The sequence below is a fragment of the Flindersiella endophytica genome (assembly GCF_054779015.1).
Window position 1 is genome coordinate 567,974 of sequence record NZ_BAAGYY010000013.1, and the last position, 57,671, is coordinate 625,644.

General features: G+C 67.8%; 49 protein-coding genes (2 of these 49 running past the window's edge). 13 read left to right on the plus strand and 36 right to left on the minus strand.

The genetic code is table 11. From position 1 onward, the window contains the following. Positions 1–819: the 5' portion of an alpha-ketoacid dehydrogenase subunit beta gene (locus tag ACYVF6_RS14935; RefSeq protein WP_460521417.1), read on the minus strand. Its footprint begins 165 nt before the window's first position; the window shows 819 of its 984 coding nt (coding positions 1–819); its start codon is at positions 817–819; the stop codon falls past the left edge of the window. Then, complete coding sequence (locus ACYVF6_RS14940) at positions 816–1,643, minus strand: thiamine pyrophosphate-dependent enzyme (RefSeq protein ID WP_460521419.1); 828 nt, start codon at positions 1,641–1,643, stop codon at positions 816–818. Before ACYVF6_RS14940 ends, ACYVF6_RS14935 begins: the two co-directional genes overlap by 4 nt. Before the next feature lie 101 nt (positions 1,644–1,744). Between ACYVF6_RS14940 and ACYVF6_RS14945 the strand changes: the two genes are divergently transcribed. After that, entirely contained in the window at positions 1,745–2,128 is a 384-nt protein-coding gene (locus ACYVF6_RS14945; protein ID WP_460521422.1) for a phage holin family protein, read from the plus strand. Here ACYVF6_RS14945 and ACYVF6_RS14950 read toward each other — a convergent pair. The 6 genes from ACYVF6_RS14950 to ACYVF6_RS14975 form a co-directional block, all read right to left on the minus strand. Then, positions 2,125–2,340 carry a hypothetical protein gene (locus tag ACYVF6_RS14950; RefSeq protein ID WP_460521424.1) on the minus strand — a complete coding sequence of 72 codons (216 nt, stop codon included), beginning with the start codon at positions 2,338–2,340 and terminating at the stop codon, positions 2,125–2,127. The genes ACYVF6_RS14945 and ACYVF6_RS14950 overlap by 4 nt on opposite strands. Before the next feature lie 741 nt (positions 2,341–3,081). Continuing rightward, positions 3,082–4,065: an ABC transporter ATP-binding protein gene (locus ACYVF6_RS14955; RefSeq protein ID WP_460521426.1), complete on the minus strand. Its 984-nt coding sequence runs from the start codon at positions 4,063–4,065 to the stop codon at positions 3,082–3,084. Continuing rightward, positions 4,058–5,077, minus strand: a complete 1,020-nt coding sequence (locus ACYVF6_RS14960; protein WP_460521429.1) for an ABC transporter ATP-binding protein — start codon at positions 5,075–5,077, stop codon at positions 4,058–4,060. Before ACYVF6_RS14960 ends, ACYVF6_RS14955 begins: the two co-directional genes overlap by 8 nt. Positions 5,078–5,081: 4 nt before the next feature. Then, positions 5,082–6,035, minus strand: coding sequence for an ABC transporter permease (locus ACYVF6_RS14965; protein WP_460521431.1), 954 nt, complete (start codon positions 6,033–6,035; stop codon positions 5,082–5,084). A gap of 3 nt (positions 6,036–6,038) precedes the next feature. Next, positions 6,039–7,022, minus strand: coding sequence for an ABC transporter permease (locus tag ACYVF6_RS14970; protein WP_460521433.1), 984 nt, complete (start codon positions 7,020–7,022; stop codon positions 6,039–6,041). Between the two features lie 36 nt (positions 7,023–7,058). Next, positions 7,059–8,597: an ABC transporter substrate-binding protein gene (locus ACYVF6_RS14975; protein WP_460521435.1), complete on the minus strand. Its 1,539-nt coding sequence runs from the start codon at positions 8,595–8,597 to the stop codon at positions 7,059–7,061. A gap of 304 nt (positions 8,598–8,901) precedes the next feature. Between ACYVF6_RS14975 and ACYVF6_RS14980 the strand changes: the two genes are divergently transcribed. Then, entirely contained in the window at positions 8,902–9,957 is a 1,056-nt protein-coding gene (locus ACYVF6_RS14980; RefSeq protein WP_460521437.1) for an ROK family protein, read from the plus strand. Positions 9,958–10,052: 95 nt separating this feature from the next. Then, complete coding sequence (locus tag ACYVF6_RS14985) at positions 10,053–10,241, plus strand: hypothetical protein (RefSeq protein WP_460521439.1); 189 nt, start codon at positions 10,053–10,055, stop codon at positions 10,239–10,241. A 143-nt stretch (positions 10,242–10,384) separates the two neighbouring features. On the opposite strand, the gene ACYVF6_RS14990 is transcribed toward ACYVF6_RS14985, so the two are convergent. The 12 genes from ACYVF6_RS14990 to ACYVF6_RS15045 form a co-directional block, all read right to left on the minus strand. Next, positions 10,385–10,768: a hypothetical protein gene (locus tag ACYVF6_RS14990; protein ID WP_460521441.1), complete on the minus strand. Its 384-nt coding sequence runs from the start codon at positions 10,766–10,768 to the stop codon at positions 10,385–10,387. Between the two features lie 115 nt (positions 10,769–10,883). Next, positions 10,884–12,338 (minus strand): polysaccharide deacetylase family protein, encoded by a 1,455-nt coding sequence (locus ACYVF6_RS14995; protein WP_460521443.1) that lies wholly within the window; start codon positions 12,336–12,338, stop codon positions 10,884–10,886. 9 nt (positions 12,339–12,347) lie between these two features. Beyond that, positions 12,348–13,529 (minus strand): carboxylate--amine ligase, encoded by a 1,182-nt coding sequence (locus ACYVF6_RS15000; RefSeq protein ID WP_460521444.1) that lies wholly within the window; start codon positions 13,527–13,529, stop codon positions 12,348–12,350. Between the two features lie 2 nt (positions 13,530–13,531). Then, positions 13,532–14,713, minus strand: coding sequence for an FAD-dependent oxidoreductase (locus ACYVF6_RS15005; protein WP_460521446.1), 1,182 nt, complete (start codon positions 14,711–14,713; stop codon positions 13,532–13,534). Between the two features lie 87 nt (positions 14,714–14,800). After that, positions 14,801–15,277 (minus strand): NUDIX hydrolase, encoded by a 477-nt coding sequence (locus tag ACYVF6_RS15010; RefSeq protein ID WP_460521449.1) that lies wholly within the window; start codon positions 15,275–15,277, stop codon positions 14,801–14,803. A 198-nt stretch (positions 15,278–15,475) separates the two neighbouring features. Continuing rightward, positions 15,476–17,005, minus strand: a complete 1,530-nt coding sequence (locus ACYVF6_RS15015; RefSeq protein ID WP_460521451.1) for a tyrosine-protein kinase domain-containing protein — start codon at positions 17,003–17,005, stop codon at positions 15,476–15,478. After that, a complete protein-coding gene (locus tag ACYVF6_RS15020; protein WP_460521648.1) occupies positions 17,002–18,150 on the minus strand; it encodes a glycosyltransferase family 4 protein in 1,149 nt (382 codons plus the stop codon). The genes ACYVF6_RS15015 and ACYVF6_RS15020 overlap by 4 nt, the downstream gene beginning before the upstream one ends. After that, entirely contained in the window at positions 18,110–21,274 is a 3,165-nt protein-coding gene (gene murJ / locus ACYVF6_RS15025) for a murein biosynthesis integral membrane protein MurJ (protein ID WP_460521453.1), read from the minus strand. The genes ACYVF6_RS15020 and murJ overlap by 41 nt, the downstream gene beginning before the upstream one ends. Beyond that, complete coding sequence (locus ACYVF6_RS15030; protein WP_460521455.1) at positions 21,271–21,882, minus strand: sugar transferase; 612 nt, start codon at positions 21,880–21,882, stop codon at positions 21,271–21,273. The genes murJ and ACYVF6_RS15030 overlap by 4 nt, the downstream gene beginning before the upstream one ends. After that, positions 21,866–22,507: an acyltransferase gene (locus ACYVF6_RS15035; RefSeq protein ID WP_460521457.1), complete on the minus strand. Its 642-nt coding sequence runs from the start codon at positions 22,505–22,507 to the stop codon at positions 21,866–21,868. Before ACYVF6_RS15035 ends, ACYVF6_RS15030 begins: the two co-directional genes overlap by 17 nt. Before the next feature lie 3 nt (positions 22,508–22,510). Beyond that, positions 22,511–23,644, minus strand: a complete 1,134-nt coding sequence (locus tag ACYVF6_RS15040) for a DegT/DnrJ/EryC1/StrS family aminotransferase (RefSeq protein WP_460521459.1) — start codon at positions 23,642–23,644, stop codon at positions 22,511–22,513. Further along, positions 23,641–24,693, minus strand: coding sequence for a Gfo/Idh/MocA family protein (locus ACYVF6_RS15045; protein WP_460521461.1), 1,053 nt, complete (start codon positions 24,691–24,693; stop codon positions 23,641–23,643). The genes ACYVF6_RS15040 and ACYVF6_RS15045 overlap by 4 nt, the downstream gene beginning before the upstream one ends. A 171-nt stretch (positions 24,694–24,864) precedes the next feature. On the opposite strand from ACYVF6_RS15045, the gene ACYVF6_RS15050 reads away from it, so the two are divergent. Then, positions 24,865–26,673, plus strand: a complete 1,809-nt coding sequence (locus ACYVF6_RS15050; RefSeq protein ID WP_460521463.1) for a polysaccharide deacetylase family protein — start codon at positions 24,865–24,867, stop codon at positions 26,671–26,673. A gap of 46 nt (positions 26,674–26,719) precedes the next feature. On the opposite strand, the gene ACYVF6_RS15055 is transcribed toward ACYVF6_RS15050, so the two are convergent. Beyond that, a complete protein-coding gene (locus ACYVF6_RS15055; RefSeq protein ID WP_460521465.1) occupies positions 26,720–27,328 on the minus strand; it encodes an LURP-one-related/scramblase family protein in 609 nt (202 codons plus the stop codon). A gap of 131 nt (positions 27,329–27,459) precedes the next feature. On the opposite strand from ACYVF6_RS15055, the gene ACYVF6_RS15060 reads away from it, so the two are divergent. Then, positions 27,460–28,899 (plus strand): GuaB1 family IMP dehydrogenase-related protein, encoded by a 1,440-nt coding sequence (locus tag ACYVF6_RS15060; protein ID WP_460521467.1) that lies wholly within the window; start codon positions 27,460–27,462, stop codon positions 28,897–28,899. Positions 28,900–28,937: 38 nt separating this feature from the next. Here the strand turns inward: ACYVF6_RS15060 and ACYVF6_RS15065 are convergent, their stop codons facing one another. Both ACYVF6_RS15065 and ACYVF6_RS15070 read right to left on the minus strand, forming a co-directional pair. Further along, complete coding sequence (locus ACYVF6_RS15065) at positions 28,938–30,068, minus strand: Gfo/Idh/MocA family protein (RefSeq protein ID WP_460521469.1); 1,131 nt, start codon at positions 30,066–30,068, stop codon at positions 28,938–28,940. Between the two features lie 145 nt (positions 30,069–30,213). After that, the gene (locus tag ACYVF6_RS15070) at positions 30,214–30,822 is read right to left on the minus strand and encodes a TetR/AcrR family transcriptional regulator (RefSeq protein ID WP_460521471.1); all 609 of its coding nucleotides are present in this window, start codon (positions 30,820–30,822) and stop codon (positions 30,214–30,216) included. Positions 30,823–30,874: 52 nt separating this feature from the next. Between ACYVF6_RS15070 and ACYVF6_RS15075 the strand changes: the two genes are divergently transcribed. From ACYVF6_RS15075 to nhaA, 3 genes are all read left to right on the plus strand, one after another. Continuing rightward, positions 30,875–31,606: a Rossmann-fold NAD(P)-binding domain-containing protein gene (locus ACYVF6_RS15075; RefSeq protein WP_460521473.1), complete on the plus strand. Its 732-nt coding sequence runs from the start codon at positions 30,875–30,877 to the stop codon at positions 31,604–31,606. 111 nt (positions 31,607–31,717) lie between these two features. Next, entirely contained in the window at positions 31,718–31,867 is a 150-nt protein-coding gene (locus ACYVF6_RS15080) for a hypothetical protein (RefSeq protein WP_460521475.1), read from the plus strand. A gap of 92 nt (positions 31,868–31,959) precedes the next feature. Further along, positions 31,960–33,183 carry a Na+/H+ antiporter NhaA gene (nhaA, locus tag ACYVF6_RS15085; protein WP_460521477.1) on the plus strand — a complete coding sequence of 408 codons (1,224 nt, stop codon included), beginning with the start codon at positions 31,960–31,962 and terminating at the stop codon, positions 33,181–33,183. A 12-nt stretch (positions 33,184–33,195) separates the two neighbouring features. On the opposite strand, the gene ACYVF6_RS15090 is transcribed toward nhaA, so the two are convergent. From ACYVF6_RS15090 to ACYVF6_RS15145, 12 genes are read right to left on the minus strand one after another with little or no spacing between them, the layout of a single operon-like run. Then, a complete protein-coding gene (locus ACYVF6_RS15090; RefSeq protein ID WP_460521479.1) occupies positions 33,196–34,401 on the minus strand; it encodes an SGNH/GDSL hydrolase family protein in 1,206 nt (401 codons plus the stop codon). 36 nt (positions 34,402–34,437) lie between these two features. Next, complete coding sequence (locus tag ACYVF6_RS15095; RefSeq protein ID WP_460521481.1) at positions 34,438–35,607, minus strand: enolase-like domain-containing protein; 1,170 nt, start codon at positions 35,605–35,607, stop codon at positions 34,438–34,440. A gap of 37 nt (positions 35,608–35,644) precedes the next feature. Further along, entirely contained in the window at positions 35,645–37,090 is a 1,446-nt protein-coding gene (locus ACYVF6_RS15100; protein ID WP_460521483.1) for an ABC transporter substrate-binding protein, read from the minus strand. Further along, positions 37,087–40,017 (minus strand): DUF5605 domain-containing protein, encoded by a 2,931-nt coding sequence (locus ACYVF6_RS15105; RefSeq protein WP_460521485.1) that lies wholly within the window; start codon positions 40,015–40,017, stop codon positions 37,087–37,089. Before ACYVF6_RS15105 ends, ACYVF6_RS15100 begins: the two co-directional genes overlap by 4 nt. A gap of 1 nt (position 40,018) precedes the next feature. After that, on the minus strand, positions 40,019–41,404 hold the full coding sequence (locus ACYVF6_RS15110; protein ID WP_460521487.1) for a DUF5060 domain-containing protein: 1,386 nt from the start codon (positions 41,402–41,404) through the stop codon (positions 40,019–40,021). Continuing rightward, positions 41,404–42,453: a sialidase family protein gene (locus ACYVF6_RS15115; protein ID WP_460521489.1), complete on the minus strand. Its 1,050-nt coding sequence runs from the start codon at positions 42,451–42,453 to the stop codon at positions 41,404–41,406. The genes ACYVF6_RS15110 and ACYVF6_RS15115 overlap by 1 nt, the downstream gene beginning before the upstream one ends. Continuing rightward, the gene (locus tag ACYVF6_RS15120; RefSeq protein ID WP_460521491.1) at positions 42,453–43,442 is read right to left on the minus strand and encodes an ABC transporter ATP-binding protein; all 990 of its coding nucleotides are present in this window, start codon (positions 43,440–43,442) and stop codon (positions 42,453–42,455) included. The genes ACYVF6_RS15115 and ACYVF6_RS15120 overlap by 1 nt, the downstream gene beginning before the upstream one ends. Further along, positions 43,439–44,455: an ABC transporter ATP-binding protein gene (locus ACYVF6_RS15125; protein WP_460521493.1), complete on the minus strand. Its 1,017-nt coding sequence runs from the start codon at positions 44,453–44,455 to the stop codon at positions 43,439–43,441. Before ACYVF6_RS15125 ends, ACYVF6_RS15120 begins: the two co-directional genes overlap by 4 nt. 24 nt (positions 44,456–44,479) lie before the next feature. After that, positions 44,480–45,634: an ABC transporter permease gene (locus ACYVF6_RS15130; RefSeq protein ID WP_460521495.1), complete on the minus strand. Its 1,155-nt coding sequence runs from the start codon at positions 45,632–45,634 to the stop codon at positions 44,480–44,482. Between the two features lie 3 nt (positions 45,635–45,637). Continuing rightward, complete coding sequence (locus ACYVF6_RS15135; protein WP_460521497.1) at positions 45,638–46,636, minus strand: ABC transporter permease; 999 nt, start codon at positions 46,634–46,636, stop codon at positions 45,638–45,640. Between the two features lie 39 nt (positions 46,637–46,675). Next, entirely contained in the window at positions 46,676–48,664 is a 1,989-nt protein-coding gene (locus ACYVF6_RS15140; protein WP_460521499.1) for an ABC transporter substrate-binding protein, read from the minus strand. Further along, positions 48,633–49,604 (minus strand): dihydrodipicolinate synthase family protein, encoded by a 972-nt coding sequence (locus ACYVF6_RS15145; RefSeq protein ID WP_460521501.1) that lies wholly within the window; start codon positions 49,602–49,604, stop codon positions 48,633–48,635. The genes ACYVF6_RS15140 and ACYVF6_RS15145 overlap by 32 nt, the downstream gene beginning before the upstream one ends. Positions 49,605–49,820: 216 nt before the next feature. Between ACYVF6_RS15145 and ACYVF6_RS15150 the strand changes: the two genes are divergently transcribed. From ACYVF6_RS15150 to ACYVF6_RS15170, 5 genes are all read left to right on the plus strand, one after another. Further along, positions 49,821–50,501, plus strand: a complete 681-nt coding sequence (locus tag ACYVF6_RS15150; protein WP_460521503.1) for a GntR family transcriptional regulator — start codon at positions 49,821–49,823, stop codon at positions 50,499–50,501. Positions 50,502–50,566: 65 nt separating this feature from the next. Next, positions 50,567–51,868: a pectinesterase family protein gene (locus ACYVF6_RS15155; protein ID WP_460521505.1), complete on the plus strand. Its 1,302-nt coding sequence runs from the start codon at positions 50,567–50,569 to the stop codon at positions 51,866–51,868. After that, the gene (locus ACYVF6_RS15160; protein ID WP_460521507.1) at positions 51,856–52,833 is read left to right on the plus strand and encodes an alpha/beta hydrolase; all 978 of its coding nucleotides are present in this window, start codon (positions 51,856–51,858) and stop codon (positions 52,831–52,833) included. Before ACYVF6_RS15155 ends, ACYVF6_RS15160 begins: the two co-directional genes overlap by 13 nt. Before the next feature lie 4 nt (positions 52,834–52,837). Then, entirely contained in the window at positions 52,838–54,787 is a 1,950-nt protein-coding gene (locus ACYVF6_RS15165; RefSeq protein ID WP_460521509.1) for a glycoside hydrolase family 127 protein, read from the plus strand. A 113-nt stretch (positions 54,788–54,900) separates the two neighbouring features. After that, positions 54,901–55,914, plus strand: coding sequence for a hypothetical protein (locus ACYVF6_RS15170; RefSeq protein ID WP_460521511.1), 1,014 nt, complete (start codon positions 54,901–54,903; stop codon positions 55,912–55,914). On the opposite strand, the gene ACYVF6_RS15175 is transcribed toward ACYVF6_RS15170, so the two are convergent. Beyond that, on the minus strand, positions 55,889–57,671 hold the 3' portion of the coding sequence (locus tag ACYVF6_RS15175; RefSeq protein ID WP_460521513.1) for an Ig-like domain-containing protein. It continues 512 nt past the right edge of the window; the window shows 1,783 of its 2,295 coding nt (coding positions 513–2,295); its start codon lies beyond the right edge, outside the window — the gene reads right to left on this strand; its stop codon occupies positions 55,889–55,891. The two genes, ACYVF6_RS15170 and ACYVF6_RS15175, sit on opposite strands and share 26 nt — an antisense overlap.

Genomic DNA, 57,671 nt, shown 5'->3' on the forward strand with positions numbered 1-57,671 from the left:
CCGCGCCGCCCAGCCTCCGGTGCCCGGCGCCTCCGTCACGACGACCAGCTTCGAGGTCTCGCGCAGGCTTTCCTCCAGCGTGCCCTCGTCGAACGGTGTCAGCGTGCGCGGGTCGATGACCGTGGCCTGGATCCCATCCCCTGCGAGGATCTCGGCGGCCTCCAGCGTGCGATGCAACATCAGCTGGGTGGCGACGATCGTCACATCGCCACCCAGCCGGACGATCTGCGCCTGCCCCCACCGTAGGGTCTGGTCGGACAGCGCGCCCGGCATCCGCAGTAACGCCTTGTGGGCGAACACCAGTGCCGGGTTGTCGTCGCGGATTCCGCCGCGGACCAGGGCGTAGGCGTCCGAAGCGGTGGCCGGGACGGCGACCTTCAGGCCGGGCACGCCGGCGAACCAGTTCTCGGCGGCGGACGACTGCCCGGCGGCGTAACCCGCACCTGCGCCGCCCGCGGCGATCACCGTGACCGGCACGGTGACCTGGCCTCCGGTCAGGTAACGGTGGCTCGCCAAGCCGTCGACGAGGTGCTCGAACGCCGCCGCCATGAGGTCACCGAACCCGAGGTCGACGACCGGGCGCAGACCGGCCATCGCGGCGCCGGCGGCGGTCGCGACCAGCGCCCGTTCGGTCTTGGGTGCTTCGCGGACCCGATCCGGCCCGAACCGTTCGAGCAACCCGGCCGCCGAGCGCAAGGTCCCGTCATCGAGGTCCGGCCGGACGCCGAGTACGACAACAGCAGGATCTCGCGTCAGTTCGTCGGCGACGGCCGCGGCGATGGCCTGCCGGTAGGTCAGGTTGGCGGGTAACGGCGTCACACCCACACATCCTCGAAGCGGCGCTTGACGTCGACCTCCGGCCACGCCATCGCCACCCGCAACGCGAGGTCCATCTCGCCGGCCGTCTCGTGGCGCAGCGCCACCAGGTCGCCGGGCGCCACCACGTTGCCGGACAGCAGCTCGGTCTCCAGGTGGCCGATCGGGTCCTGGCCGTGCACCACGCCGGCGTCGATCACGGTGGGACCCCACCCGGACCGCGCCCGCTCGATGGCGTCTCGAGCGGCGGCTCGTACCGCGAACACGTCGTTACCGTCGACGTGCACGCCGGTCGAGCCGTACGCCCGGCGCTCGTCGGGGTGTTCGTTCTCCAGCACGAAGACCACGGGCAGCCGCCAGCCGACTGCGAGGCAGAGGCTCTCGTGGAACAAGCCGGTGTCGGCGGTCCCCGGCCGCGCATGCGCGACGGCGACCCGGCCGGTCCGACGTTGCTGGGCGGCCAGGGCATGGCCGCAGGCCAGGGGCAACTCGTTGCCGAACACCGCGCCGGCGGCGTACACCCCGACCGAGACGTCGGTCAGGTTGGCGGATCCGCCGTGCCCCTTGCAGAGCCCGTGCTGCCGGCCGATCAGCTCGCCGAAGCACCGGTCCGGCGCCGCACCACGCGCGATCAGCGGCGTCCGGGCGTACGTGGCCACGGTGTCGCCTTCCTTGAGCGCGGCACACAGGCCGACCACGACACCTTCGTTGCCCTGGCGGGCGCGGGTGTGGCCGGGCACGAACCCGTTGGCGGCCAGCGAGGGGATCTGGTCCTCGAAGGCACGGGCGCGCAGCATGTGCCGCAACAGGTCCACCGTCAGATGCACGGGGGCCGTTCTATCAGACCGCGCCGATCTGGGTACGCGGGCCGCAGCCCCGTGCGGCGCGCCTCTGGCGAATGGTGGCCAGGCGTGGAAAGATCATCAGAGTGTTAGGTGCACTTGTCCGAATTGTCATCACGGCGATCGCGCTCTTCGTCTCGACGCTGATCGTGCCGGGCATCGAGCTCGGCGGTGAAACCGCTGCTGGGAAGATCGGCACACTGCTGGTGGTCGCGCTGCTGTTCGGCGTGATCAACGGCGTCCTGAAACCGATCATCCAGGCGCTGGGTTGCGGGTTCTACATCCTGACCCTGGGCCTGATCGCCCTTGTGGTGAACGCCTTGCTGTTCTTGTTGGTGGGCACCCTGGCCGGTGAGCTGAACCTCAGCTTCGAGGTCGACGGCTTCTGGGCCGGCTTCTTCGGCGCGATCGTGGTGGCGCTGGTCAGCTTCCTGCTGAGCGTCTTCATGCCCGACAAGCTGAAGAGCTAGCCGGCAGCCAGCCGGGCCGCCGACCTTCCCCACCCCATCGGATCGTCGCCGGCCGGCACGGTCTGCAACGTCCGCCACAGGACGAGCACGTCCAACCACGTCCCTTCCGCCTGCGACAGCGGCCGAACCGCCTGGTAGCCGGAGAGGAAGGCGGCCTGTGTCTCCGCCGACACCGGCCCCCAGTTGTGGTAACGCGTGCCGAGCAAAACCATGGCATCCGGCCATCCCCCCGCCGCCCCGCCTCCGACTCGAGCCACCCGCCAACGCGTTGGGCGAGCGAACCCATTCTCGACGCCCCAAACCGCTCCGCGCCGGGATAGCCGGCCAACGCCACGTGCAGCCCAGCCAAAACAGCACCGGCAGCGCGAACCTGCACCACCTCGCCGACGTCCAACGGCACGCCGCCCAACTCCCGCCGCAACCCAACCGACTTGCCGTCGGCCTCGACCTGCCAACGCCCATCCCGCGCACGAACCGGCGCCGACACCGGCACCCCACGATCACCAAGCCATCCCAGCAACCTGGCGACCTCCACCAACCGCTCATGCGCCCCGGCTACGACCGAAGACTTCGCATCGACACACCCGCAAGTACAGCACAACAACCTCACCCAAGCACTCACACACAGCACACTCAACGAACATGCGCGTGCGCCAAGCACAATCCAAGTCCCGCTTTCCGGTTCCTCGCCTGTCGGACGCGGCATGCTTGCATTTGGCCGGCGATGCCCAGGGATGCAAGGCCAAAGCCAAAGCAGACCGAGGCCGAGCAGCCTTGCATCCCTGGGCAGCGTCGGCTAAACCTTCGGTGACGTGTCCGACAGGCGAGGGGCCGGAAAGCCCCGGTTCCGAACCCGAGTGTCCGGCCCGCCGGAGGCCACCCAAAAGGCCCATCGCCACAAGCCAAGTCGAGCCCAAAACAACAAAGAACCGAACCCGGGACGACGCCGAACCTCAGCCATCCCCCTTGTGCATCACCGCGTAGTGACACGCCGCCGAATGCGCCTCCCGCAGCTCCGACAGCTCCGGATCCACCCGCCCACACACCTCCATCGCCACCGGACACCGCGGCATGAACCGGCACCCCGGCTCCGGATCCACCACCCGCGGCGGCTCCCCGCTGTCAGCCGTCTCCCCGAGCTCCATCCACGGATCCGGCGCCGCCGACAGCAACAACTGCGTGTAGGGATGCTGCGGATTCGCCAGCACCTCCTCCGAAGGCCCGCTCTCCACCACATGCCCGGCGTACATCACCAGCATCCGATCCGCCACGTACCGCGCTGACGCCAGATCGTGCGTGATGTACAGGAACGAGACCCCCTCCTCCTCCCGCAGCTTCGCCATCAGGTTCAACAACCCCACCCGAATCGACACGTCCAGCATCGACACGGGCTCGTCCGCCAGGATCACGTCCGGCCGGCAGGCCAGCGCCGCCGCGAAGCCCACCCGCTGCCGCTGCCCACCCGACAGCTCGTACGGATACTTGTGCATCACCTCCGAAGCCGGCGTCAGCCCGACTTCCTCCAGCAGCCGCTGGGTCTCAGCCTCCCGCTGCGCCCGCGACAGCTCCGGCCGATGCAGCTTCAAAGACCGCATGATCGGATGCGCGGCCTGATAGATCGGGCTCAGCGAGCTGTACGGATCCTGGAAGACCATCTGCACGCGCCGCCGGTACTCCAGCTTCCGCCGCCGCGAACGCAACGAGGCCACCGGCTGCCCGCGGAACGAGATCTCGCCGCCGGTCACGGGGTACAGCAGCGCCAGCAGCCGGGCGATCGTACTCTTCCCGCTGCCACTTTCCCCTACCAGAGCGACGATCTCCCGCTCGCCGATCGCCAGGTCCACCCCGTCGACGGCGTGCAACGTCTGTCGCCCAAGCGCTCCCCCGACCTTGAAGTGCCGGGTCAACCCCTTGGCCTCCAACACGGCCTCAGCCATCTCGGCCCTCCGTAACATCGCCGTAGAGGTGGCACCGCACGATGTCGGCGGTCTCGATCTGGTACTCCTCCGGCGGAAGCGTGTCGCACGGCTCGAACCGCTTCGGGCAACGCGGATGGAACCGGCATCCCTTCGGCGGATGCCGCAGGTCGGGCGGACTGCCGGGGATCCCCGTCAGCGGCCGGCGTTCCCCGCGGATCGACGGGAAGGCGCCCAGCAGCCCCACGCTGTAAGGATGCCGAGGCGTACGGAACACCTCCCGGGTGGCGCCCAACTCCACGACCTGTCCCGCGTACATGATCGCCAGCCGGTCGGAGAAGTGGCTCACCAACGACATGTCGTGCGTCACGAAGAGCACCGCGAACCCGAACTCCTGCTGCAACTTCTTTACCCGCTGCATCAGCGACCGCTGCGCAACGACGTCCAGAGCCGACGTCGGCTCGTCCATGATGACCAGGTCGGGCCGGAACACCAGCGCCATCGCGATCATCGCGCGCTGGCGCATACCGCCGGACAGCTGGTGCGGATAGCTTCGCAGGTGTACGACGTCGATGCCGACCAGCCGCAGCACTTCCTCGCAACGCGAACGCGCCGCCTCCTTCGACAGCTGCTCGTGCGCCAGGATCGCGTCGGTCAGCTGCGCCTCGATCGTCAGCACGGGGTTCAGCGCGTTCATCGCACTCTGCATGACGACCGACAGGTCGCGCCACCGGATGTGCCGCAGCTCGTCCTCGCTGAGCCCCACCATGTCTGTGCCGGAGAACGTCACCGAGCCCGACACGATCCGCGCCGGCGGGCTCAGCAGCCGGGCGATCGCGTAGAGCAGCGTCGACTTCCCGCAGCCGGACTCGCCGACGATGCCGACGAACTCGCCCTTGTGCACCGTCAAGCTCACGTTGTCGACGGCCCGGACCGGCTCGTCCACACCGTAGTCGACGACGAGGTCGCTGACCTCCAGCAGAGCTGTGCTTACGCCGGCCCCGCGGCCTGCGGCCGCACTCGCCCACCCCACTCCTTCACACTGTACGGACACGGCGTGCCTTCCTACCCGGCGGCCGAAGCGCGGGATTGCTCACCTCGTCGAACGCGTAGTTGATCAGCGAGAAACTCGCCGCCAGCAACGCGATGCAGAGCCCGGGCGCCAGGTCCCACAGCGGGACGCCGGTCTGCAGGGCCTCGTTGTTCTCCGCCCAGTGCATCATCGAGCCCCAGCTGATCTGGCTGACGTCGCCGAGTCCGATGAACTGCAGGCCCGCCACCGCGAGGATGCCACCGACCGCGGCACCCAGGAAGTTGGCGATCAGTAGCCCGGTCATCGTCGGCAGGATCTCGAACACGATGGTGTACCACGTGCGCTCGCCTCGCACGCGCGCCGCTTCGAGGAACTCGCGGTTACGCAAGGACAGCGCCTGCGCGCGGAACTGCCGGGCACCGTACGCCCAGCTGGTGAACGCGATCACTGCCACCATCACCAGCACACCGCCGCCGCGGATGTACGACGTGATGACGATCAGCAGCGGCAGGCCCGGAATCACCAGGAAGATGTCGGTGACCAACGAGAGCACGTGGTCGGCGACGTTGCCGATGTACGCCGCGGCCACACCGAGCAGCGCCGACACGACCGTCGCCGCCGCGCCGACCAGCAGCGCGATCAGCAACGACTCCCTCGCACCGTAGACCAGCTGGGAGAAGATGTCCTGGCCGTACGACGTGGTGCCGAGCCAGTGGCCGCCCGACGGTCCTTCGCTGACGCCGAAGCTGTCGTCCTTCGGGTCGAAGGGTGCGATGATCGAGGCGAACAGGGCCATCAGCACGAAGACGCCGAGGATGCAGACGCCGGTCAACGCCTTCGGGTTGCGGAGTACCGCGACCGCGAGGTTTCCCAGCGCACTGCGTTGCCTTCGGGATCCCGGGGTCGCCTCCAGAGAAGGCGCCTCCGGGGAAACAGTGCTGGGTTGCGTGCCCGTCATCCGTCACCCCTTTCCACGCGTTCGCGGGTCGAGCAGGTACGTGATCCCGTCAGCCACCAGCACCGACAGCAGCGTCGCGGTCGTCACCAGCAGGAACAGCCCCTGCATCAACGGATAGTCCTGGCCCTCCACGGCCTGGACGAACTGGAAACCCACGCCTGGATAGGCGAACACGATCTCGACCAGCAACGCACCGCTGATCACGAAGCCGAGCGACATCGCGAACCCCGTGAGGTTCGGCAGCACGGCGTTGCGGCTGGCGTACTGCAGCATGATGCGGCCGCTGCCGAGTCCCTTGGCCCGCGCCATCTTGATGTAGTCCTCGTTGAGCACGCCGATCATCGTGTTGCGCATGGTCAGGATCCAGCCGCCGATCGACGTCAGCACGATCGTGAGCGCCGGAAGGAACGCGTGCTCGACGATGCTCACGATCGTCGGCCAGTCGAACGAGAGACCTTCGTCGACGTTGTAGCCGAAGCCGACCGGGAAGATGCCGAGCACGACCGCGAACACGTAGATGAACAGCAAACCCACCCAGAAGAACGGCAGACCGCCGATGACGATGAAGATGGGCGGCAGCACGCTGTCGAGCAGCCCGCCCCGGCGCCAGGCGGAGAGCGCGCCGAGGAACGTCCCCAGCACGAACGCGATGATCAGCGTCGCGCCGACCAGCCCGAGCGTCCACGGCATCGCCAGCCCGATCACGTGCGTAACGGTGTCGGGGTAGTACGTGATCGACGAGCCGAAGTCGAACCGGAACACCTGGCCCCAGTAGTCGAGATACTGCTTCCAGAGCGGGGCATCGGTGTTGACGCCCAGCATGATCTCCAGCGACTGGCGCGCCCTCGGGTCGATCTGGCCCTTCATCCGCGCCATCAGTGCGGCGACCGGATCGCCTGGCATCATGCGCGGCAGCAGGAAGTTGATGCTGACCGCCGCCCAGAACGTCACTACGAAGAATTCCAGGCGGCGGATCAGTCGAGGCATGCTCCTTGTTCCCTTACTAGTCCCTTACTCGCTTACTTACTTCTTCACCGGCTTGAGACGGAGCAGGACGACCTCCCAGTTGAGCGCGTACGGCGCCGGGTTGGCGTACGGGTCCTTCTCGGTCGGCCAGCCGGTGAACCGCGACGTGTCGGTCTGCGACCACGAGACGTTCTGCGTCACCGGGATGATCGGCACCTCCTCCAGCATGATCTGCTGCAGGCTGCCCACGATCTCCTTCTGCTTCGCCTTGTCGAGCGTGGTGTCGTACTCGCGGATCAGCTGGTCGGTCTTGTCGTCCTGCCAGCGTTCGAAGTTGGTCTCGGTGTCGGTGCCGATCGGCTCGGTCAGCTTGCTGAACAGCCAGTTGCGCAGCTCGAAGTACGGCGCCGGCCCGGAGCCCTGGTTGCCGTACGCGAGGTCGAACTGGCCCTTCAGGCGGCGGCTGTCGTACTGCGGGCCGTTGAGGTTCGACACCTGCAGGCCGACGCCACACTTCTTCGCGCCCTGCTCGATGACCTGAACCGATGCCACCCAGTCGGTGAAGCCACCGTTGTTGATCAGCTCGGGCTTGAACGGCTTGCCGTCCGGCGTGGTGAACATGCCGTCGGCGCCCTTCTTGAAACCGGCTTCGGTGAGCTTGGCCGCGGCCTTGGCGCAGTCGTACTTGTAGCCGTACTTGGCGTCGGCGGCCTCGTCACGCCAGTCCTTGAACGTGTCGACGATGCCGGTCTGGCTGGCCGGCTTCTGGTAGCCGTACATCCCCTTCTCCGACACCTTGTCGCGGTCGATGGCGTACGAGAGTCCCTGCCGGACCAGTTTGTCCTTGAGGTAGGGCTTGGTGACGTTGACGCCGATCGCGACGTTGCTCACCGCGGGGTACCAGAACTTGCGGTGCTCGGGGTCCTGCTTGACCCAGTACGTCTCGATGTTGGGTACGAACTGGCCGCCCCAGTCGCCCTTGCCCTGCGCGAGATAGCGGTTGGCGGGCTGGTTGTCGGTGAAGGCGGGGTAGAGCACCTTCTCGACGACGGGAAGCCCCTCCTGCCAGTAGTTCGCGTTCTTGACGTACGTGATCGACTGCGGACTGCACTTGTCGACCTTGTACGGGCCGGTGCCGACAGCCTCGGTCATCTTCTGCTTTACCGGATCTTTAACCGAAGCCCAGATGTGCTCGGGCTTGATCCGGGTGCTGATGACGTAACGCAGCGACGTGGTCGAGACGCGGTTGAAGTCGATGACGACCTTGTCGTCGCCCTGTGCGGTGACGCTCTTCAGCAGTCCGTCCGACCACAGCGCGGACTCGTCGATCGCCGGGAACTGCTTCATCTGGTTGAACGTGAAGGCGACGTCCTTGGCCGTGAGCGGCTTGTCGTCGGTCCAGCGCACGCCCTTGCGCATCGTCAGCGTGAGTTGCTTGTTGCCGTTGCCCCACTGGTATTCCGTTGCCAGCCAGGGCTTTTCCTCACCGGTCAAGTCGTTGATGACGTACAACGGCTCGTAGATGAGGTTCACGTCCACGCGGACGGGAGCGAACGGGTTGTAGTTGCAGGTCCACAAGGAACCCGAGGCGTTCACGATCGACAGAGTCGTCGCGGACGCGGAACCGCCGCCACCCTTCTCACCGCCACATGCCGTGGCCACCAGGCACACGCCAAGCGCTGCGACCAACGCTATTCGCGATCGTTTCATCTCGCCCTCACCTGAAAACGCCTGAAAACCGTTGCAGCTCCCAATGAGCACAGCGGACTCCACCAGTTGCGAGCCTGCCCGCCTTCAACGGGTGGCCGCAAGAGAGGTTATGTAACAACCTTGCGAAAGTAGGTGGCCAGATCCGGCCAGGGCGGCGCGGTCGGTCGGCGGCAGCGGTGAGCCTGTGAAGGTGGACAGCGTGGGCGGTGCCGGCAGGGCGGGTGGGCGGGGCGGCGTGGGTGCCACGCCGCCGCTGCTGCGCCGGCTCAACGCCCGCCTCGTCCTCGACACGTTGCGCGCGGCCGACACGATGAGCGTCGCCGAACTCGCGGCTGGCACCGCGCTGTCCCGCCCGACGGTCGACGCCGCGGTCGGCGACCTGTCGCGGCTCGGGCTGGTCTGCCCCGCCGACGGCGGCGGACAGCGCCGGGGCCGGCCGGCCCGGCGGTTCCGCTTCCGCGCGGAGGCGGCGTACGTGCTCGGTCTCGACATCCGCGTCGAGCAGGTCCACGTGGTGCTGTCGGATCTCGACGGCACGGTCGTCGCCGAGGACATCCACCCGGTCGCGCCGGACGCGTTACGCGCCGACCGGCTGCGCGCCGTCCGGACCGCCGCGGATACCGCACTCTCCGGCACCGGCCTGTCGTACGTCGACTTCCGCTGCGCCGGCGTCGCCACGCCAGGCATCGTCGACGCCGCGCAGGGCCGGGTGCGTTCGTGCCAGACCATTCCGGAGTGGTCCGATTTCGACCTGGCTGGAGAGTTGCGCCGCCTGCTCGGGTGTCACGTACTGGTTGACAACGACGCCAACCTCGGCGCCATCGGCGAGTGCTGGCGCGGTGTGGCCCGAGGCGTCGCGAGTGTGGTGTTCTTCCTTGCCGGCAAGCGTTTCGGCGCCGGGCTGGTACTCGACCAGCGGCTCGTCCGCGGCCACGGCGGCGGTGCGGGCGAGCTGGGCTTCCTGCGTTCCCGCGAAGGCGGCGACACGAGGAACGTGATCGCGACGGTTTCCCTGTTGCTGAACCCGGAACTGATCGTCGTGGGTTACGAGAGCACCACGACCGGTGAGTCTCCTGCCGACATCCTGGACGATCTGCGCCGGCAGCTCGCCCAGACCAAGATCGTTACGCCTCCACGGCTCGAACTGTCGACGCTCGGCACCGGCGTCGTCGCCCTCGGCGCGGTCCGACACGCCCTGGACGCGGTGGATGCCGCGCTGCTGGACAGCGTCGGAGATGGGCTATAGTTCGAATATACGTTCGAAACACGTTCCCCTTCCCTGCCCTCGTGTCGCGAACGCTCAAGTAACACGCGCAACTGCAACAGGAGGCAGGAAGACCCGTGGAAAGTTCGCGAGAAGTGACACCACCCAAGCCGGTGCTGATTCAGATCGATGGTCGTTGGTGGCCAGGCCGGCTTGACAAGTGGGTGCGCGAACACGACGGCTGGTACGGCCGCGCGACGCTCGACCGCACCGGGGCGACCAACTGGTACCCCGCGATCGCGCTCAGGGATGGCAGCCAGGGCTGAGGGCTGATCCAGGAGCTTGAGCTGACCCGTCGGCGCAGGCGAGTGCGTTGGTCCGGGCAGGCGTGCCTCGAAACCGGGCGCACCTGGAGGGGCCGGACATGCGGGCCTGGCCGACGGGTCAGCCGTTTCTGGGGAGCGGTGGGTCAGTCCGCGTCGTACACCGCCTTGAACGCGAAGTCGTTCAGCCGGACCGGCCTTGCCAGCGTGGCCCCGTTCGTTCCGACCATCGTGACCGCCTGGCCGGACGTCAGCGAGACGCTTCCGTTCGTTGTGAAGGCGCTGATCTCGTCGAAGTAGACGACGCCGAACCGCGCCAACGGAAAGTCCGGCTGGGTGGTGAAGTCACGGTAACGACGAGACCAGCCGTCCCACAGCGCCGCCAACCCCGGCTGTGCCTGCGGGTCGGGCCGCAGCGGCAGCCCGTGCCGCCGGAGCTCCTCCTTGGTCGCGGTCAACGGGTCGAAACCCCTTGCGGGCGGTGGATACAGGCGCACTCCACCCAGATCCCGCGTATCCCGACTGGTCATGACACTCTCCTCCCCCGCGACCTGCCTACCGTCGCGCGCGTTGCCTGGGGTCAGGGTCACGCATGCCGATGGGAAACTGCTTGGCAACCGATGGGCAGGTCCTGGGAGAACGACCTCAGGCCGTCAACGTCGGCTTCCCTGCCTCCGCGAACCGCACGGTTCCGTCCGGCAGCGCCGGCCCCGACACCTGCCAGCCACTGCCGTTCCTCCCCCGCTCGAGCTTCGACGCCGCCCGGCGCCGCCACCAGTCGGCGACGTCCTTCGGCAGGGCGTGCCAGGCCGACGGGTCGTCGGCGTAGGAGTCCAGCAGCAGCCGATACCCCTCCACCACCCGCTCATCCGTGGCGGCGTAGTCCGGGTGCGTCAGCGCCAGCGCCATTCCCCGCCGGCTGCGGATGTGTGACGCCTTCTCGATCCACACGCCGGCGTTCTCGTGCTGCAGGATCGTGAAGATCGTGTGGTCCTGCGGCAGGCTGATCGGCAGCTCCACCATGTCCTCGATGAAGAACGGCAGATAGCTGCACGACCCGCCGGGCTTCGGCTCGTGCGGCGCCGTGTCGTGGTAGGACGAGTCGTAGGAGAAGCCGAGCAGCGGCATCCACTCCCATCGGCGGTGCGTCGCCGGCGAACGGAAGCCGACCGCGCCCCAGTCCTTGGCGTACCGGTGCATCACCGGCAACCGCCGGCGAATCGTGCGCAGCGACTCCAGGTCGCGGCCGTCGTGCTTCAGGCCGTGCACGCCGACCTCGCAGCCCTCCTCCCGCAGGGCCTTGACCTCGGTGTCCTCCACCTCGTAGCGCAGCGGGACGAAGTTCCACGACGAGACCAGCGAGTGCTCGCGTTCGAGGTCCCGAAGCAGATGGCGGTGCCGCACCCCGACGTCGGTCTCGACGTCGTGGGTGAGTACGAGCGCCCAGCTCCGGCCTTCCGGCCACAGGTCCAGCCAGGGCACTGGCCGTCCCGCGAGGTCGGTGACGACGCCGAACATCCACTCGTAGAAGTCGTGCAACGCGGTCTCGATCGGCCAGGCAGGGAACGCGCTCCGGTTCTGGACCCGGGTGAACACCCGGCGCAGCGCGATCTGGAGCGGACGCGGGATCACCGGACGCAGCAGGTAGTACGTGCGCAGCAGCGTCGGGCCCAGTCGCCGCAGCAGGCCAGATCCGGACGGGGCGTTCTGATAGCCCTCGCGAAGGAACTGCTCGACAACCTCGTCCGGATCGAACGGCAGCACCACGCTGCCCCGCTTGTCCTTCCACACCGAGCCGACCCGGCGGCCGGTGTCGTCGTGGAGCTCGGCGATCGCCTTCCACTCCGCACCCCACTCGGGAAGGCGTCGCGACAGCACGTCATCGGGTACGACGCGGGCGAAGACCGGTGCTCCGTCCAGCTTGTAGAACTGTGCGACCGTTTGCGATGCGAAGGCGTTGGCCGTCGGCCAGCGCAGCACCTTCTTCTGGTTTCCCGTGCTCGACACCCGGGCGTACTGCTCGTCGTCCGCGGCCGGCATGACGTCGTACGGAATGCGGAAGTAGTCGAAGAAACCGAACGTATGCGTGGATTCGAACATACTGCTACCTCAGATTCCGCGCTTGACCGCGAGATAGGGCAGCAGCCCGAGCTCGTAGAACCACGGCAACGGGTCGCGTACGGAGAACACGGCTTCGACGTTGAAGCCGCGCCGCAGCGATCGAAGATATGAGCCGGCTCGCAACCGCTTCGCACGGATGTCGATCAGTGCGTTGGGTACGTCGGTGGCCAGCCGGATCCAGCGCACGCCCGGCCGTGCGACACCTGCCCGCACCGGCTCCCCGATCTGGTCGGAGTAGACCAGGTAAGGGAAGTCGATGCCCGCGGCCGGGCTGAGGCTGTGGTAGCCCCAGGTCCGCGCGTTGAAGTCCAGCAGCTTGAACTCACCGTCTCGCGGGTCACGCTTGTATTCCAGCTCGACCAAACCGTAGTAGCCGATCTCCCGCAGGAACTTCGCCGATGGCTCGTTCAGGTCCTCCAGGTCGACGGTCTCGACGAACGTGCTGGCCCGCCCGAAGTCGGAGGGGTGCTGGCGGGTGCGGCGCACCGTCATCGACGCGACCGCCCGGCCCGCCTTGAAGAACGCGCAGTAGGAGTACTGGCTCTCACCGCCACCGGGGATCAGCTCCTGCACGATGACCTCGCCGCTGTCACCGATGATCTGGTTGGCCTGCCGGAACCTCGCGAGCAACTCCTCCTTGGTGTCGACGCGCCAGGCCTTCGCCCGGGTGGCGTAGAAGAAGTGCTCCTTGATCGCCGGCTTGATGATGACCGGGGTGGTCAGGTCGATCTGCTCCAGGTCCGACTCCTCGGCCGGGAACCACGTGCGCGAGGTCGGCACGCCGAGTCGCTTGGCCAGCCCGTAGGTCTCGCGCTTGTCCCACGCGTAACGCGTGCAGTCCCAACGCGGCGTCGGCACGAGGAAGTGCTCGCTGAGCTCGCTCCGGTGCCGGGACAGCACACCGACGGTCTCGTCCCGGGTCGGGAACAGCACCCAGCCGTCGACCGGATAGGTGCGGCGCAGCTGCTGCAGCGCGTCGAGCGTCGGCTTCTCCTCCCGCAGGTCGGACACGCGCAAGGTGTGCTTGACGTAACGCGACAGCTTGGCGATGGAGATCTCGTCGTCGACGACGATGACGGGAACGCCCTTCCTGCCAAGGCTGCGCGCGATCCCGAGCCCTTGGTAGTCGCCGCCGAGCACGATCGCACCCGTTCGGTGCTCCGGTCGCATGGTCAGCTCTCCTTCTTTCGCGTGACCGACCGGACGATGCTGCCGGCCGCGTACCAGCCGCCCGACACGAAGCGCATGATCGGCCCGAAGCTCCAGGCCGCCGGCGCGCCGACGATGTGCAGGCCCGGCACGGACGTCTCCAGTCCCCTGCGCAGGATGGGATATCCGTTCAGCTGCTCGACCTGCTGGAGCAGATCGGGCGAGAAGAACGGGTAGCGCGTGATGTCGACCTGGTATCCGGTGCCGTAGACCACGTGGTCGACCAGCCGGCTCTCGCCGTCGTCCAGGTCGATCCGGACGTGGCCGTTGACCGGCTTGGCGGCCCGCACCTGGCGTCCGAGGCGGATCGGTATGTCCGCCAGCCGATCCACCAGCCAGGCCGCGCCTGCCGGGCGGATCGCACGGTAGGCAAGCGGTGTCTGAACGCCCCTGGGCAGCCGGCGGAACAGCTCTGGCACGGCCACCAGTCTCGACAGGCCCATCGGGCCGACGTCGGTGGGTGCGTAGACCAGCTTGGAGTACTTGCCCAGCATGCGGTGGTACTTGCCGCCGTGCAGCCAGATGAGGTTCGGCCGGCGTACGACGACCTCGACGCCCGCGCCCGCCTCACGCAGCAGCGCGGCCGACTCCAGCGCACTCTGGCCACCGCCGACGACGAGCACGCTCTTGCCGGCGTACTCGCTGAACGAGCGGTGGTCGCCCGCGTGCGTGGCCAACCGCCTTGGTGTGTTCGCGAAAACGTTCGGCCGCCTGGCGAACGGCGCGATCCCCGCCGCGACGACGACCCGGCGGGCACTCACCGGATCGCCGTCGGACATGTGCAGCAGGAAGCCGTCGTCCGCCTTCTTCTCCAGCAGGCGAACCGTGCGCCGGTCGACGTCGGGTGCGACCTTGCTCTGCACCCACTCGCCGTACGCGATGAAGCGTTCGAGCGGAACGGGCCGCTCGAACGGAACTCCTGACTCCTTGATGAACGAGTCCAGGTTGAGCTCGCCTTGGTAGTCGGCGATGCAGCTCGCGGTCCAGTTGGATCGCAGCAACATGCCTTCCGGCATCGCCCGCCAGAACGACATCGGGTCACCGATCACCCGATGGTCCACGCCGGCGCGCCGCAGATGCGCGGCAACCGCCAAACCGTAAGGACCAGCTCCAAGAATCGCAATATCTGTGGTCGCCACGCCCACTCCCGCATATCGAATTGGTTCTGACTTAAAGTCTTGTGAGCGTGATTCTGGTTACACAGACGCGCGGGGTCTCGGACGTCTTGTTTCTCAGTGCTGGATCAGCCCGCCAACGGGGACGGGGTCGACATGGCCGGTGGGCGGAACCGTCTGCGCCAAGGCGATGCCGACGTCAACCAGCGATGACCGGCGCAGCCTAGCCACATCGGGAATCGGCGTCCAGACCGACTCGGCGATCTCGCCACCGTCCGGCTCCGGCCGCAGCTCGCCGCCGACGATCCGGACCCCATAGAAGATGCCGACGTTCTGATGATCGGGTGCACCGGCAACCGCCCGCTCGGCGGCGGGAATCAGCCTCGAATCCACACCCAGCAGTCGTTCGACGACGGCGGTACAGCCGGTCTCCTCGGCAACTTCTCGCAGCACCGCGTCGTACGGGTGCTCCGCGTGGTCGACACCACCGCCGGGCAACGTCCACGCGGACGTGCCGTCCCCCGCCACATGCCGGGCAAGCAGCACCCGCCCCTCCTCGATGCACACGGCGTAGGCCGCCAATCGCAAACTCATGCTCCGAACCTTAGCGATCGGCGACGGTGGCCGCCGACTGCTTCATGTACCTGCCGCGCAAGGCGATCGGCGGCCGCGGCCAACGTGCGAAAGCACAGTGCGCCGGCCACCCACCGCCACCCCGCCAACCGCCGCCAAGACGCCGGCCACCGCCGGACGGGGACGTTCGGCGGCGGCTGGGTCGGGTCTGGCAGGCCGTTAGTTCTGGGCGTTCTCGGACTCCGAGGGACGGTCGTAGGCCGACACCGGCTGGCGGAACTGCGGCTCGTGCGCGGCCGCCGAGGTTTCCGCAGCGCCGTCCGTCGAGCTCGGGCTCGAGGTCGTGGCTGTCGCCGGCGGCGGAGGTGCCAGCAGGCTGAGCGACTCGTAGCGCAACGACCGGCGCTTGCGCTTGCCGCCCGCCGCGAAGTTGGCCACCGCTCCCAGTGGTTTCGCGTCGAAGGAGCGGAGGACGCGGACTGCCTTCGAGAGCACCGCCCGGGTGGTGTGGCGCAGGTCGACGACGATGATCGCGGAGTCGACGACGGAGGCGAACGCGGCCGCGTCGCTCGTCTCGAGCAGGGGGCCGGAGTCGACGATCACGAAGTCGGCGTTCTCCAGCAGTGCGCTCAACGTGCGTTGCAGCTTCGACGGCTCGAGCAGGTCGGCGCCGTTCTCCACCGAACGGCCCGCCGGCAGCATCCGCAGGCCCGGGATGATCGTCTCGACCAGCGCCTCGTGCGGCGCCCATCGCCCGCCCAGGACGTCGGTCAGGCCGCGCCGGGCCGGCTCGGTCCCCGTGGGATCGGCCGGTGAGTAACGCAGGTCGGCGTCGATCAGCACGACCTTCGCCCCGGACACCGCGAGCGAGATCGCGAGGTTGGTCGCGGTCGTCGTGCGACCGTCCAGCTCTTCCGGGCTGGCGATCAGCAGCGTCGCCCCACGGCCGTGAGCGGCCTGGGCCTGCAAGCGCGTGCGCAGATGCCGGAACGCTTCCGCACCCGCCGAGTCGGGCTCGCGCACCACGACAGGAAGGTCTTCGTCGACCTCGCCGCGGCGGGGACGAATCCGGGGAATGCTTGCCAGCAACGACATCCCGGAGTATTTCTCGACATCGGACGGTCCGCGCAGCCCGTCGTCGAGGCGGTCGCGGATCAGGCTGGTGCCGACCCCGAGCGCCAGCCCGGCCAGCAGGCCGACGCCGACATAGAGCCCGACAGGGCTGCCGATCGGCTTCGCCGGCAGGCCCGCCCTGGTGACCAGCGTCGCCTGCAGCGTCGGCTTGGCGGTGTTCTCCTGCGCGGCAGCATCGGCGTTGCGGTATTTGACGTAGCCCTCCGCCACGGCCTCCGCCCGGCGCTGTGCCTTGCCGGCGTCGGCGTGGGTGTAGGTGAAGACCAGCACGTTCGCGTCGGGAGTGACGGTGATCGCCAGGCCTTCGTCGAGCTCGCCCATGCCGACATCGAGCTTCTCGGCCGCCGCCTCCAGCACCACGCCGGACTGCGCGACCTGCTTCTCAGTGCCCATGTCGGGCTGCAGCGGCGTCGTGTTGGCGAACACCCGTGGCTCGACGACGACGCTGGCCGTGCTGACGTATTTCGGCGTGATCATCTGCGCGGCACCGAACGCGAACCCCGTCACGATCAACGTGACCAGGAGAATCCACGGGCCGTATCGCAGCGCCAGGCGCTTCGCGCCACCGCCACCCGACGCCGAAGGGATCAACGGGACTTGGGGATTCGTACTCATCGAGACCGCCTGTCGAGCAACTGGCCGTACACGTTGAGGTAGGCCGTTTTCTGATGGTCCCAGGCTATGGCATTTTCGACTCGATGCCTGCCGATTTCGCCCATCTGCTGACGCTTCTCCGAATCGTTAAGGAGCTCGTCCAGAAGCCGAGCGAAATCGACCACATCGCCTGGTTTGGCATAGACGCCAGCGCCATCGGCCAGCCGCCGCGTCTCGGCGACGTCGAACGCGACGAACGGAAGACCGAACGCCATGTATTCCATGGCTTTCACCGGTGACACGAACTCCTCGAGGTTGGGCTCGATGCCGATATCGGCGGTTGACAGATAGGTGAACGCGAGGTCTTCCTCGACCCACCCGGGAAACGTGACCCACTCGCCCAGACCACGCTGTTCGACCATCGTCTTCGCTTCCGGCACGAAGTCTCCCACGCCGACGAAGGTGAACGCGCAGTCCTTTCGGTCCAGTTCATGGACCAAATGGTCTATTGCCTCGATCGCGAGGTCTATCTTGTCCTGCGGCCCCATCATGCCGAGCAGGCACACGAGATGCTCGAACCCACGACGCAGTTCCGGACGCGCGGGCCGCGGCCTGGTGTGGGCGAGGACCGGCCCGTTCCCGACGATCGTGACATCCTCGTGCTCGACGCCACCGCGCGTCACCGCGAAGTCACGCAAGGATTCGTTGACGACAAGCGTACGATGCGCGACCCCGAAGCTCGCCCGCTCGAGCCGGCGAAGCGTTTGGTACACGGCCCCCTGCCCGCCGTACCGCGCCTGGTAGATCTCCGGAGACGGATCCTTCCAGTCGAAGACGACCTTCTTGCCGAGCAGCCGGAACGGCGCCGTCACGACGAAGTAGATGTCCGGCGTGCTCGACATCTGGATCACGTCGAACCCACGGGTCACGAACGCACGGGCGAGCAGCAGCGCCGCGATCAGGAGCGAGTAGGCGTACTCCCAGACGAACCCCCACTTGCTCGAGCCCTCTCGCGGCGGCTGGTAGTCCAGCACACGAACGTCCGGGACCTTCGCGTTCGAAGGGTCCCGTGGGCAGATCACCGTGACCTCGAAGCCCGCCTCCACGAGCGCCGAAGCGTGCTTCTTAAGTCGGTGATCTCGCCCCAACGGGACGTTCTCGACCATCAACAAGACTCGCGCTTTCACTTGAAGGCTCCCTCGTAGGTCCACGTTGCAGGGCGAACAGGATGAACATCGCGTCGGCCGCACCGCGGTAGGTCAGATGCGGGTCGAAGATCATGAGAACGACGTCAGCCGCGACGACGGCGAACAGCGCGGTGCCGATCACACCGTGGACGTCGAGGCCGACGTGGCTGCGCGAGTCACGCCACGACGCCTTCAGCGTGACCCAGACGAAGAAGACGTACGCCGCGAGCAGTGGCACTCCGCCCGCCCACAGCAGCCAGGTGTGCCCGCTCTCGATCCACACCCAGCCGAACTCCTCGTGCGCAGCCGGCACCCGGGCCGCCGGCTGCACGCCGAACAGCCAGTTCCAGTGCGAGAACAGGTCGGGCCAGAAGTACGTCGAGAGGTTGTGGTAGCGCACCAGCCAGCTGTCCGGGATCCCCGACGCACTCTGGAACCCCATCAGCCGGGTCTCGATCACCGGCCACAGCGCGACCCCTCCGACCAGTGCGACCGGAATCGTGTACGCCAGCAGCCGGCCGGAAGCCGTCACCAACAGCAGCGCGGCGACCGCCGCCAGCAGGCCGAGGATGCTCGAGAACTCGCCCGCCGCGCCAACGCCGAAGACACAGATCACCGCGAGCACCGCCAGCAGCTTGCGATGCCGCGCACCGCGCATGATCAGCGCGACCGCCAACGCCAGGTTGAGGATCGCGAGGTCGCCGACCGCCGCCGGAAGCGCCAGCGTCGACCCACCCCGGCCGATGCTCAACGTCCGCTCGACACCGAACGGCGCGTACAGGATGCCCAGCAGCGCTGGCACGCCGAACAGGTTCAGCGCCTGCAGGACACCGATCACACACACCAGTGCCGCGGTCCCGATCGACAGCCACAGGCTCTTGTAGACGGCGGCTTTGGACTTCACGGCGTAACGGACGATGGCGTACACGACGAGGTACTTCCACAGCACGATCGCGTGCTGGTAGTCGTCGCCGGTCACCTCCTTGCCGCGGACCATCATCGCGAGGATCGGCACGACCGAGTTGCACATGGCCAGCGCGATCAGCGACCAGTCGACCTTGTCGAGCTTGGGAACCCGCAACGAGCCCGAGCGCGCGTACAGCACCCAGTGCACGAACAGCGCGACAGCGACCAGCACGGCCACGGCCTCGTTCGGACGCAGCACAGGCACCAGCGTGCCGCGGTCGATGCCGGCGGTCAGCGGCGTGAGCACGATCAGCAGGTACGCCGCCACCTGCGGCCGGGCAACCACCCAGGCCACGATCGCGATGCCCGCCAGGCCGGCGACGGCGTAGATCGGCGAGATGCCGACGCCGACACCCGCCGCCGCACACAGCAGAAGCAGAACTGTCTTGACAACGAGGTCGGCGGCGACCTTGCGCGGCTGCAGCGGGCGACGCCGTTCCCGCTGCGGCGGCTGCGGGATGTACTTCAGCAGGCGGGACAGCTTGAGCGCGCTGAGGACCCACGACAGCTCGGGTGCGCGGAGGTACGACTGCAGCCCGAGATAGACGAAACCGCCTACCACACAGGCGATCAGCACGCCGACCAGCGACCGCGCACCGGCCGACAGGAAGTCGGGCAGCAACGCCTCGGTGCCGGTGGCAACACCCCAGGCGACCGGTGCCATCACCGCCGAGACCAGGACGATGCGCGGCAGCGCTCGTCGCAACGGCTCCGGCCCGCGGGGCAACCCGCGCAGCAACCGCCGCGCCAGGAACGCCGCGCCGGCCAGCCCGCCGAGAGACCACGCCAGCCCCAGGACGAGAAGCACCGCGGAGCCGTCCAGCAGCACCGCCGGCCAGGCCAGCGCGAGACCGATCCCGACGCGGACGAGCATCGCCCACAACGGCGTCTTGGTGTCGTTTCGCGCATAGCACGCGTACGTCGTGACCAGGAAGACCGTCTCCGCCGCGACCCCGAGCGCCAGTCCCAGCAGGGCGGCCGCCAGCAGGTCCGGTCCGCCGCCCGACCCGAAGCCGCCGAACGAGATCGCGGTCGCGAGCGAGCCCGACAGCACGCCGTACGCGACCGCCGCCGGAATCGCGAGGAACAGTGCGAACGCCAGGCCCTGCAGGTAGGTCTCCCGGAACGTCGCCTGCTCCCGCGCGCTCGTCATGCGCGACAGCCTGGGAGCCAGCGCCAGCGCGACCGGCGTCGCACCCAACGCGATCGGCAGGTAGTAGAAGTTCATCGCGAGCTGGAACGCCACCACGCCACCGGCGACAGCGCCCGCGATCAGCAACGACAGCAGCAGTTGCAGCGCCTGCACACAAGCCTGGACGAGCGACGGCCCTGCTCGCCGTACGATCGTGCGCACCTCGGGATCACGCCAGCCCGCGCGGGGACGCAGCACGACGCCCACCCGCCGGGCGCCCCACCACTGAGTGAAGGCGTGCGCGCCCACGGCACCGGACGCACCGAGCCCGAGCAACAACAACATGCCGAGCGGTGGCTCTTCGATGCCGCCGCCACCGAACAAGGCCGTGGGGTACAGCACGGCGCTCAGCACCAGCACGAGGATCATGCCGATGTTCTCGGCCGCCGGCGCGGCAGCCGCCAACGCGAACCTGCGATGGGCGTTCATCACCGCGCTCGCCGAGCCGACGACCGCGTAGAACGGCACCGCCGGCATCAGCATCAGGACGAGCAGGGCGCTGGCATGGCTCTGCCCCATGCCGAACACCGCGATCACCGCAGCGATCGGCACGGCGACCAGCAGGACGCTGACGATCATCCCGAAGAACCCGCCGGCAACGCGCGCGGCGGCGCGGCTGTCGCCGGTGTCGATGTGCTTCACCAGCGCGGGAATCAGCAGCGAGGTGAACATCGAGCCGCCGAGGAAGCCGTAGTAGACCAGGCTCGGCAGCGACGTCGTGAACTGGTAGGTGTTGGCGAAGAACGTCGCGCCCAGCACCGCCGCGACGGTCGCACCCCGGAGCACCCCCGTGACACGGCTGACAATCGTCCACACTGCGACCGTCAGCGAGTCGCTGACGGTCGCAGTGGCCTCCTCATCGGAGGTGACGGCCTCCGCCGGAGCGGTGAGGGGTTCCGCTTCCGGCGGAGGCACGCGGGGGTGAGCGCTGCTTGTGACGCTCATGCGGCTCCACGTTTCAACACCGCGGGGACGGTACGAACCAGCAGCGTGAGGTCGTAGGCGAAGCTCTGCCGTGCGACGTACTCGACGTCCAGTTCGAGGGCGTCACGCATCGACAGCTGGTTGCGTCCGCTCACCTGCCACAGGCCGGTGATCCCAGGCGGCACCTGGAACCGCAGGCACTCCGTTTCGCTGAACAGCTCGGCCTCCCAGGACAGCACCGGCCGCGGGCCGACCAGCGACATGTCACCGCGAAACACGTTCACCAGCTGGGGAAGCTCGTCGAGTGAGGTACGGCGCAACCAGTTGCCCAGTCTGGTGATCCGGGGGTCCGACTCGAGCTTGTACAGCCCACCCTCGCCACCGGTCGGAGCTTCGTCGGCGGTGAGCAGCTGGCGTACGTACGCCCGGTGCACCTCGTCGCCGGCGTCGACGTACATCGTGCGGAACTTGTACATCGTGAACGGCACGCGGTGCCGGCCGAGCCGCTCCTGCTTGAAGACGGCCGGACCCGGTGAGGTCAGCCGGACCGCGACCCAGATCACCAGCAGCAGCGGCGACAGGATCGCGAGCACGACCGAGGAGACCAGGACGTCAAGCGCGCGTTTCATTGAGAGCTCCCACCCGAGCCGCGATGTCCGGCAGCTCTTCCACCGGCCGTCGCGGTTTGGCGGGATTCCCGAACGCCACCATCCCGGCCGGAATGTCGCGGCTGACCACGGATCCGGCACCGATCAGTGCGCCCGCCCCGATCTTCACGTACGGAAGGATCGTGACGTTCACGCCGATCTGCGCCCCCTTCTCGATCGTCGGGCCGGCCATCAGCCGGGCCGAGTCCTCGTTCCCCGGGTAGAGGTCGTTGCCGATCACGACCCCGGGTGCGAGGAACACGTCGTCCTCGAGCACGGTGAACTGCGCGATGTAGCAGCCGGTGTGAATCTTCACCCGGTTGCCGATCCGGCAGCCGTAGTCGATGACCGTGTTGCTCCACACCGACACGTGGTCGCCGAGCCGGCACTCCTCGCGGATCACGACACCGTGGCCGGTTTCCAGCCGGATGCCGATCACCGACCCGTCGTACAGGACCGTTCCGGTACGCAGCCGGGCGCCCGGGCCCAGGACAAGCGGCGGTGCCGCCTGTCCCGAGCCCGCGCCACGGCCAACCGGGTAACCAATGACGACGTTGTCGTCCACGGTCCATTCGGGCGAATGGCCCGGTTTGGCATGTTGCGACATCGATTACGCCCTTCCAGCCGGCTTGGTCGCCTCCCGAAGCACGTCACACACCCGCTCGAGCTGCTCCCAGGTCATGTGCGGGAACAGCGGCAGCGAGATCAGCTCACCCGCGCTCGACTCACACACCGGCAGCGGACCGTCGGCGTAGCGTCGCAGCGGTGGCTGCTGGTGGCAGGGAACGGGATAGTGGACGCCGGTACGGATTCCCTTGTCGGCAAGGGCGTCCTGCACCCTCGCCCGATCCTGGACCCGGACCACGAACAGGTGGTAGACGTGCCTGGCGAGCGGGGAGCGCTCGACCATCTTCAGATCGCTGCCGGCGAGCCGCTTGCGGTACTCCTCCGCCAGCGCGATCCGGGCGATCGTCCAGGCTTCGTTGCTGGCAAGCTTCGCCGACAGGGCGATCGCCTGCAGCGCGTCGAGCCGGCTGTTGGTGCCCACGAGCTCGTGCTCGTAGTGCATCGACCCGCCGGCCCGGCCATGGTTGGCCAGGCAGCGGATACGGTCGGCGAGCTCCAGGTCGGAGGTCACCACCGCGCCCGCGTCACCGAACGCGCCGAGGTTCTTGCCCGGGTAGAAGCTGAAGCAACCGGCGATGCCGAACGAACCCGCCCGCCTGCCATTCCATTCGGCACCGTGCGCCTGAGCCGCGTCCTCGATCACGAGCACGCCGGCCTCGGCCGCCTTCGCGGTGAGGGCGTCCATGTCGGGCATCTGCCCGTACAGGTGGACGACCATGACCGCGGCCGTTCTCGGGCTCAGCGCGGTCTCGAACGACTCCGGCGTCAGCAGCAACGTGTCCGGGTCGACGTCGGCGAACCGCGGCGTGGCCCCGGCCCGCACGACCGCCTCGACGGTCGCGATGAACGTGTTGGCCGGAACGATGACCTCCGAGCCGGCGCCGATACCGAGCGCCTCGAGGGTCAGCTGCAGGGCGTCGGTGCCGTTGGCGACGCCGATGGCGTACTCCGTCTGGCAGTACGCCGCGAACTGCTGCTCGAAGCTCTCCACGGCCGCGCCACCGATGTAACGGCCGGCCAGCAGGGCTTCGGTGTAGTCGGTCTGGATCGAGGGCCACACCTCACGGGCCATCGCGCCCAGGTCGGTGAACGGCACACCGTCGACGGAGGCGCTCATGCGACCGCTCCGATGAGCACGCTGGGCCGCCGGTCCGACAGCTCGGCCAGATCCACCCGCCGGCCCTCGGCCAGCGAGATCTGCGCACCCTCCAGGACCTGGACGACCGCGAGCCCGCAGGCACCGTCGGTCGTGGGCTTGGTGCCCTTCTGGATGCAGTCGGCGAAGTGCCTGTCCTGAACGGCCAGGGGCTCCTGGAAGTTCACGAACGGGGAGATCACGTCACCCTGGTGGTAGACGAACCGAGCCGGCCCCGAGCCGTTCGGTGCCGAGGGCAACGCCGCCTTGTCGTGAACGCGGACCTTCTCCTCGGCCATGTCGTTGTAGACAGCCATCTTCTTCGAGCCGACGGCGGTCAGCCGGCGGACCTTGTGCGGGTCGAGCCAGCTCACGTGGATGTTCGCCGACACGCCCAGCTGGTCGTAGTGCAGGCGAAGGTACGCCACGTCCTCGTACGTCGAGTGAACGTGCCGTGACCCCCAGGCCTCGACAGCGTTCGGGCGGGCACCGAGCACGTGGTTGGCGATAGAGATGTCGTGCGGTGCCAGGTCGTAGATCACGTTGACGTCGGTCTGGTAAAGGCCGAGGTTCAGCCGGGCACTGTCCAGGTAGAACAGCGAGCCGAGCTCTTCGGACTGGATCAAGTCGCGCAGCATCCACACCGCTGCGTTGTACTCGAAAGTGTGACCCACCATCAGGACCACACCCGCCTCGTCGGCAGCCTTGACCATGGCCTCCGCGTCCGCCGTGGTGGTTGCCAACGGCTTCTCGACCAGGATGTGCTTGCCGGCGGCGATGGCCTCCAGCCCGAGGCGGGCGTGGGACGTGGGCGGCGTCGCGATAACGACCGCGTCCACATGCGGCAGCGCTGCTGTCAAGCTCAGGTGGCCTCGGCCCGCGGAGATGAACTGCGCGTACTCCGGCATGTGGCCCAGGCGCTCGTCGATCGCGTGGACCTCCGTGACACCGGGGACGGACTGGAGCACGCGAAGGTGCTTCGAGCCCCAGTAGCCAACGCCAAGGACGCCGACGCGCAGGTTGGACTGCATCAAAGACTCCCCCCTCCAGGGAAAGAACTCGCCGCTCGGCCTCGATGCGACGATGTCACGTCCGCGGCAGCCGGACGCATGAGATGAGTCGTGTGGTCGGGCCTACGGTTACACCTCAGACGGCGCAGACGAACTGTGTAACCACTCGTTGACCCCCGCGCCTAGTCCGGCATGCGCAAGCGCCTACTGACAGCTGTAGCCGTCACGGGGACTTTGGTCTCGTTCCTTTACGTCCATCCGGCTCAAGCGGATGTGACCGAAAGGACCGTGGTCACGATGACCTTTGACGACGGGCGAGCCGACAGCCTCGCCGCCGTCCAAATCCTGAACAACCACGGCATGGACGGAACCTTCTACATCAACTCCGCTTTGACCGGCACGACCGGCTACATGACGCTCTCCGAGCTGCAGAGCATGGCCGCCGCGGGACACGAGATCGGCGGACATACGGTCTCCCATCAAAGTCTGGTGGCGATTTCTCCGACCGAGGCGAACAGACAGGTCTGCACCGACCGGAATACTCTTCTCGGGTGGGGATTCGACGTCACTTCGTTCGCCTATCCATATGCCGACTTCAACAATGCGGCCGAGCAAATTGCCGAGGACTGTGGCTACAACTCGGCCCGTGTCGTCGGCGATATCTATACGCCGACGACTTGTACCGACTGCGATCTGGCCGAAACCATGCCGCCGGTCGATCCATTCGCTATTCGCACGCCGGACGAGATCACCTCGAGTTGGACGCTGGCGGATCTGCAGGATGTCGTCATTCACGCCGAAAGCACCGGCGGGTGGGTGGTTTTCAATTACCACAATGTCTGTGACGCCTGCGGACCCGACTCGGTGAGCCCGGCCATCTTCGACGACTTCCTTGCCTGGCTGGAGACTCGTGCCGAGCTCGGCACAGTCGTGAAGCCGGTCAACTACGTCGTGTCCGGCGCCGTCAAGCCCGCCGTGCCACCCATCGCACCCCCTGACCCGGGCGGTCCGGAAGTGAACATGGTGCAGAATCCCTCACTGGAGATGCCATCTCCGGCCGAGGACCTGCCGACCTGCTGGACCCAGGCGGGATATGGCACGAACACCGCGACGTTCGACCGCGTAACCGGCGCACACACCGGCACCTACGCCGGCGAGATCAACATGACGGCGCACACCTCAGGCGACGCCAAGACGCTTCCACCATTCGATCTCGGATCGTGCTCATTGCCCGTTAGTCAGGGCAAGGTCTATTCGGCCAGCACCTGGTACAAGTCCGATGCGCCGGTCTTCTTCACGTATTACAAGCGCAACGCCATCGGGCAGTGGTCGTACTGGGGGCAAAGCCCGCGTTTCGCCCCGTCCGACACCTGGACCGAAGCCCGCTGGCTCACGCCGACGGTGAGCGGCGATCTGGTCGCCGCCAGCTTCGGGCTCACGCTCGACAGCGTCGGCACACTGACGACCGACGACTACGGCTTCGCCGAATGGCCCGGGGCCGAAGCCGCTCCCCCGGGCGTCAACACGCTGAAGAACCCGTCGCTCGAGACGCTCGGCGGGGACGGCTTCCCGTTCTGCTGGACCGGCGCCGGCTACGGCGCGAACAACGTCGTCTGGACCCGGAGCGAGGACGCTTCGGCCGGAACGTACGCCCAGACGCTCGAGATCACGGCGCTGACCGACGGCGACACGAAGCTGATCCCGACGTTCGACTCGGAGAACTGCGCACCGGTCGTGAACGTGGGTGCACCGTACGCGTTCGGCGCCGACTACAAGTCGAACGCGCCGGTCTTCTACACGCTCTACCGCCAGGACACCGAAGGCAACTGGTCCTACTGGACGCAGAGCCCGACGTTCCCGGCGTCGGAGACCTACACCAGGGCGACCTGGACCTCACCTGAGGTGCCTGCCGGCACACGTGCGGTGACGTTCGGGCTCACGCTCGACAGCGTTGGCACGCTGACGACGGACAACTACACAATGGCCGACGCGTCCAGCTGATCGGGTGCGGCTGGGCGCCGCTGCCAGTCCGGTCTGCTACCTCTCCTTACCGGGACTGCAGCGCGTCGAGTGCGACGGCCATGGCGATCACGAGCCGGCGGTCCAGCGCCGGCTCGTGAATCGTCACGTCGTAGCGGTCGCGGAAGCCCCAGCGCTTCTCCACCGACATCATCGGCTTGCCGTCGAGCTGGAAGTCGAAGTGGAAGATGAACGGCACCGGGATGTCGCCGATGATCGGGATGAAGTCCCAGACGCGGCGCAGGATCGCGATCCCAGGGCTGCGCTCCTGGCCGACGATGGCGCCGATGCCGGGCTGCTCGAGGTTCCACGTCGAGCGGGTGAGCGAGGCCTTGAAAGCTTTCTGGAACAGGCCGATCGGGTTACCGCCGGGATCGGTGACGTCGTAGGTCGCGCCGAGGTCCATCACCTGCCGGGCCTTGAAGCCGAACAGCGGCTGCGACTTGTCCTGGCCGGTGTAGACAGTGACCTGCTCCTTGAACGTCATGCGCTTCTGCTCGGCGAACGCCACCACCGGGCCGTCGCCGGTGATCCGGCCGTCGGTCACCGTGGCCTCCGGTGCCGTCACGATGTAACGGTTGACCATCATCGTGAGCTTCTGCGTCACGATGAGCCGGTTCAGCGACTGCAGCTCCACGTGCTTCCTCCCGCGCCAGGGCCGATAAGTCCGCAAAGACTATCCAAGAAAGGGATCACCGGTAGCGCTCGGCGCTTCACCCACAGTGCGCGAGAACCGCTGGGTTTCGTCCCTTAAGGTTCAATAGAGGTATGCGCTTCCTCTCCAGCTCCGTGCCCCAGCATGACCTCACCTACGAGGACGTCTTCATGGTTCCCAGACGTTCGTCGGTGACGTCCCGGCTGGACGTCGACCTCGCGAGCGACGACGGAAGCGGCACGACCATCCCGGTGGTGGTCGCGAACATGACCGCGGTCGCCGGCCGGCGGATGGCCGAGACGATGGCCCGGCGTGGTGGGCTCGCAGTGCTGCCACAGGACATTCCGGTCGAGGTGGTCAACGACGTCACGCACTGGGTGAAGCGCCGCCACCTGATCTACGACACCCCGATCACGTTGTCGGGCAGCTCGACGGTCGGCGACGCCCTCAACCTGTTGCCCAAACGCGCACACGGCGCGCTCGTCGTCGTCGACGAAGCAGAACGCCCGATCGGCGTCGTCACAGAGTCCGACTGCACCGATGTCGACCGCTTCACCCAGCTCAACGCCGTGATGTCCCATTCGCTGCTGACGTTGCCCGACGGCATCGATCCGCGGTCGGCGTTCGAGCGCCTGCACGACGGCCGGCACCGGTTCGCGCCTGTTGTCGGCCCGGGCGGGCGGCTGGTGGGCATCCTCACTCGTACCGGAGCGCTGCGCGCGACGCTCTACACGCCCGCGCTCGATCCCGGAGGGCGGTTGCGGGTCGCGGCGGCGATCGGCGTCAACGGCGATGTCGCCGGGCGGGCGCAATCCCTGCTTGACGCCGGAGTCGACCTGCTCGTGATCGACACCGCACACGGCCACCAGGACAAGATGATCGCGGCGCTGAAGATCGTCCGCGGCCTCGATCCTGGGGTGCCGATCGTGGCGGGCAACGTCGTCACGGCCGATGGCGTCCGCGACCTGGTCGAGGCGGGCGCCGACATCGTGAAGGTCGGCGTCGGCCCGGGCGCGATGTGCACGACGCGGATGATGACCGGGGTCGGGCGGCCGCAGTTCTCCGCCGTGCTGGAGTGCGCGGCCGAGGCCCGCCGGCTCGGCAAGCACGCCTGGGCCGACGGCGGTGTACGCCACCCGCGGGATGTGGCGCTCGCACTGGCGGCGGGCGCGTCGAACGTGATGATCGGTTCGTGGTTCGCCGGCACCCACGAGTCGCCGGGTGACGTCGTGCGCGACAGCGACGGGCGGTTGTACAAGGAGAGCTTCGGCATGGCGTCGGCGCGCGCCGTCCAGCTGCGCACGACGGGCGACACTCCGTTCGAGCGGGCGCGGAAGGGCTTGTTCGAGGAAGGCATCTCGACGTCGCGCATGTATCTCGACCCGGAGCGTCCGGGTGTCGAGGACCTGCTCGACAGCATCGTCGCGGGACTCCGCAGCGCCTGCGCCTACGCCGGCGCCGGCGACCTCGGGCAGTTCCGCGAGTTCGCCGTCGTGGGGGTGCAGAGCGCGTCCGGCTACGCCGAAGGCAAGCCGCTCGGCCTGAGCTGGTAGGTCATTCCCCCTGCTGACTCCACGAGCCTGGCGCGCTGTCACCAGTCGAACGTGGTGCGTAGGTTCTCCGCCTTGCCTGTCTCGGACGAGCGGAACGCGCACTCGATGATGTCGATGACGTGCCTGGCGTGCTCCGCGGTCACCGGCGACGGCTTGTCCTCGCGTACCCAGTCGACCAGTTGCATCACGTCCTCGAAGACGTGCGGCTCCATCAGCTCGCGATGCACGCCGACGGTGTGCGGCAGGATCGTCTTCTGCGCCACGAAACTGTTCGGCCCGGCGTTGTGTACGTAGTCGGAGCCGGGGAACTCGAACGGCTCGCCGTTGAGCAGCAGGCCGTCGATCACGCCGCTCGTACCGAAGTAACGGACACCGCCGACCTCGCTGGTGGGCAGACCGCTCGGCGTGCCGTAGATGACCGCGTACCGGCTGTCGCCGAAGTCGACGATGCCGATGGTGTTGTCGTCGGCGGTCGCCTCGACCTCGGTGCCCTGGAACTCACGGCGCTGCACTGCCTGGCCGGAGAATCCCGTGACGCGCTTGGCCGGGCCGAGCACGCTGGTCAGCTTGTGCAGGGCGTAGACCGTCATGTCGTACATCGGGCCGCCGCCGGGCTTCTTGAAGTACCAGCTCGGATCGATCGGACGACCGCCGGGCGCGGTGAGCCGGTCGGACTCGCGTTCGTGGTAGTGCCCGAACGCGGCGCCGCACAGCGCCCAGGCCAGCCGGCCGATCGTGCCCTCGGCGATGAGCTGCCGCACGCGCTGAACCTGCGGCAGCAGGACCTCACCCGGCGAGGCGACGATGTGAACGCCGGCCTGCTCGGCCGCCTCGATCAGCGCGTCCGCCTCGTCGACGGTGGTCGTCATCGTCTTGTTGAAGTGAACGTGCTTGCCGGCCCGGATCGCCTTCAGCCCTTGCTCATAATGCAACCCGATCGGCGTCGCGATCGTCACGGCGTCGATGTCACCGTCGGCGAGCAGCTCGTCGAGGTCGGCGTAGCTCTTCGGCACGTTGTACTGCTCGGCCGTCGCCTGCGCACGTTCGATCACCGGATCGCAGACCGCCCGAACCCGCACGCGATCGTGCACGTCTTCCTGCGCCAGATGGGCGAGCACCCGGAGCCCGAGCGCGCCCACGCCGACAATGCCAAGCCGTACAACGTCCATACCCTGTTGCCTCCTGCCGTTTTGTCACTGGCGAACCCGGACAGTGTCGCCTCCCATCCGGCCGGATGCCGCCATCCGGCCGGAGGTGGCCACGGCGGGCCTCCATGGGTACGCCTCGGCCATCTACAAAGGTTGGTCGTCAGGTTCAGTCGAGCCGGACGACGGGTGTGAGCAGGGTGAGCAGCACACTGTCGAGCGCGTCGAGGGCGCAGCCGAGGCGGGTGGCCAGCTCGTCGCAGGTCGGGAAGCTCGTCAGCGCTGCCACCACCGCCGTCGCGTGGTTGGCGTCGGACGGCTCGGGCAGGCGGCCTTCGGCAGCCACGGGCTCCACGAACAACGCGATCTGCTCACGCCGCCAGGACTCTCGGGCCTCCACGACGCTACTCGCTTCGGAGTCGACGGCGGCCAGGCTGAGCAGGCGCCGGAACACCTCCGGATCCGTGCTCCAGAAACGGCAGAGCTCGGATATCAGCGCGCGAAACGCCGTGGTGGGTGGCGAGAGCGCGGCGGCCCGTTCCACAGCCGCGACTACGCCCGACCGGGTCGCCAGGTCCTCGGCTATCGCGTCGAGCAGGCCCAGTTTCGAGCCGAACTGCCGGTAGATGGTCATGCGGGTCACACCGGCGTCCGCGGCGACGCTTTCCAGGCTCAGCCGGTGATAGCCGATCTCGACGAGGTGCCGGCGGGCGGCGTCGAGAATGCTGCTCCTGTTGCGCAGCACGCCTTTCGCTCGCAGTCCTGGTGGGTGGTCCACGCAGTCGATGATACAGCTTGTATCTCGCGATACACGTTGTATCATCAAATCCATGAGTCAACTCGTGGCCCTCGTGACCGGCGCCAACAAAGGGATCGGGAAAGAGACCTCGCGGCAACTCGCACGGCACGGCATGACCGTGCTGGCCGGAAGCCGCGACCTCGAACGAGGCGAGGCCGCGGCCCGGGACCTGGCCGCTGACGGCGCCGTGGTCACGCCGCTCCAGCTCGATGTCACCGATCCGGGCAACCTGCAAGTCGTCGCCGAACGGATCGACCGCGAGTACGGCCGGCTGGACGTCCTGGTCAACAACGCCGGCACAGTCGACGGCGGGCCGGCGACCGGGCTCACGGCCGAGCAGGCTCGTCACGTCTTCGGCGTCAACGTGCTCGGCGTGATAGCGGTGATCCACACGATGCTCCCGCTGCTCAGAGCCGCCGAGAAACCCCGGATCGTCAACGTGTCCAGCACGACCGCCTCGTTCGCCCTCACCAGTGCGGGAACCGACTTCGGCGGCGACGCCGGCAGCCGGCTGGCCTACACCGCGTCGAAGGCCGCGCTGAACATGCTCACCGTCCAGTACGCACGCGCCTTCGCCGGCGACGCCGGCCTGGCCCACCTCCGGATCAACTCCGCCACGCCCGGCTACACCGCCACCGACCTCAACCAGCACCAGGGAGCCCGCACTGTCGGTCAGGGCGCGCGGATCATCGTCGACCTCGCCACCCAGGAGTACGGACCCACCGGCGGATTCTTCAACGACCAGGGCGACGTGCCGTGGTGACTACGACCGTCCCAGCGACGCGGTCGGGTGCGACGCACGGGCAGGTGCGTTTGACCGGGGATTGTTAACATGGACAGCGAGTCGTGGCCGCCGAGGGAGAGGGAGATCCGGATGCCGGACCAACTCATCCCGACGGTGACGTGGAGGATCGGTGGCGGCGCACCGGCGCCGAACCGCCTGGTGCGCCTGTCGATCGGCACGAACGGCTACATCAGTACGTGGGGCGCGGTCCTGAGCGCCTGCCCACCGAGCGGTTGCTGAGTTCTCCGGCTACCCGGAGACACGAAGACACGCCCACCGCCCGACGGCCGCCGAGATCGGGCCACCCCTCGTACCCCCTGGAGACGTCCCTCATGTCTGTGCGCCATCGGCTGGTTGTGTCCCTGCGTTCGGATGCCGTCGGCGGAGCGCTGCTGATCGGCTCGGCTGTCGTGGCGCTGGTCCTGGCGAACTCGCCACTGTCCGGCACCTACGAAGCCCTACGTTCCTTCACTTTCGGGCCTGCCGTCCTGCACCTGAACCTGTCGGTGCAGACGTGGGCGGCCGACGGTCTGCTGGCGGTGTTCTTCTTCATCGTCGGCAACGAACTCAAACAAGAGCTGGTCCACGGCGAGCTACGCGATCCACGCCGAGCCGCTCTGCCGATCGCAGCCGCCATCGGCGGCGTCGCCGTACCCGCGCTGGTCTTCCTCGTCATCAACCTCGGCGCTCCCGGAGAGGCGGCCGCCGGATGGGGCATCCCGATGGCGACCGACATCGCCTTCGCGCTGGCGGTCCTCGCGGTCGCGGGCCGGAACCTGCCGAGTCCGCTACGCACGTTCCTGCTCACGCTGGCCACCGTGGACGACATGTGCGCGGTCGTCGTCATCGCGGTCGCCTACACCGACGGCCTGCACCTCGTCCCGCTCGCCCTCGCCGCGGCAGGCCTCGCGCTGTTCGGCTACCTGCAGAACGGCACCGGCCGGCTCGCCATCACCGTCCGGGCGAAGCTGCCCGCCTGGCTGGCGTACGGCCCGCTCGCCGTGACGATCTGGGCGCTGGCGCACGCCTCCGGAATCCACGCCACCGTCGCCGGCGTCGCCATGGGCCTGCTCATGCGGACCCGGGCCGGCGGCAACGAGACCACCTCGCCGTCCCACCGCGCCGAGGAAGCACTCCGGCCGATCTCCGCCGGTGTCGTACTCCCGGTCTTCGCGCTGTTGTCGGCCGGGATCAGCCTGAACGGTGCGGGCGGGATCTGGACCAGCACCGTCACCTGGGGCGTGCTCGCCGGACTGATGGCCGGCAAGGTGATCGGCATCCTCGGCGTCTCCTGGGCAACCACCCGTTTCACCAGCGCCCACCTCAACCCTCGGCTCGCCTGGGCCGACATCGCGGCCGTCGGCGTCCTCGGATCGATCGGCTTCACCGTCTCCCTGCTCATCGCCGAGCTCTCCTACACCAGCCCGACCCATCTCACCTACGCCAAAGGCGCCATCCTGCTCGCCTCCACCGCGGCCGCGGTCCTTGCGGCGCTCCTCCTCAGACACCGCGGCCGAAGCCGTCTACCCAACCGGACAACGGCCGCGGCCGCGTGAGGCCGACCGGAGTCAGCCGCAACGCAGCTTCGACAGGTCCACGGAGTTGGCGATCGCGGCGTAGCCGGCGTCGCTGAGGTGGAGGCCGTCTGCGGAGTACGCCGGCAACAGGCGAGCCGGGTCGGCTGGGTCACGGGTGGCTGCGTCGAAGTCCAGGACGGCGTCGAATTCGCCGCTGCCACGGATGAACGCGTTCACCTCCTGACGGACGGCCTCGCTGTCGTCGCCGTCGAAGATGGAGCCGCCGAACGGAGTGATGGTGGCGCCCACCAGACAGCGGCCGGCCGCGTGGGCGGCGGCGACCAGGTTGCGGTACGCCGCGATCAGCTCGGCCGCGCTCGCGCCCGCTCCGATGTCGTTGACGCCCTCGAACAGGATCACCGTACGAACGCCAGGCTTGTGCAGCACGTCCTGCCCGAGCCGGTTCTGCGCGCTGCGGCCCACGCCGTCCTTCAGCACGCGGTTGGCGGAGATCCCCTCGTTCGCCACCGCGAGCCGACGGGGAACCGGCAACTGCAGCAGGCGCTCGTTCAGATAGTCCGTCCACCGGTGGTTGGCGTTCACCTGCGAGCCCACGCCCGAGGTGATCGAGTCGCCGAGCGCGGCGACCGTCGAGACGCCGGCCGGAGCGGTGACCACCACCGCGTCCAGCCAGAACCACACCGCCGACTGCGTCTGGTACGCCGAAGCCGACTCCGATGCCGCGTGGTCGCCGGCCGTCGACTTGTAGGTGTGCTGCATGGTCCGGTTGTGCGCGGTCAGCTTCCCGCTCGCGCCCTGCAAGTACACGCTGACCGCGAGCCGCTGCGCCGGCCGGACGTACCCAGGCAGCGGATCGCTCAGCACGGCGTCGCCTGCCGCCACCGTGACGGACGACCGTCCGCCGAACGTCACCCGGCGGTTCGAGCCGGGCACGAGCGCGGCCGCCTCCTGTTGAACCCCGACGTAGACACTGCCGAACGTCACGGCTTGGTCGCCAAGCGCGTTGGACAACCGCACCCGCAGGCCGGTTCCACCGATGCTCGTGTAGACGATGTTGCGCACCGTCATCTCGTTGAGCGTCCCACCGGTCGTGTCGTCGGCGGCGGCCCAGGTCGTGACGGCGTGCCCGGCAGGGCGCTCGGGCCTGGTCGGCCTCGCCGACGCGTCCACCGGCGCGGCGCACGCGCCCACCACCAACGCGAACAGTGAAACGAGCGGAAGAACGACGCGTCTCACGAGCGGCCTCCTTTGGGCCCGGTGAACCTAGACGATCTATTGGAACAGGCGATGAATCACATCCCGGAGTGCTGACTTGCCCTCGATACCGATCCCAGGCGTCTCCGGCAGCCGGACCCGGCCCGCTTCCACGGGCATGGCATCGGCGAAGCCGCCAAACGGCTGGAAAACCTGGGGATAGGACTCGCAACCACCAAGCCCGAAGGCCGCGGCGACAGCCAAATTGTACTGGTGCCCGCCGTGCGGGCAGCAGCGTCGCGCACTCCAACCGCGCGACGACAACTCGCCGAGCATCTCGGCGTACTCGGACACGCCGTAGCTCAGTGCCGGATCCATCTGCAGCGTGTCGAGGTGCGGTCGCAGGCCGCCGTGCCGCAGCAGGTTGCGTACCTCCTGTACGGAGAAGAGGTTCTCCCCCGTCGCCAGCCGCCCGGGATAGGCCTCGGCGAGCGTCGCGTGCCCGGCGTAGTCGAGCGGATCGCACGGCTCCTCGAACCACAACAGGTCGTACGCCTCCAGCGCCTTTGCGTAAGCCAGCGCTTGACGCAGCTTGAACCGCCCGTTGGCGTCGACCGCCAGCCGCGAGCCCGACGGCAGGATCCCCAGTACGGCTTCGATCCGCGCCAGGTCGTCGGCCAGCGAGGCGCCACCGATCTTCAGCTTGAGGTCGACGTAGCCGAGATCGAGGTACGACCGCATCTCGCCCCGGAGGTCGTCGAGGCTACCGCCGGGGTGGTAGTAGCCGCCGGCGGCGTACACCCACACCGACTCGGCGGGCGAGGCAACCAGGTCGAACCGCTCGTGGAGCACGCGGAACAACGGCTTGCCGGCGGCCTTGGACACGGCGTCCCACAACGCCATGTCCACCAGGCCGACGGCCACCGCGCGGTCGCCATGACCGCCCGGCTTCTCGTTGCTCAGCATCACCGACCGGGCCGCGACCGGATCCAGCAGGCCGGTTACCGCGTCGCACAGCACTGCTGGGTCCGTCGAACGCAGCCGCGGCAGGATCCGCTGGTTCAGCATGCCGGTCTGGGCGTAGCGGCCGTTGGAGTTGAAGCCGTAGCCGACGACCTGCTCACCGTCGACGGTCACGTCGGTCTCGATCGCGACCACCGAGACCGTCATCTTCGAGAAGTCGATGACGGCGTTGCTCATGCTGGACGCGATCGGCGCCTCGGCCACCCTGACGTCGGTGATTCTCATGGAGACAAGCCTTCCGGCTCAGCCGCTCAGCTATCCATCACCAGTCCTGGCCGGTTCCGGCCTTGCTCGCGATGTAGGCCGGGACGTCTTCCACCTCGGTCACGTCCAGCGCCGTGTCGACGGTCATGCCGTCCTTCAGGACGTGCTGCCGGAACACGCGGTAGGTCGGGATGTCCCAGTACTCCGTGTTCTCGTAGTTCTTCACCACGGCGTTGTCGCCCCAGTAGACGGCCGAGGTGTCGATGCCGGCAAGTTCCGGAAGGTCGGCGCCGAACGAGTCGACCACCGCGGGCGTCTCCAGGACGCCCTTGACGCCGTGCCTGGACAGCGCGACCTGGCCGGCCTCGGACACCAGCCACTTCACGATCGCCATGCCGGTGTCCTGCTTGGCGGACTGCGGCGGGATGAACGCCGCCCGGGTGTTGGGCTGGTACGTCGTCTGCGAGCCGCTCGACAGCACCGGCACCGAGGCCAGGCCGAGGTCGATGCTCTTGGCCAGCTCGGCGGTGTTCTCCTCCTCGCCGTCCTCGATGTAGAGCTCGTTGAGCGCGTACATGTTGACCTTGCTGAGCGTGCTGACCGCCATCGCGACGTGGCCCGGGTAGCTCATGTCGCCCTTGAGGAAGTCGTCGACGGTCGTGAAGTTGTTACGCGGGATCCACAGGAAGCGTTGCAGGTTGGAGCCGAGCTGCTGCCAGCCGTCCGACGTCAGGTCGACCTTGACGTCCTCCGGCTTCGGCTCCTCGCTCCCGGCCGGCAGGAACGGATAGAGCCCGAGCTGGTTGAAGTCGAGATACTGGTCCGGGTGCTGCATGTAGCCCTTGTAGGCGTCCCGGCCGGACTGCCGCGTCAGCTTCTCCGCCAGCTTGTAGACCTTGTCGTAGGTCATGCCGTTGGTGGGGTACGGCACGTTGAACTTGTCGAAGATCTGCTTGTTGTAGAGCAGCAGATAGTCGTCGACGAACACCGGAACGCCGTAGAGCCCGCCGTCCGAGCGCGACCTCACCAGCTCCACGGTCGCCGGGTCGAACTGACCGAGATCGATGCCCGCCTGGTCGACCTGCCCGGACAGGTCCTGCACCCAGCCGAGCGGCTCCAGGTCACGGTCGATCTTCGTGCGCGGATCCTCGATGATCAGGTCCGGCACCACGCCGGCGGCCTTCAGGTCCTCGTAACGGATCGGGTAGTCCCACGTGGCGTACTTGATCTTCACGTCGGGGAACGCCGCCTTCAGCGAGTTCCCGACCAGCTCGTTCCAGACCCGTTCGGCGGAACGCGCTTCGGTGACGGAGTTCTCCAGCGGCTTGTAGTTGGCGGCGAAGATGAAGAACTCGTCGTCGCACACCGAGAACGGCTGGTCGTAACGGTTCGGAACGTCCTTGCACGTGGCTTGTTCCTCGACGGGCTGGCCGGACGCCGCGGGACCGCCCAGCAGGGCGATCGCCAGGGCCGAAGCCAGCAGAAGGATCCCTTTCGCTTTCACGACACCTCCATGGTGGTGAACTGCAGGGTGTTCGACAGCACCTGGGCGATGACCCACGACGGGTTCCAGGTGTTGACGCTGCCGCGATGCTGCCAGTTGGTCTGGGAGAACGCCTCGCCTTGCTCGCCCACGACGTCGAACCGCCACTCGCCGGGCCTGGTGCAGATGCCTTGCCCCATGGCGTGCAGCATCGTGGTCGCGAGGTCGACGTAACCCAGCCGGGCGAACTCGTGGATCGGGAAGAACACGTCGAGGTGGTGGTTCTGCACGCTCACGGTCGGCCAGCCGACTGCGGAGAACCCGCTCACGTCGAGGTCGCTGCCCTTCGGGTACGGCGGATTCCAGACGTAGACCCACGTCAGCAGCCAGTCCGCCGCGTAGCGAGCCTGTTCCAGGTAAGCGATCTCGCCGGTTCGGTCGTACAGTTCGAGTGCACACTGGAGGTACGGGATACCGGCTTCCTTGTCCTCGCAGGCGGCGTCGAGCGTCGAGCGGGCGAACGGCACGTCGCGGTAGTTCGCGAACAGTTCCGCGGCCCGTTCGGTCCTGCCTGCCTTCGCCAGCGCGAGCACAGCGGGAAGTCCGGCCGCGCACATGAGATCGGAGCTCGGCTCACCCGCCGGTGTCCAGCCGAACGGGACCATTCCCGCACTGCTGCCGAAGAAGTCCGCGGCCTCGTCGACCGCACGCTGCCACTCCTCCGGCACCGGCAGGCCATGCGCGCCGAACAGCGCGATGATGTCGATCAGGTCACAGATAGTCTCGCCGTACGCACGGCTGGACACGAAATCCACGCCGTCCTTCCGGAACGGCTTCCAGGCCTTCTCCTCGACGTCGTACGTCGGCAGTCGCAGACCGGCAACACCGGTCCCGCTCCCCCGTAGGTAGAACTCGACCGCCTGCCGGCATCGCTCCACTCGGTCGGTCTCGTCGTGCAGCAGGCCGAGCTTGGCGTCACACCACGCCAGCTTCAGGCACTGACCGGTCCAGCCGTAGAGAAAATCCTGGTTCATGCGGCTCCGCCGCGTGGCCGCCGGCTTCGGCGCGGGGAACTTGACGTATCCCGCCGATCCGCCTGCCGTCGTCCAGCGCGCGTCCATCGCCACCGTTTTGAAACGAATGATGTCGTCGAGGCTGTGCGGCCTCGCACCGCTTGGCTGGAAGCGCTCGTGCGCCATCCGGACCAGCTCGCGGAAACCTTTGCCCGGCGGCGTCCTACCCCAGTCCAGCCAGTAGGTCCGGCTCAGCGTTCCCCCCGTGGGAAGGTCGAGATAGCCACCGCTGTACGGTTCCGTCTTCCCCTTGTGTACGTAGCAGATGTCGGGCTCGCCGTTGAATCGGATCACGCCGCTCATCGCCACCAACGACAGCCGGTCGTCCAAGCCGGCGCCGAGCGATCCCTCCGCAGGCTCGGCCAGCAGGCTGAGGTAGCGCCCGTCCCATTCAGCGTTGATGCCGGGGATCGGCAACCGGTGCTCCTCGACGACCAAGCCGTCGTCGAGCTTCGGCACTACGCGCGACGGGTCCGCGGCCTGGTTGTTGTCGTAGACCACGCCGGGGATCGTGACGTGCTCGCCGGCTCCCTCCGGAAGCGTCAGCTGGAGACCGACGGCCAGGTTCGAGATCGGCTGACCACTGGCGTTCCGCCACGTCGCGTCGATCCGCAGGCCGAGCTCGTCGAACCGCAACCGGAGATCGACCTCCGGCCGGTTGGTGGAGTACACCAGGAGGTCCGCGAGGTCAGTGCTGAGATACGGGTCAGCGTCTCCCGATCGGGTCAGCTCGAGCCGCGTCCCGGCTACTGTCGCGATCCGTTCGCCGGTGCGGTCGGCGAGCTGCCACCGGTCGGCTCGCGTGATCCGAGCCGCGTAGTAGAGCAGGCCCGGCAGCTCGACCGTCACTTCGCCGGAGTACGTGCCGGGCAATTCCTCGATCGTCTGGTTCCAGGTGTCGATCACCTCGACGCGGTACGCACCTTCCGGCAAGCTGAACGTGCGCTCGGGAAAGCGATGCGGGCCGTAGTACTGCAGGTAGAACTCTCCGGGCTTGCGCACCATCGACGCGTAGTGGTCGTCGCGGTCGTACGCCAGGTCGGCCGGCGCCTCGGCCAGCAGCTCTTGCAGGAAGGCGATCCGCGGCGCGCTCTCGCCCGGCGAGTCGTCGAGGTAGGCCGTGCCGTGGTGCACGTACCCGCCCCGGCACACGCCCTCCCACACCCGCACGACCATCTCCTGCGGCGTCAGGCTGTGACGCGGGTCGGGCCGGTCGCCTTCCAGCCCGCAGTCGTCGATCACGACCGGCTTGCCGTAGTGATCGGTCAGGACCGACGCGAGCCGCACCTGGTCGGTACGCAGGCTCACGTGCGTCTGCCAGGGTGCGCCGAAGTCGGTGCCTTCCGGGCCGTGCACGCTGAGCAGGTGATGCCCGTAGTCGTGTTCCTGGATCAGCCGGGCCGCCTCGGCATCGACCTCCGGCAGGCACCACCAGACGTTGCGGAACGCGGCCAGCCGGCTCACGGTTTCAGGGAGATCTGAGTGCGGAACGCGCAGCACCAGCTCGGCTTCGACCCCGTCCGCCAGCAACCGGCGAACGGCTGCCTCGGTCTCGGCCAGCCGCCCGGGCAGCACCTCGAGCCGCTGCTTGGTCGACCCGAACGCCCAGTAAGGCGTCCCGTCGGCGTACGCGAACCGGGTCTCGTGCGCGACCCGCACCGGGCCGTGGTTGCCCGGCTCCGGTGACGTGCACACGAACTCCCCACCGGGATAACGCCATCCGCCTTCGGCATCCGGCATGCACCGCACCCGCCGGACGCCCTGCTCGTCGGTGAACGCACCGGCGACAAACCGCCGGCCGTCCTTGTTGAAGACGACCTCGTCCCCGCCCTCGGCCGGCAGCTCCAGCTCGAACACGCCCCATCGCTCGGTCATGTCAGCCGCCCACCTTCCGCAGCCGCAGCGCGAGATACGTCTGCCTGGGCAACGGAATCCGGGCGACGCCCAGGTGCCGACCCGGCAACGGCGTCACCGTCATCGCCCAGGTGTCGATCAGCTCGGCCGCGTAGCACTCGTCCTCGGGCAGGTCGAGCTCGGCGTAGGCCGGCTGCCGCGACCCGAAGTACTCCAGCCGGGCGAGCGGATCCGACTCGACCAGCTCACGCAGGAACGCGATCCGCTTCGTGCTCTCGCCGTACAGGTCGCCGCCCACCGAGATCCACGGTCCGCTCGGCCGGTGCCAGAAGCACTCGCCGTGCCCGACGAAGCCGCCGCGGACGACGCCCTCCCAGACCCGCTCGACCAGCTCCTGCGGGGTCAGGTTGCCCCACCGGCGGTCGATGGTGCCTTCGTAACCGATCTCGTCGATGACGACGGGCTTGGCGCACGCGGCCAGCCACTCCGTCACCGGCTCACCGCTCCAGTGCTGGATGCTCTGGTGCGTCACCCACGGCTTGGTGAAGTCGTACGGGATGGAGTACTCATACATCTTCGTGCCGTTGTGGATCGAGCGCAGCCGCTGGTACGGATCGTGGCGCTGCACGAACCTCAGCAGAAAGTCCCAGTCGTCCATCGTCTTTGCCTGGTTGAAGTCGAACTCGTTGGAGATCGACCACCACACGTTGCGACAGGCGCCGAGCCGGGCCATGACGTAGCGCAGGAAGCGGCCGTCCTCGTCCCGGCTCATGTTGTCGACGCCCCAGTGCCCTTTGTCGTAAGGGTGGAACAGGATGATGTCGGCCTCGATGCCGAGCTCGAGCAGGTCACCGACCCGCCGCTCGAAGTGCGCGAAGAACGCCGGATCGAACCTCGTCGTGTCGAGTTCTCCCGGCGTGTCGCCGGCGAACGGCAACCTGGGCGGACGCATCGCCGACGTCGGCAGCACGCACATCCGCACCTTGTTGTACGGCGAGCCGGCCAGGGCCCGGAGCGTGAGCTCCTCGTGCGCCTCGTCCTCCTGGTGAGTCCAGTGATAGCAGGTCGTGCCGAACGAGTAGTGCGGCGTGCCGTCGGCGTACACGAAACCCGTGCCGTCAGCCCGGACCGGCCCGTGGTTGCCCTCGCCGGCAGGTACACAGGTGAACTCGCCGGTCACTCCGTCGAGCCCGGGCACGTTGCTGGAGGTGACGAACCTCCACTCCCCCGGCTGGTCGGGCATGAACCGGATCCGGAAGGTCCCGTCACCGTCGTAGAACCCGTCCACCTCGACGAACCGGTTGCGGTACTGGAAGCGCGCGGTCAGCGTGACGTCGACGAAGGGATTGCCGTCCGCCGGTCCGGGCAGCTCGGCCTCGTAGACGCCCCAGCGCTCGACTTCGGTCATCAGTCTTCCTTGATCCAGGCGACCGGCAGCCACGGCTCCCGGATCCATCCGGTATCGAGCACGACATGCTTGATCGCCGTACGGAGATAGGAGTACGCGACGTGGATCCGCCCGTCGCGGGCCTGCATGACGGCGGGATAGGAGTAGCCCATCTGGTTCTCGCGATAGGCGAGGTCGGCGACCTGGACGTTGCGCCGGTGCGGCCAGGTCCGGCCGCCGTCCTCGGAGAGCGCGAGCGTCAACGGTGTCCGCAACGGCTTCTTGCGCCAGCCCTCACCACGCCGCTCCCAGCGGAACTGGTCGCGTTCGAGCGAGGAGTCGTTGTAGGCCAGCACCAGCTCGCCGCTGCTCAGCCGGGCGACCTGGATCGAGGAGTCGTTGTTGGCCAGCTCGGTCCGCTTCGGTGTGCTCCAGCTCCGGCCGCCGTCGGCCGACTCACAGGCGTAGATCCGGTCGGCCTGCCGGCTGCGGAACATCGCGAACAGGCTGCCGTCGAGACGCTCGACGATGCTCATCTGCACCCGGTGCCGGCTGCGGGGTACCTCGTGCTCGGTCCAGCTCCTGCCGCCGTCCGAGCTCAGCAACACGACGCTGTGGTGTCCTTCGCCGCGGCAGTAGTAGGCCGGTAGCAGCCAGTCGCCGTTGCCCAGCACGGCGATCGGGCTGCGCAGGAACAGCCCCGGCCCGTCGAACAGCACCTCCGGATCGCTCCACGACTCACCGCCGTCCTCGCTGCGCCGCACGACGACGCGGGACGTCTTCTGGTCGTGCGGTTCGGTGGAGGTGTGCAGCAGCCAGATCCGCCCGCCCGGCTCCTGGAACAGCACGGGGTTCTGCTCCGAACGCTCCGGATCCGCTGCCAGCTCCACAGGTTGCGACCACTCGGTCTCGCCGGAACGCAGCCGGCTGAGCACGACATTGGTCGCGGGGTCGCCTTCGCCCGGTCCGTTGAACCAGGCGCACAGCAGGTCGCCGCCGTCGAGCTCGAGCAGCGTCGCCGCGTGGCTGTCCTGCGCGTACTTCACGGGTAGCAGCGTTTCGGTGAACATCAAACTCCTTTGAGCGTGAGCTCCTCGGCGAAGTGGCACGCCACCCGGCGGCCCGGTGCGACCTCACGGAAGGTCGGCGGTTCGGTTCTGCAGATGTCCTCGGCGTAGGCGCAACGCGGATGGAACGGGCAGCCGGGCGGGACGTTCGACGGGTCGGCGACCTCACCGCGCAGCACGATCCGCTCGCGTTCGCGGGCGGTCGGGTCCGGGTCCGGCACGGCCGACAGCAACGCCTCGGTGTACGGGTGCAGGGGCCGCACGTAGAGCTCGTTGGTGGTGCCCAGCTCCACGACCCGGCCGACGTACATCACGGCCACCTCGTCGGCCATGTACTCCACCACGCCAAGGTCGTGCGAGATGAAGATATAGGTGAGTCCGGAGTCGGCCTGCAGATCCTTCAGCAGGTTGAGGATCTGGGCGCGTACGGAGACGTCCAGCGCGCTGACCGCCTCGTCGGCGACCACGACCCGGGGCGCGAGCGACAGTGCACGCGCGATGCCGACCCGCTGGCGCTCGCCACCACTGAACGCGTTCGGATAGCGCCGGAGATACTCCGGACGCAGGCCGACCCGCTCCAGCAGCCCGGCGACGATGTCCTCGACTGCCGAGCCGGAAGCGACCTTGTTCACCTTGAGCGGCTCGCCGATGATGTCGAGCAGCGTCATCCGTGGGTTCAGCGACGAGAACGGGTCCTGGAAGATCATCCGCAGCTGCGAGCGGTACGGCTTGAGTTGCTTCTCCGACAACGTCGACAGGTCGACGACCGAGCCGTCGGGCTGCCGGTAGCGGATCTCGCCCTTCGTCGGCTCGTACGCGCGCACCACGCAGCGGCCGAGCGTGCTCTTGCCACAGCCGGACTCGCCCACCAGGCCGAGCGTCCTGCCCGGCGCGACCTCCAGGTCGATGCCGTCGACCGCCCGGACATCCCTGAAGTGCTTGGTGAGTCCACGCAGCTGTAGTACCGGCGCTGCAGGCTCAGGCTCACTCATTGGCCTACTCCTTCGTACAGCACGCACCGCACCTCGTGGCCGTCGGCGGGTGTCAGCATCCGTGGCAGCGCGACGTCACACCGGCCGGCGATGAACTCGTCGCAACGCGGGTGGAACGGACAGCCCTCCGGCCGGTCGAACGGCGCCGGCACCATGCCGCGGACAGGCTGCAGCCGGTCTCGCGAGCCGAGCTTCGGAACCGAGCGCAGCAACGCCTGGGTGTACGGATGCTTGGGCGAGCGCAGGATCGTCACGACGTCGCCGCTCTCGACGACCAGGCCGAGGTACATCACCGCGATCCGGTCGGCCACCTGAGCGGCCACGCCGATGTCGTGGGTGATCATCATGATCGCCATCCCGAACTCCCGCTGCAGGTCCTTCAGCAGCTCGAGGATCTGGGCCTGGGTCGTGACGTCCAGCGCGGTCGTGGGCTCGTCGGCGATCAGCAACTCGGGCTTGCACGACAGCGCCATCGCGATCACCGCGCGCTGTCGCATGCCGCCGCTCAGCTGGAACGGGTAGGCATCGATCCGGCGTTCGGGTGCGGGAATACCGACCCGGCCGAGCAGCTCGATCGCACGCTGCCTGGCCTGCGCCTTGGTCATCGGCTCGTGCAACATGACCTGCTCGATGATCTGGCTGCCGACCGTGTGCACCAGGCTCAGCGACGCCATCGGCTCCTGGAACACCATCGCGATCCGCTTGCCCCGCACGCCGCGGACCACGCGCTTGTCGGCCCTCAGCAGGTCGATCAGCCCGTTGGCACCGGCCTTTCCGTTCGGCGGCGCCGGCACGTTGACCTCACCGGCGACGACGCGTCCCGGCTTGTCGACGAGCCGGAGGACCGAACGCGCCATGATGCTCTTGCCGCAGCCGGACTCACCGACGACGGCGAGCGTCTCGCCGCGCCGGATGTCCAGGTCGACGCCGTCGACCGCGCGGACCAGCCCGTCATCAGTGGTGAACTGGGTCTTCAGCCCCCGGATCTCCAGAATGGCTTCGCCAGTGCGCATGCTGCCTCCCTCCTGCTCGTAGGCCTACTTGTACGGGTCCGCGGAGTCGCGTAGCCCGTCTCCGACGAAGTTCATCGCGAGTACGGTCGCGAAGATGGCCGCACCGGGAAGCATCAGCCAGGGCGCGGTTTCGACCGTCCGGATGTTCTGCGCGTCCTGCAGCAGAACTCCCCAGCTGACGGCCGGCGACTGGAGCCCGAGTCCGAGGAAGCTCAGCGCCGTCTCACCGAGAATCATGCCCGGCACCGCCATTGTCAAGGACGCGATGACATGGCTGGTGAACGACGGGACCATGTGTTTGAAGATGATCCGGTTCCGGCTGCAGCCGTCGAGCCGGGCGGCGAGCACGAAGTCCTCCTCACGTAGCGACAGGAATCGGCCGCGCACGACCCGGGCCAGGCCGGTCCAGCCGAGCACCGACAGGATCACCGAGATCGCGAAGTAGCGCGTCAGTGGACCCCAGTCCGACGGCACCGCGGCTGACAGCGCCAGCCAGAGCGGAAGCGTCGGCACCGCCATCAGGAACTCGATGATCCGCTGGATCAGCGCGTCGGCCCTGCCTCCGTAATAGCCGGAGATACCGCCGAAGATGAGCCCGAGAACGAAGCTCACCGCGATGCCGACCAGGCCGATCGACAGCGAAACCCTGGAGCCGTAGATGATCCGGGACAGCATGTCGCGACCCGCCCGGTCCGCGCCCCAGAGGTAGAACGGGTCGCCGGCCTGTTTCGGCCCGATCAGGTGCCGGTCCATCGGGATCAGGCCCCACAGGCGGTACTCGTCGCCGCGGACGAACAGGCCGACCGGGATCCTGTTCGACTCGTCGACGGTGAACGTCAGCTCGAACGTCTCCGGGTCGCGCCTCACGTCGTAGCCGTAGACATACATGCCGAACCCGGAGCCCTGGCTGTGATAGTGCAGTTTCTGCGGCGGTGCGTAGGCGTACTTCTCGTGCTGTGCCACCGTGGTCGCCGGCGCGAGGAACTCCGCGAAGATCACGACGAAGTAGATCAGGCAGACGACGACCGATCCGGCCATCGCCAACCGGTGCTTGCGAAACCGCCGCCACACCAGCCGCCACTGGGACGCGCTGCGCACGCGCTTCGGACTCCGTCCACCGGCCGCCGGCGTCGTCGGTTGCGCGGACTGTGCCGTCTGTTCCAGCTGTGCGTCGACCATGGGTCAGTCCCCCTGGTACTGGTAGCGGATGCGTGGGTCCCACCAGGTCAGCGCGAGGTCGCTGAGCAGCGTGCCGATCACCGTCAGCGCACTGAGGATCAGCACGAAGCTGCCGACGAGATACATGTCCTGGCTCTCCACCGCACCGAACAGCAGCGGCCCGGTCGTCGGCAGGCTGAGCACGATCGACACGATCGTCTCGCCGCTGATCAGGCCGGGTAGGAGCCAGCCGACCGTGCTGAAGAACGGGCTCAGCGACATCCGCACGGGATACTTCAGCAGCAACTTCCACTCCGGCAGGCCCTTGGCCCGCGCGGTCACGACGTACGGCTTGTAGAGCTCGTCCAGCAGGTTGGCCCGGGTGATGCGGATCGTGCCTGCCGTGCCCGACATGCCGATGATGATGATCGGCACCCACAGGTGGGACAGCAGGTCCATCACCTTGCCGAGGTTCCACACGGCATCCTGGTACTCCGGTGAGAACAACCCGCCCACGTTCTGACCGAAATATCGCACGCCGACATACATCATCACCAGCGCGAGCATGAACTCCGGTATCGCCATTCCGATGAAGCCGAACAGCGTGGCTGTGTAGTCACCTGGTGAGTACTGCCTGACCGCCGAATAGATGCCTATGGGGAACGCGACCGCCCAGACGAATATCAACGTACTTATCGACAGGAAGAACGACAGCGCGACACGGTTCCAGATCAGCGACGAGACCGGCTTGTTCCAGGCGAACGACTCTCCGAAGTCGCCGTGGAAGACGATGTTGGAGATCCAGTTCCAGTACTGCCCGACGAACGGCTCGGAAAGGCCGTACCGCTCCCGCAGCGCGGCCAGCCGCTCCTGCGCGATCTCCTCGCCCCGGCCTTCCGCCTGCGCCTGCAATGTCGACACGTAGTCGCCCGGTGGGAGGTTGATGACGGCGAAGGTGGCGATCGAGATGGCAATCAACGTGAGCACCATCAGGCCGATCCTGCGCACGATGTACGCGCCCATCCCGATCGCTTCCCTTCCTCGGCTAGCGTTGGTGTCCGGCTACTTCGTGCTCTCGGAGATGAAGTACTGCTCCGGGTTGGTGGGTCCGGGCGGCTGGTAGCCGACGTCGCCGGGCATGCTCTTCGGCACGTTGTGGAACGTGTTCTTGACGATGCCGTACGTCGCACCCGGCTGGCAGATGCCGATGTAGGGGAACCGCTCCTTCGACAGCGCGAGGATCTGCTTCCCGAGGGCCTTCGCCTCGTCCGGGTCGTAGGTGAACCGCATCTTGTCGAACATCTCGAGGGCCTGCTTGACGTCGGCCGGCGGTTCCTCGCCCTCCTTGCCGTCGCTGCGGTACCACAACGCCCACTTGTTGCCCCAGCGCGACGACCCACGCGGGTTGGACGGAACGTAGTAGTGATTGGAGCCCTGGGTCGCCCGCACCTCGAAGTCGCCACCAGTCCACGTGCCCGCGTCGGCGACACCGGCCTCGACGCGCTCCCAGTACAACGTCTCCGCGACCCGCTGGACGTTGAGCTTCACACCGACCTTCAGCCAGTCGCCCTTGACCAACTCCAGTGCGTCCACCTGGTCGGCCATGTCGGAGGAGACCAGCACCGGGACGGAGATCGGCTTGCCGTTCGGCCCGATCCGGATCCCGTCGCCGTCGCGTTCGGTGTAGCCGGTCCTGTCCAGGAACTGGTTGGCTTTCCCCGGGTCGTACTCCGTGAACTGCTTGCCCGTCTCCTCGTCGTAGACCGGTGAGCCCGGCAGTGGCGCGCACTGCCACGGCACGCCCTGGCCGCCGTAGATGGTGTCGATGATCTTCTGCCGGTTGATGGCGTACGACAGCCCGACGCGGAAGTCCTTGTTCGCGTAGAGCTTTCGCTTGCCGGCATCGGGGTGGGTCTGGTTGAACCCGATGACCATGTTGTTGACGCCCTCGATGCCGACCTCGAAGATCTCGTAGTCGCCCTTCTCACGGCTGCGCGCGATGACGGGCTTGTTCCGGATCGTCATGAAGTTGCGCATCTGCATGTCGAGCTCGCCGTTCTGGATCTTCAGAACCTCGACCTCGACGTCGAGCAGGATCTCGCAGTGGTACTTGTCGATGTAGGGCAGCTGGCGGCCCTGCTCGTCGACCTTCCAGTAGTACGGGTTGCGCTCGGCCGTGATCGCGTTGCCGTCGCCGAGCGCCGCGGTCAGGATCCACGGGTTGAGACTCGGCAGCTCGGCGTTGGCCAGCAGGTCGCTCTTGGCCTGGAACAGCTGCAGCCAGTCGTTGAGCTTCTCGGCCTGCACCAGTGTGTCGACGTCCGGGTTGTACTTCTTGTGGAACTGCTCGAGGTAGTGCTTGGGCAGCGTGAGGCCGACGTTCGAGGCCAACTCGTTCAGGAAGCCGGGCTTGGGCTCCTCGAACACGAAGCTCACCGTGCGCTCGTCGATCTTGGTGGCCTTGGCCGGGTTGCCGGAGACGGAGGTCCAGAGCTCGTAGACACCGTCCGGGTGCAGCTCCTCATAGACCGAGGAGTCGTCGAACGCGAACAGGATGTCGTCGGCAGTGCAGGGCCGGCCGTCCGACCATTTCAGGCCCTCGCGAAGCTTGAAGACGAACTCGCGTCCGCCCTGCTTCTCCTCGAACTCCGCGATGTTCGCGGTGATCTCGTCGGTGCCCGGCGAGCCCGTCCACTTCTGCTTCCAGCGCACGATCGGCTCGTACCCGAGCGTGTTCTTCAGCCACTGGGTGTCCTCCTGCGTCACCATGGCCGAGCGCCAGGTGCCGCCGTAGACACCGCTCTGGTCCAGCGGCTTGACGACCATCGGGTTCTTGGGCAAGCGCTTTTCCAGGGCCGGGAGCTTGCCGGCCCTGACCCGGGCGGCCAGCATGGGGGACTCCTGGTCGGCTGCCGACGCTTTCTTGCCGGGTCCGTCCTTCTGGACGGCTTCGGTCTGGAAGAAGCTGCAGCCGGCGACCGAAGCCGTCAGAAGCAGGCCGGAGCCTGCGAACAGGAGATCACGTCGTGCTATTGATCTGTGCTGTGGCATCGTTACCACTCCCGCGTTCCAGTTGATGAATGAGCGGAACCGCCAACCTGTCGAGGCGTTCCTTTTCGTCCCCGCTCAGCGGCAGCAGCGGTTCGGCCGCGTGGGCGCCGTCGATGCGCTCGAGTGCCGCGAGTACGTACTTGTAGGTCGCCACCACCGCCGACAGGCTCCCGGCCCGGCGGGGCAGCTGCATGGCCTCGATCAGGACTTCGAGCTGCTCCTGCCCGGCACGTACGCGTTCCCAGTCGCCGGCCCGGGCCGCGTCGTACATGGCCACCAGGTGCCGCGGTGTGAGGTTGGCGATCGCCGGCATCGCGCCGTCCGCACCGAGGAACAAGCCGAGGTCGGTCATGCTGCCGCCGCCGGTGAACAAGCGCAGCGGCAGCTCCAGCTCCCTCGTCCTGCGCAGCAGGCGACGGAACCAGCCCATGTCGCTCGAGCTGTCCTTGACGCCGACGACCGTGCCTTCGGTGGCCAGCTCCACGATCGACTCGACCGTCAAGCCGATCTTGCTCAGCTTCGGCAGGTGATAGACGAACACCGGAGTGCCGATGGCCGCCGCGATCTTGCGGTAGTGGCCGAGCAGCTCCGCCTGGCTGAAGTCGGTCCAGTACGGCGCGACTACCGAGATGTGGTCGGCGCCGGCTTTGACCGCTGCTTTCGCGTTGGCGATGGTCAAGGTCGTCGATGTGTCGCCCACGTGTGCCACCACCGGAACCGCTCCGCTCGCGGCCTTGCAGACCTGGCGAACCGCGCTCGCCCGCTGGTCGGCATCCAGTGCGTGGAACTCGCCGGTCGACCCGTTCACCCAGAGGCCGTGCACGCCGGCGTCGACCAGGTGGCTCACGTGCCGCTCCAGCGAATCGGAGTCGAGCCCGCCCGCCTCGTTCATCGGCAGCACGATCGGGGGAACGATGCCGAACAGACGCTGATCCGTCATGGGTGCACTCCATATGGATGCCGGTGGTATGCCGTCATTGTGTTGCCGGCCCGTGAACGGGTCAACCGTTTGTTTCTGAAAAGGTCAGCCAGAGGCCTCCCAAGACCGGTATCGGTCAGCGCGGGTCGCTCCGGCGAGGGGCTGACCGGCGGCATACCATGTGCGTCAGCAGTCCGACCAGTGAAAGCCGCTGCGACCGGCGGGAGGCAGACGAAGATGGACGAGGCCGAGAGCCTGGAGAGCAGGGCGCACCGGGCCTTGGTCGAGTGGCTGACCAGGGAGCATCCGACGCCGGGCCAGCCCGTGCCGGTGCGGGAGTTCGCCCGCCGGCTCGGCATGAGCCGGACGCCCGTACGCAGTGCGGTGGGCCGGTTGTTCGAGCGCGGCCTGCTGGCCTACGACCCGGTGGCCGGCTTCACCGTGGCGATTCCCGCCCTGTCGACGCTGTACGAACTGTTCGAGCTGCGGCTGATGATCGAGTCGCACAGCCTGCGACTGTTCGCGGACCGGACCGACCTCAAGCCGCCGGAGACACTGCGGGAGATGGTCGACGAGGCCGAGAGCCTCGCCAAGATCGTGGTCGCCGAGCCGGAGCGCTACATCGACTTCCGAGACAACGACAGCCGGTTCCACCGGGCGATCGTGCAGCTGGCGGGCCTGCCGAAGCTGCTCTCACTGCACGACGACCTGCACCTGTCGATCCACGTGACGCGCGCGGGGATGGAGGCGCCCCTCAACCAGGGCCGGCTGGACGCCGCGGTCGAGGAGCACCGCGCAATCGTCGACGCACTCGAGGGCGGCGAGCGGGAGCGAGCGCGGGAGCTGCTGGAGGGCCACATCCTCCGCGTCCGCGACCAGACGATCGTGTTCCTGTCCCGCCCGCGGATGGGTTCCTAGCCCCGGCCGGAAGTGGCCGCACTGTTGGCATGTTGGTGGCATGCCACCGTGCGTAGGCTGGAGTCGTGAAGCTGGAGCCTGGCACCGACAGCAACGCTGTTTGCGTGGATACGCCGCTACGGCTCCGCTTCGACCGACCCCAGCGACTCGGGACCGGCGGCCTGATCGAGGTCCGCCGCGCGGACGGTTCGCTGGCCGAGCGCATCGACCTGGCGGATCCCCGCACTCATCTCCGTACGGTCGGCGATGCGGTCGACGACGCCGGCGAACCGCGCCCCATCCGCTACTTCCCGGTGATCGTCGACGGTGAGACGGTCACGATCTATCCGCACCGGCAGCTGGACCATGGCCAGACCTACTACGTCACTGTCGATTCCGCGGTCCTGATCGGCTTTCCGGGCATCCGCGACCAGCGAACCTGGCGGTTCACGACCAGATCCACTCCCCCGCCGGCCGGGAGCCGTACGCTGCGCGTCGCCGCTGAGGGTCCGGCCGACTTCCGGACCGTCCAGGGCGCCATCGACTTCGTACCAAAGGGCAACAGCCGGTCCGTCACGATCGACGTCGAGCCCGGCACGTACACGGAGCTCACGTACGTCCGCGCCGACCGACCGGGGATCACGGTTCGCGGGCGGGATCGCGAGCGGACAGTCGTCCAGTACGCCAACAACAACATCCTCAACGGCCAGGAGCCCGACAACCGCTGGCGCGCCAACTTCGGCGTCGAAGCCGACGACTTCACGTTGCGGAACATCACGCTGCACAACACCACGCCCGACGGCGGCTCGCAGGCGGAGGCGTTTCGCGGCAACGGTGAGCGCACCAGGCTCGAGCACGTCACGTTGACGAGCTTCCAGGACACCCTGCGCCTACAGGGATCCGGCTTCGTCACCGACTCCCTCATCGAGGGCGACACCGACTTCGTCTGGGGCGCCGGCGCCGTGTTCGTGCGCGACTCGGAGCTGCGGTCGCGCGGGCCCGGCTACTACTGCCAGATCCGCAACGACGCGCGGCACAACGGCAACGTGTTCGTCAACACGCGGCTCACTCGTTCGCCGGACACGCCCGATGGCTCGGTTTACCTGGCGCGGATCGCGCCCCAGGTCTTTCCGTACAGCCAGGCGGTCTTCATCGGCACCGCGATGGACCGGCACGTCCATCCGGCGGGCTGGCTGATCCAGCCGGACGACACGATGCCGGCGCCGGACGTGCGGTTCTGGGAGTACGGCAGCACCGATCTGGAGGGCCGGCTGATCGCCACCTCCCGACGGCATCCGGCCTCCCGGCAGCTCACGGCCGAAGAGGCGGCCCGATGGGGCGATCCCACGTTCGTCCTGGGCGAGTGGAGGCACGCATGCGAGACGTGATCACGATCGGCTCGCTCGCCGAGGCCGGCGAGCGCCGGGCCAGACTGATCGACTACGTGTGGAAGGGATCCGGCCTGCCGGCCGGGTTGCCGCAGACCGACATCGACGTCGAACCGCCCGAGCTCGCGAGCCTCGTACGCGGCCGGATCGACCGGCTGACCGTACACCTGCCGCACGGGTTGACGTCCACGAGCCATCTCGTGTGGCCGGCCGGACGGCACAACGGGTGGTTCGTGCTCTACCACGGCGGTCACGGCGATCCGCACGGCGAGCAGTACGGCCCGGCGACGCGGCGCTCGGTGCAGTCCCTGCTCGACAACGGCTTCCTGGTCGCGGTCGTCGACCTGCCGCTGCACGGGTGGAACCGCGACGAGCGGTTCAGCGGCCACGCGGACTTCGCGGCCTACGAGTCGAGCGAGTTCTCCGCCCTGACGTTCTTCCTCGAGCCGCCGGCCCGGATCCTCAACCAGGTCGAGCGCGACCACCGGCCGGCGTCGATCGGCCTGATCGGGTTCTCCGGCGGCGCGTGGGCGACGACGGTGTACGCGGCGATCGACCCGCGCGTCAGAAGCAGCTATCCCGTCGCGGGCAGCTGGCCTTTCTTCCTCAGGTCGCAGCCCGCGCACAACCCCAACTTCGGGGACTGGGAACAGCGAGCCGACACCCTGCCCGGCTTCTACGCGATCGCCGGCTACCTCGATCTGTACGTGCTGGGCGCCATCGGCCACGGCCGGAGGCAGCTGCAGGTGCTCAACCGCTACGACCCGTCGTGCTTCCCGGGCCTCGGCGACCAGTACGCGCCGGACGTCGAGCGGCACGTTCGCGACCTCGGCCAGGGCAGCTGGGCACTGCTCGACGACGCCACCCATCGCGAGCACACCGTCTCGCCATACGCCATGTCCGTCATCCTCGACGACCTCCAGGTACACCAGGACGCCATCAGAACCACGAACGCACAGGAGTGAACGCATGAGTGTCTGCGGACCGGCCGTCCCGACCGGCTCGTCCCACGCGGTCCAGCATCCGCTCGGCCTCACCGACGTACGCCTGACCGGCGGGCTGCTCGCCCGGCTCCGGAAGGCGAACCGGACCGCAAGCCTGCCGCTGGGTATTCAGCAGCTCGAAGCCGCCGGCAACCTCAACAACCTGAGGATCGCCGGATTGTTGAACAATTCAACAAGAGAGCAAGAGAACATATCACAAGTTGATCGTGAGTACCGTGGTCCGGTCTACATGGACTCCGACGTCACCAAGCTGCTGGAGACCGCGGCTTGGGAGCTCGCCGCCGAGCCTTCGCAGGCGCTCGAGGCGTTCCTCGCCGAGGCCACCGAGCTGCTGGAGAACGCCCAGCAGAAGGACGGCTACCTGCACTCGTACCACCAGGTGAAGACGCCCGGCGAGCGTTACGTCAACCTGTCCGGCAGCCACGAGCTCTACTGCGCGGGCCATCTCGTGCAGGCCGCTGTCGCCGCGCATCGCGCTGTCGGTGACGGCCGGCTGCTGGAGGTCGCGCGGCGGTTCGCCGACCACCTGGTCGAGGAGTTCCTGGACGGCACCAACACCGGTCTGGACGGGCATCCCGAGGTCGAGACGGCGCTGGTCGAGCTCTACCGTGGCACCGGCGACGAGCGTTATCTCCGGCTGGCTTCGAAGTTCGTCGACGAGCGCGGCAAGGGGCTGGTCGGCAGGACCGCCAAAGGGCCGGAGAACTACCAGGACCACCTGCCGGTGCGGGACGCGCCGACGCTGCTCGGGCACGCGGTCCGGGCGCTCTACCTGGAGGCCGGAGTCGTCGACGTCTACCTGGAGACCGGCGACGAGTCGCTGCTGCGGGCCTCGGTCGCGCGCTGGGACGACATGGTCGCCAGCAAGACGGCGATCACCGGCGGGCAGGGCTCGCGGCTGCTGCGGGAGGCGTTCGGCGACCGGTACGAGCTGCCGCCGGACCTGGCGTTCAACGAGACCTGCACGGCGGTCGCGAGCATCCACTGGGCCTGGCGGCTGCTGCTCGCGACCGGTGAGGCGCGATACGCCGAGCTGATCGAACGCACGCTGTACAACGGGTTCGCGGCGGCGACGTCGCTCGACGGGCGACGCTTCTTCAAGGGCAACCCGTTGCAGCGCCGCGCCGACCACTTTCCGTTCGAGCACGAGGCCAGGCGAAGCGGGTGGTTCTGGTCGGCGTGCTGCCCGCCGAACGTGACCAGGCTGCTCTCGTCGTTGCCGGGGTATGTCGCCACAACCGCCGGCGACACGCTCTACCTGCAGCAGTTCTCGGCCGGCACCGTGTCGGCGGGGCTGGCGTCCGGTGCGCTCGAGCTCGACGTGTCGACCGGCTACCCCTGGGACGGCGAGGTCGCCGTCACCGTACGACAGGCACCGGAATCCCTTTGCGGGCTGGCGTTCCGGGTGCCGAGCTGGAGCCGGCGGACGCGGGTGTTCGTCGGCGACGCCGAGCACGACAGCCGGGCCGACGAGTACGGCTATGTCGTGGTCCGCCGGCACTGGCGGGCGGGTGAGACCGTCCGGCTGAAGCTCGACCTACGCCCGCGGCTGACCTACCCGGACCGCCGTCTGGACGCCGTGCGCGGATGTGTGGCGATCGAGCGCGGGCCGCTGGTCTACTGCGTCGAGCAGGTCGACCAGCCCGACGGTGTGCGGCTCGACGACCTGGCCGTGCCCGCCGGCTGCGAGCCACGCGCCGTCGAGGTAGCCGGCGATCCGCTGTTCGGGCGGACCGTCGTCCTCGAGATCGACGCTGACCTGCACACCGAGGCAGCGCCCGCCGGTCGGCTGCCGTACGGTTCCGCGCCGAGCGCGGGCAGCGTCCGGAACGTCACGGCGAGGGCAATTCCGTACTTCCAGTGGGACAACCGCGACGGCGGAGCGATGCGAGTCTGGCTGCCGGTGCGCGAGTAGCACGACATTTGTCATGGGTGGGTTCGAACGGACGGCACAGTTGGCAGGCCGTCGTGAGGTCGATGCTCGAGAGGTACAGACGTCTCGCCTCACGACAACGGAGGGACCACTCCATGCTGCGCCGTATCGCACCTGCCCTCGGGCTCTTCTTCCTGAGCCCGCTCGTGGCGGAGTTCCTGCTCGGAAACCTGTCGATCGCGCTCATCGCCGGCATGCTGTTCCTCAGCGCGATGTACGGCGGCGGTGCCGTGCTGATCCGCGAGGTCGCCCGCCGCACCGGTCGCGGCTGGCCGACCATCGTCCTGCTCGCGGCGGCCTACGGCGTCGTCGAGGAGGGACTGGTCACCCAGTCGCTGTTCAACCCCCACTACGCCGGCGCTGACCTGCTGAGCTATGGGCACATCGACGCGCTGGGCATGGGCTCCTGGTGGACGTTGTTCGTGCTCACGCTGCACACCGTCTGGAGCATCAGCGTCCCGATCGCGCTGATGGAGGCCATGGTGCCGACCCGCCGGACGACACCATGGCTCGGCAGGATCGGACTCCCGGTCGTCGCTGTCCTCTTCGTACTGGGATGCGTGCTGAACTTCGCCGGATCGCTCGACCAGTCGTCGCTCGGTGGGCCGAAGGAAGCGTTCTTCGCCTCGCCGGGTCAGTTCGTCGGCGCGGGCGTCGCCATCGTCGTCCTGATCGTGCTGGCGTTCGTCGTCGGTCGCCGCCAGCGGAGGCAGGTAGCCGGATCGGTTCCCGGCCCGGCGATCGTCAGCGGGATCTCACTTGTCGCGAGTAGCGTCTTCCTCGTGCTCCCACACAGCATGCCGGCCTGGCTGATCTGCGTGAGCTACCTCATGTTGTACGCCGTCGTCGCGTTCCTGGCGGCATTCTGGTCGCGGCGTTCGGGCTGGAGGCCCCTGCACACGGCCGCGCTGGCGGGAGGTGCGCTGCTCACATACGCCTGGCACGGGTTCCTCCAGCCCTCGCTCGACCAGCGCAACTCCACGATCGACCTGATCGGCAACGCGGTCTTCGCGGTGGTCGCCCTCGCGGTGCTGGCCGCGGCCGTGGTGCGAACGGCGCGCGTGCCAGAGGTTGCCCAGGTGGCTACGTCAGAACCCGTACGTTCGTGAACGTCGCGACGCTGTAGTTCACGATGTCGTTGGCCTCCTTGCCACCATCCACTGCCATCCCGATCAGGACGTCGGGCGCCATCACGATCCGCTCGTACCCGATCCTGGTCCACTGCAGCGAGTCGGCCGACAGGTGAACCTCGAACTCCCTGCCCCGCTTGATCATGCGCAGCCAGTACGGCTTGTCGTCGAGGTTGCCGTCGTCGTACGGATAGTCTCCAACGCTTGCCTGCGGGCCGTCGGAGGCGATCCGTACGACGCGGGCTTTCCGGCCGTGCTCCCAGGTGAGCCCGCCGAACATGAACGGCGAGTTCGCCTCGAGCGACTCGCGGATCATCACGCCCGCCAGCAGGTTCTCGTACACGTGACTGGACGAGTCGAGCCGGACGATGATCTCCACCACGTCGTCCGGGCCGGCGTGGATCGGCTTGTGCACGAAGTGGAACGCGTCCTTACGACCCTGGATCCTGCCGGAGCCCTTGATGGTGAACGTACTGCCGTTGAGCGAGACCGAGCCGGGGATCGGCACGTTGCCGACGTCGCGCGAGCGCCAGCCCGACACGGTCGTCGTCTGGTTGACGTGGATCGGCAGGCAGGTCGACGTGGTGGCCGTTCCGGTGTCGTCGGTCGCCCTCGCGGTCAGGTAGTACGTGCCGTCGGCAGCGGAGTTCCAGGTGGCCTTGTACGGTGCGGACGTCGCCTCGCCGAGCAACGTCTCGCCCTGGAAGAACTCAACCTTGGCGATGCTCGCGCCTTCGGCCGCGGTCGCCTCCGCCGTGACGGTGACGGTCTGGGACGCGGTGCTGGCGCTGAAGACCTGGTTGTACGTGGGGCTGGTGATGGTGATGCTCGGGTTTGGCGCGCCGGAGCGGGTGATGGAGTTCAGATACCTTTCCAGGTTGGTGAATCCGTCGGGCCCGGTGCCGTTGCGGTCTTCCGCGTTGTTCGGGTCGAGGCCGTTCGCCTGCTCCCACTCGTCCGGGATGCCGTCGTGGTCGGAGTCGGTCGGAGGCGTCGTCGACGCGAGGGGCGGGAAGCCGCCGACCTCCTTCTGTGAGTTGATCATCCGGCCGGTGCGGTTGCGTACGTCGTCGACGAGCCGCGCGTCCACGGCGTCCCGGCGCGGGAGGATGGCGCCCACGTTGTCCAGCAGGGTGGCGTAGACGTCCTCGGCCTTCTGCGTTTCGAGCTCGCCGGGGAAGCTGACGGGTTCGGTGAGGCGGGTGATGCCGCCGGGGGCGTACTCGATGCCCTTGCCGTTGTCGTCGGTGACGTCCTGGTGGCCTTCGACAACGTTGTCCTCGATGTACCACTCGCCGAACCGGCCGGGCGCGAAGATGACCGGCGCGATGTCTGCGAGGGTGTCGGGGCCGGGACGGAAGTAGTTGGCGACGACGTTCACGCCCTCGGACCACTCGCCGCCGTAGCCGGAGGTGAAGCCGTAGTTGTAGATGACGTTGTTGCGCTGGTCGACCTTGAGCGGCACGTCCTCGACGAAGCTGTAGCGCGGGTTGCGGCCGCCCTGGTGGATCAGCAGGTTGTGGTGGTAGGTGATGTTCGTGCCGCCCCAGAGGCCGCCGTAGCCGTGCCTTCCCTTGGCGTGCACGGACATCGCGAGTCCCTCGGCGATGACGCAGTACTGCACGGTGACGTTCCGGTTGCCGTACAACGAGAAACACTCGTCGACGCCCCAGCTCACCGAGCAGTGGTCGACGACGACGTTCTCGTGGCCCTCACCGTTGAACGTGTCGATCTCG

Excerpts from the sequence above, each read along its gene's own strand:
- ACYVF6_RS15010 (WP_460521449.1), bottom strand. The coding sequence starts at position 15,277 with ATGAGTTTGCGATTGGCGGCCTACGCCGTGTGCATCGAGGAGGGGCGG.
- ACYVF6_RS15145 (WP_460521501.1), bottom strand. The coding sequence starts at position 49,604 with ATGACGGATCAGCGTCTGTTCGGCATCGTTCCCCCGATCGTGCTGCCG.
- ACYVF6_RS15050 (WP_460521463.1), top strand. The coding sequence starts at position 24,865 with ATGCGCAAGCGCCTACTGACAGCTGTAGCCGTCACGGGGACTTTGGTC.
- ACYVF6_RS15045 (WP_460521461.1), bottom strand. The coding sequence starts at position 24,693 with ATGCAGTCCAACCTGCGCGTCGGCGTCCTTGGCGTTGGCTACTGGGGC.
- ACYVF6_RS15065 (WP_460521469.1), bottom strand. The coding sequence starts at position 30,068 with ATGGACGTTGTACGGCTTGGCATTGTCGGCGTGGGCGCGCTCGGGCTC.
- ACYVF6_RS15135 (WP_460521497.1), bottom strand. The coding sequence starts at position 46,636 with ATGGGCGCGTACATCGTGCGCAGGATCGGCCTGATGGTGCTCACGTTG.
- ACYVF6_RS15000 (WP_460521444.1), bottom strand. The coding sequence starts at position 13,529 with ATGCGACCGGAGCACCGAACGGGTGCGATCGTGCTCGGCGGCGACTAC.
- murJ (WP_460521453.1), bottom strand. The coding sequence starts at position 21,274 with ATGAGCGTCACAAGCAGCGCTCACCCCCGCGTGCCTCCGCCGGAAGCG.
- ACYVF6_RS15160 (WP_460521507.1), top strand. The coding sequence starts at position 51,856 with ATGCGAGACGTGATCACGATCGGCTCGCTCGCCGAGGCCGGCGAGCGC.
- ACYVF6_RS15105 (WP_460521485.1), bottom strand. The coding sequence starts at position 40,017 with ATGACCGAGCGATGGGGCGTGTTCGAGCTGGAGCTGCCGGCCGAGGGC.
- ACYVF6_RS14970 (WP_460521433.1), bottom strand. The coding sequence starts at position 7,022 with ATGCCTCGACTGATCCGCCGCCTGGAATTCTTCGTAGTGACGTTCTGG.
- ACYVF6_RS15075 (WP_460521473.1), top strand. The coding sequence starts at position 30,875 with ATGAGTCAACTCGTGGCCCTCGTGACCGGCGCCAACAAAGGGATCGGG.
- ACYVF6_RS15030 (WP_460521455.1), bottom strand. The coding sequence starts at position 21,882 with ATGAAACGCGCGCTTGACGTCCTGGTCTCCTCGGTCGTGCTCGCGATC.
- ACYVF6_RS14990 (WP_460521441.1), bottom strand. The coding sequence starts at position 10,768 with ATGACCAGTCGGGATACGCGGGATCTGGGTGGAGTGCGCCTGTATCCA.
- ACYVF6_RS15040 (WP_460521459.1), bottom strand. The coding sequence starts at position 23,644 with ATGAGCGCCTCCGTCGACGGTGTGCCGTTCACCGACCTGGGCGCGATG.
- ACYVF6_RS15015 (WP_460521451.1), bottom strand. The coding sequence starts at position 17,005 with ATGAGTACGAATCCCCAAGTCCCGTTGATCCCTTCGGCGTCGGGTGGC.
- ACYVF6_RS15020 (WP_460521648.1), bottom strand. The coding sequence starts at position 18,150 with ATGGTCGAGAACGTCCCGTTGGGGCGAGATCACCGACTTAAGAAGCAC.
- ACYVF6_RS15130 (WP_460521495.1), bottom strand. The coding sequence starts at position 45,634 with ATGGTCGACGCACAGCTGGAACAGACGGCACAGTCCGCGCAACCGACG.
- ACYVF6_RS15120 (WP_460521491.1), bottom strand. The coding sequence starts at position 43,442 with ATGAGTGAGCCTGAGCCTGCAGCGCCGGTACTACAGCTGCGTGGACTC.
- ACYVF6_RS15035 (WP_460521457.1), bottom strand. The coding sequence starts at position 22,507 with ATGTCGCAACATGCCAAACCGGGCCATTCGCCCGAATGGACCGTGGAC.
- nhaA (WP_460521477.1), top strand. The coding sequence starts at position 31,960 with ATGTCTGTGCGCCATCGGCTGGTTGTGTCCCTGCGTTCGGATGCCGTC.
- ACYVF6_RS14995 (WP_460521443.1), bottom strand. The coding sequence starts at position 12,338 with ATGTTCGAATCCACGCATACGTTCGGTTTCTTCGACTACTTCCGCATT.
- ACYVF6_RS15115 (WP_460521489.1), bottom strand. The coding sequence starts at position 42,453 with ATGTTCACCGAAACGCTGCTACCCGTGAAGTACGCGCAGGACAGCCAC.
- ACYVF6_RS15165 (WP_460521509.1), top strand. The coding sequence starts at position 52,838 with ATGAGTGTCTGCGGACCGGCCGTCCCGACCGGCTCGTCCCACGCGGTC.
- ACYVF6_RS15140 (WP_460521499.1), bottom strand. The coding sequence starts at position 48,664 with ATGCCACAGCACAGATCAATAGCACGACGTGATCTCCTGTTCGCAGGC.
- ACYVF6_RS15170 (WP_460521511.1), top strand. The coding sequence starts at position 54,901 with ATGCTGCGCCGTATCGCACCTGCCCTCGGGCTCTTCTTCCTGAGCCCG.
- ACYVF6_RS15080 (WP_460521475.1), top strand. The coding sequence starts at position 31,718 with ATGCCGGACCAACTCATCCCGACGGTGACGTGGAGGATCGGTGGCGGC.
- ACYVF6_RS14950 (WP_460521424.1), bottom strand. The coding sequence starts at position 2,340 with ATGGTTTTGCTCGGCACGCGTTACCACAACTGGGGGCCGGTGTCGGCG.
- ACYVF6_RS14955 (WP_460521426.1), bottom strand. The coding sequence starts at position 4,065 with ATGGCTGAGGCCGTGTTGGAGGCCAAGGGGTTGACCCGGCACTTCAAG.
- ACYVF6_RS15125 (WP_460521493.1), bottom strand. The coding sequence starts at position 44,455 with ATGCGCACTGGCGAAGCCATTCTGGAGATCCGGGGGCTGAAGACCCAG.
- ACYVF6_RS15060 (WP_460521467.1), top strand. The coding sequence starts at position 27,460 with ATGCGCTTCCTCTCCAGCTCCGTGCCCCAGCATGACCTCACCTACGAG.
- ACYVF6_RS15110 (WP_460521487.1), bottom strand. The coding sequence starts at position 41,404 with ATGACCGAAGTCGAGCGCTGGGGCGTCTACGAGGCCGAGCTGCCCGGA.
- ACYVF6_RS15150 (WP_460521503.1), top strand. The coding sequence starts at position 49,821 with ATGGACGAGGCCGAGAGCCTGGAGAGCAGGGCGCACCGGGCCTTGGTC.
- ACYVF6_RS15095 (WP_460521481.1), bottom strand. The coding sequence starts at position 35,607 with ATGAGAATCACCGACGTCAGGGTGGCCGAGGCGCCGATCGCGTCCAGC.
- ACYVF6_RS14965 (WP_460521431.1), bottom strand. The coding sequence starts at position 6,035 with ATGACGGGCACGCAACCCAGCACTGTTTCCCCGGAGGCGCCTTCTCTG.